The sequence below is a fragment of the Streptomyces sp. NPDC006393 genome (assembly GCF_040628575.1).
In the GTDB taxonomy this organism is placed as follows: domain Bacteria; phylum Actinomycetota; class Actinomycetes; order Streptomycetales; family Streptomycetaceae; genus Streptomyces.
In genome coordinates this window covers 55,898-111,587 of the sequence record NZ_JBEXZD010000007.1, presented here as the reverse complement: position 1 = coordinate 111,587, position 55,690 = coordinate 55,898, and the positions used below count along the sequence as shown (strand labels likewise).

General features: G+C 69.4%; 59 protein-coding genes (1 of these 59 only partly in view). 5 read left to right on the top strand and 54 right to left on the bottom strand.

Annotated features, from left to right (window positions below; translation table 11 throughout):
• Both ABZ484_RS05785 and ABZ484_RS05780 read right to left on the bottom strand, forming a co-directional pair.
• A protein-coding gene (locus ABZ484_RS05785; RefSeq protein WP_358864635.1) for a DddA-like double-stranded DNA deaminase toxin crosses the window boundary here: on the bottom strand, positions 1-80 show its 5' portion. The gene continues 364 nt to the left of window position 1, outside the view; only the first 80 of its 444 coding nucleotides appear in the window; the start codon lies at positions 78-80; its stop codon lies off the left edge, out of view.
• A complete protein-coding gene (locus ABZ484_RS05780; protein ID WP_358864606.1) occupies positions 4-5,208 on the bottom strand; it encodes a ricin-type beta-trefoil lectin domain protein in 5,205 nt (1,734 codons plus the stop codon). Before ABZ484_RS05780 ends, ABZ484_RS05785 begins: the two co-directional genes overlap by 77 nt.
• Positions 5,209-5,235: 27 nt before the next feature.
• Between ABZ484_RS05780 and coaA the strand changes: the two genes are divergently transcribed.
• Positions 5,236-6,204, top strand: a complete 969-nt coding sequence (gene coaA, locus ABZ484_RS05775) for a type I pantothenate kinase (RefSeq protein WP_358864605.1) — start codon at positions 5,236-5,238, stop codon at positions 6,202-6,204.
• 16 nt (positions 6,205-6,220) lie between these two features.
• Complete coding sequence (locus ABZ484_RS05770; RefSeq protein WP_358864604.1) at positions 6,221-7,171, top strand: DUF389 domain-containing protein; 951 nt, start codon at positions 6,221-6,223, stop codon at positions 7,169-7,171.
• Here ABZ484_RS05770 and glmM read toward each other — a convergent pair.
• The 3 genes from glmM to rplM form a co-directional block, all read right to left on the bottom strand.
• Entirely contained in the window at positions 7,168-8,526 is a 1,359-nt protein-coding gene (glmM, locus tag ABZ484_RS05765; RefSeq protein ID WP_358864603.1) for a phosphoglucosamine mutase, read from the bottom strand. The genes ABZ484_RS05770 and glmM overlap by 4 nt on opposite strands.
• Positions 8,527-8,698: 172 nt before the next feature.
• Entirely contained in the window at positions 8,699-9,211 is a 513-nt protein-coding gene (gene rpsI, locus ABZ484_RS05760) for a 30S ribosomal protein S9 (RefSeq protein WP_030173946.1), read from the bottom strand.
• 42 nt (positions 9,212-9,253) lie between these two features.
• On the bottom strand, positions 9,254-9,697 hold the full coding sequence (gene rplM, locus ABZ484_RS05755) for a 50S ribosomal protein L13 (protein ID WP_030173943.1): 444 nt from the start codon (positions 9,695-9,697) through the stop codon (positions 9,254-9,256).
• A 437-nt stretch (positions 9,698-10,134) separates the two neighbouring features.
• On the opposite strand from rplM, the gene ABZ484_RS05750 reads away from it, so the two are divergent.
• On the top strand, positions 10,135-11,019 hold the full coding sequence (locus ABZ484_RS05750; protein ID WP_358864602.1) for a hypothetical protein: 885 nt from the start codon (positions 10,135-10,137) through the stop codon (positions 11,017-11,019).
• 54 nt (positions 11,020-11,073) lie between these two features.
• Here the strand turns inward: ABZ484_RS05750 and ABZ484_RS05745 are convergent, their stop codons facing one another.
• The 43 genes from ABZ484_RS05745 to ABZ484_RS05535 form a co-directional block, all read right to left on the bottom strand.
• Complete coding sequence (locus tag ABZ484_RS05745) at positions 11,074-12,357, bottom strand: UDP-glucose/GDP-mannose dehydrogenase family protein (protein ID WP_358864601.1); 1,284 nt, start codon at positions 12,355-12,357, stop codon at positions 11,074-11,076.
• A gap of 71 nt (positions 12,358-12,428) precedes the next feature.
• Positions 12,429-13,283: a tRNA pseudouridine(38-40) synthase TruA gene (truA, locus tag ABZ484_RS05740; protein WP_358864600.1), complete on the bottom strand. Its 855-nt coding sequence runs from the start codon at positions 13,281-13,283 to the stop codon at positions 12,429-12,431.
• 91 nt (positions 13,284-13,374) lie between these two features.
• The gene (rplQ, locus tag ABZ484_RS05735) at positions 13,375-13,869 is read right to left on the bottom strand and encodes a 50S ribosomal protein L17 (protein ID WP_030173931.1); all 495 of its coding nucleotides are present in this window, start codon (positions 13,867-13,869) and stop codon (positions 13,375-13,377) included.
• Positions 13,870-13,965: 96 nt separating this feature from the next.
• Entirely contained in the window at positions 13,966-14,988 is a 1,023-nt protein-coding gene (locus ABZ484_RS05730; protein ID WP_003966937.1) for a DNA-directed RNA polymerase subunit alpha, read from the bottom strand.
• A 147-nt stretch (positions 14,989-15,135) separates the two neighbouring features.
• Positions 15,136-15,540 carry a 30S ribosomal protein S11 gene (rpsK, locus tag ABZ484_RS05725; RefSeq protein WP_003956432.1) on the bottom strand — a complete coding sequence of 135 codons (405 nt, stop codon included), beginning with the start codon at positions 15,538-15,540 and terminating at the stop codon, positions 15,136-15,138.
• Positions 15,541-15,609: 69 nt separating this feature from the next.
• Entirely contained in the window at positions 15,610-15,990 is a 381-nt protein-coding gene (gene rpsM / locus ABZ484_RS05720; protein ID WP_358864599.1) for a 30S ribosomal protein S13, read from the bottom strand.
• Between the two features lie 196 nt (positions 15,991-16,186).
• The gene (rpmJ, locus tag ABZ484_RS05715; protein ID WP_003998809.1) at positions 16,187-16,300 is read right to left on the bottom strand and encodes a 50S ribosomal protein L36; all 114 of its coding nucleotides are present in this window, start codon (positions 16,298-16,300) and stop codon (positions 16,187-16,189) included.
• Positions 16,301-16,371: 71 nt separating this feature from the next.
• Positions 16,372-16,593: a translation initiation factor IF-1 gene (gene infA / locus ABZ484_RS05710; RefSeq protein ID WP_003948620.1), complete on the bottom strand. Its 222-nt coding sequence runs from the start codon at positions 16,591-16,593 to the stop codon at positions 16,372-16,374.
• Positions 16,594-16,869: 276 nt separating this feature from the next.
• The gene (gene map, locus ABZ484_RS05705; protein WP_358864598.1) at positions 16,870-17,706 is read right to left on the bottom strand and encodes a type I methionyl aminopeptidase; all 837 of its coding nucleotides are present in this window, start codon (positions 17,704-17,706) and stop codon (positions 16,870-16,872) included.
• A 123-nt stretch (positions 17,707-17,829) separates the two neighbouring features.
• Entirely contained in the window at positions 17,830-18,492 is a 663-nt protein-coding gene (locus ABZ484_RS05700; RefSeq protein ID WP_358864597.1) for an adenylate kinase, read from the bottom strand.
• The gene (secY, locus tag ABZ484_RS05695) at positions 18,492-19,805 is read right to left on the bottom strand and encodes a preprotein translocase subunit SecY (protein WP_030174565.1); all 1,314 of its coding nucleotides are present in this window, start codon (positions 19,803-19,805) and stop codon (positions 18,492-18,494) included. Before secY ends, ABZ484_RS05700 begins: the two co-directional genes overlap by 1 nt.
• A 181-nt stretch (positions 19,806-19,986) precedes the next feature.
• On the bottom strand, positions 19,987-20,442 hold the full coding sequence (gene rplO / locus ABZ484_RS05690) for a 50S ribosomal protein L15 (RefSeq protein WP_030174562.1): 456 nt from the start codon (positions 20,440-20,442) through the stop codon (positions 19,987-19,989).
• A gap of 2 nt (positions 20,443-20,444) precedes the next feature.
• Positions 20,445-20,627, bottom strand: coding sequence for a 50S ribosomal protein L30 (rpmD, locus tag ABZ484_RS05685; protein ID WP_030174559.1), 183 nt, complete (start codon positions 20,625-20,627; stop codon positions 20,445-20,447).
• Positions 20,628-20,629: 2 nt separating this feature from the next.
• The gene (rpsE, locus tag ABZ484_RS05680) at positions 20,630-21,235 is read right to left on the bottom strand and encodes a 30S ribosomal protein S5 (protein ID WP_009190144.1); all 606 of its coding nucleotides are present in this window, start codon (positions 21,233-21,235) and stop codon (positions 20,630-20,632) included.
• A gap of 40 nt (positions 21,236-21,275) precedes the next feature.
• Complete coding sequence (gene rplR / locus ABZ484_RS05675; protein ID WP_019980869.1) at positions 21,276-21,659, bottom strand: 50S ribosomal protein L18; 384 nt, start codon at positions 21,657-21,659, stop codon at positions 21,276-21,278.
• 3 nt (positions 21,660-21,662) lie between these two features.
• Complete coding sequence (gene rplF, locus ABZ484_RS05670; RefSeq protein ID WP_358864596.1) at positions 21,663-22,202, bottom strand: 50S ribosomal protein L6; 540 nt, start codon at positions 22,200-22,202, stop codon at positions 21,663-21,665.
• Between the two features lie 24 nt (positions 22,203-22,226).
• Positions 22,227-22,625, bottom strand: coding sequence for a 30S ribosomal protein S8 (gene rpsH / locus ABZ484_RS05665; protein WP_009190141.1), 399 nt, complete (start codon positions 22,623-22,625; stop codon positions 22,227-22,229).
• Positions 22,626-22,838: 213 nt separating this feature from the next.
• Positions 22,839-23,024 carry a type Z 30S ribosomal protein S14 gene (locus tag ABZ484_RS05660; protein WP_003948630.1) on the bottom strand — a complete coding sequence of 62 codons (186 nt, stop codon included), beginning with the start codon at positions 23,022-23,024 and terminating at the stop codon, positions 22,839-22,841.
• A gap of 5 nt (positions 23,025-23,029) precedes the next feature.
• Entirely contained in the window at positions 23,030-23,587 is a 558-nt protein-coding gene (gene rplE, locus ABZ484_RS05655; RefSeq protein ID WP_190181495.1) for a 50S ribosomal protein L5, read from the bottom strand.
• Complete coding sequence (rplX, locus tag ABZ484_RS05650) at positions 23,587-23,910, bottom strand: 50S ribosomal protein L24 (RefSeq protein ID WP_086726220.1); 324 nt, start codon at positions 23,908-23,910, stop codon at positions 23,587-23,589. The genes rplE and rplX overlap by 1 nt, the downstream gene beginning before the upstream one ends.
• A gap of 2 nt (positions 23,911-23,912) precedes the next feature.
• Entirely contained in the window at positions 23,913-24,281 is a 369-nt protein-coding gene (gene rplN / locus ABZ484_RS05645; protein WP_003998823.1) for a 50S ribosomal protein L14, read from the bottom strand.
• A gap of 100 nt (positions 24,282-24,381) precedes the next feature.
• Complete coding sequence (rpsQ, locus tag ABZ484_RS05640) at positions 24,382-24,666, bottom strand: 30S ribosomal protein S17 (RefSeq protein WP_018543912.1); 285 nt, start codon at positions 24,664-24,666, stop codon at positions 24,382-24,384.
• Positions 24,666-24,890 carry a 50S ribosomal protein L29 gene (rpmC, locus tag ABZ484_RS05635; protein WP_018564811.1) on the bottom strand — a complete coding sequence of 75 codons (225 nt, stop codon included), beginning with the start codon at positions 24,888-24,890 and terminating at the stop codon, positions 24,666-24,668. The genes rpsQ and rpmC overlap by 1 nt, the downstream gene beginning before the upstream one ends.
• Positions 24,890-25,309, bottom strand: a complete 420-nt coding sequence (gene rplP, locus ABZ484_RS05630) for a 50S ribosomal protein L16 (RefSeq protein ID WP_358864595.1) — start codon at positions 25,307-25,309, stop codon at positions 24,890-24,892. Before rplP ends, rpmC begins: the two co-directional genes overlap by 1 nt.
• 5 nt (positions 25,310-25,314) lie before the next feature.
• Entirely contained in the window at positions 25,315-26,145 is an 831-nt protein-coding gene (gene rpsC / locus ABZ484_RS05625; protein ID WP_030174539.1) for a 30S ribosomal protein S3, read from the bottom strand.
• Positions 26,145-26,492 (bottom strand): 50S ribosomal protein L22, encoded by a 348-nt coding sequence (gene rplV / locus ABZ484_RS05620; protein WP_030174537.1) that lies wholly within the window; start codon positions 26,490-26,492, stop codon positions 26,145-26,147. Before rplV ends, rpsC begins: the two co-directional genes overlap by 1 nt.
• Positions 26,493-26,535: 43 nt before the next feature.
• Positions 26,536-26,817: a 30S ribosomal protein S19 gene (rpsS, locus tag ABZ484_RS05615; RefSeq protein WP_086726223.1), complete on the bottom strand. Its 282-nt coding sequence runs from the start codon at positions 26,815-26,817 to the stop codon at positions 26,536-26,538.
• Between the two features lie 12 nt (positions 26,818-26,829).
• On the bottom strand, positions 26,830-27,666 hold the full coding sequence (gene rplB / locus ABZ484_RS05610) for a 50S ribosomal protein L2 (protein WP_355890582.1): 837 nt from the start codon (positions 27,664-27,666) through the stop codon (positions 26,830-26,832).
• Between the two features lie 40 nt (positions 27,667-27,706).
• Positions 27,707-28,126: a 50S ribosomal protein L23 gene (rplW, locus tag ABZ484_RS05605; protein ID WP_086726225.1), complete on the bottom strand. Its 420-nt coding sequence runs from the start codon at positions 28,124-28,126 to the stop codon at positions 27,707-27,709.
• Positions 28,126-28,785, bottom strand: coding sequence for a 50S ribosomal protein L4 (gene rplD / locus ABZ484_RS05600; protein WP_306190414.1), 660 nt, complete (start codon positions 28,783-28,785; stop codon positions 28,126-28,128). Before rplD ends, rplW begins: the two co-directional genes overlap by 1 nt.
• A gap of 8 nt (positions 28,786-28,793) precedes the next feature.
• Positions 28,794-29,438, bottom strand: coding sequence for a 50S ribosomal protein L3 (gene rplC, locus ABZ484_RS05595; protein ID WP_103781446.1), 645 nt, complete (start codon positions 29,436-29,438; stop codon positions 28,794-28,796).
• A 16-nt stretch (positions 29,439-29,454) separates the two neighbouring features.
• Positions 29,455-29,763, bottom strand: coding sequence for a 30S ribosomal protein S10 (gene rpsJ, locus ABZ484_RS05590; protein ID WP_003948644.1), 309 nt, complete (start codon positions 29,761-29,763; stop codon positions 29,455-29,457).
• A gap of 560 nt (positions 29,764-30,323) precedes the next feature.
• Entirely contained in the window at positions 30,324-30,818 is a 495-nt protein-coding gene (locus ABZ484_RS05585; RefSeq protein ID WP_358864634.1) for an adenylyltransferase/cytidyltransferase family protein, read from the bottom strand.
• A complete protein-coding gene (locus ABZ484_RS05580) occupies positions 30,815-32,332 on the bottom strand; it encodes a fibronectin type III domain-containing protein (protein ID WP_358864594.1) in 1,518 nt (505 codons plus the stop codon). Before ABZ484_RS05580 ends, ABZ484_RS05585 begins: the two co-directional genes overlap by 4 nt.
• Positions 32,333-32,443: 111 nt before the next feature.
• Positions 32,444-33,997 carry an oligosaccharide flippase family protein gene (locus tag ABZ484_RS05575; protein WP_358864593.1) on the bottom strand — a complete coding sequence of 518 codons (1,554 nt, stop codon included), beginning with the start codon at positions 33,995-33,997 and terminating at the stop codon, positions 32,444-32,446.
• Positions 33,994-35,616, bottom strand: coding sequence for a hypothetical protein (locus ABZ484_RS05570; protein ID WP_358864592.1), 1,623 nt, complete (start codon positions 35,614-35,616; stop codon positions 33,994-33,996). Before ABZ484_RS05570 ends, ABZ484_RS05575 begins: the two co-directional genes overlap by 4 nt.
• Positions 35,591-37,066: a hypothetical protein gene (locus tag ABZ484_RS05565; protein ID WP_358864591.1), complete on the bottom strand. Its 1,476-nt coding sequence runs from the start codon at positions 37,064-37,066 to the stop codon at positions 35,591-35,593. The genes ABZ484_RS05570 and ABZ484_RS05565 overlap by 26 nt, the downstream gene beginning before the upstream one ends.
• A 206-nt stretch (positions 37,067-37,272) precedes the next feature.
• Entirely contained in the window at positions 37,273-38,481 is a 1,209-nt protein-coding gene (locus ABZ484_RS05560) for a glycosyltransferase family 4 protein (protein WP_358864590.1), read from the bottom strand.
• 24 nt (positions 38,482-38,505) lie between these two features.
• Positions 38,506-39,486, bottom strand: a complete 981-nt coding sequence (locus tag ABZ484_RS05555) for an NAD-dependent epimerase/dehydratase family protein (protein ID WP_358864589.1) — start codon at positions 39,484-39,486, stop codon at positions 38,506-38,508.
• A 554-nt stretch (positions 39,487-40,040) separates the two neighbouring features.
• Positions 40,041-41,165, bottom strand: a complete 1,125-nt coding sequence (locus ABZ484_RS05550; protein WP_358864588.1) for a glycosyltransferase — start codon at positions 41,163-41,165, stop codon at positions 40,041-40,043.
• Complete coding sequence (locus ABZ484_RS05545) at positions 41,162-41,683, bottom strand: putative colanic acid biosynthesis acetyltransferase (protein WP_358864587.1); 522 nt, start codon at positions 41,681-41,683, stop codon at positions 41,162-41,164. Before ABZ484_RS05545 ends, ABZ484_RS05550 begins: the two co-directional genes overlap by 4 nt.
• Positions 41,684-41,691: 8 nt before the next feature.
• Positions 41,692-42,396, bottom strand: a complete 705-nt coding sequence (locus ABZ484_RS05540) for a CDP-alcohol phosphatidyltransferase family protein (RefSeq protein WP_358864586.1) — start codon at positions 42,394-42,396, stop codon at positions 41,692-41,694.
• A 291-nt stretch (positions 42,397-42,687) separates the two neighbouring features.
• Positions 42,688-44,016 carry a sugar transferase gene (locus tag ABZ484_RS05535; protein ID WP_358864585.1) on the bottom strand — a complete coding sequence of 443 codons (1,329 nt, stop codon included), beginning with the start codon at positions 44,014-44,016 and terminating at the stop codon, positions 42,688-42,690.
• Positions 44,017-44,703: 687 nt separating this feature from the next.
• On the opposite strand from ABZ484_RS05535, the gene ABZ484_RS05530 reads away from it, so the two are divergent.
• Complete coding sequence (locus ABZ484_RS05530) at positions 44,704-45,240, top strand: hypothetical protein (protein WP_358864584.1); 537 nt, start codon at positions 44,704-44,706, stop codon at positions 45,238-45,240.
• A gap of 276 nt (positions 45,241-45,516) precedes the next feature.
• On the top strand, positions 45,517-46,284 hold the full coding sequence (locus tag ABZ484_RS05525) for a hypothetical protein (protein WP_358864583.1): 768 nt from the start codon (positions 45,517-45,519) through the stop codon (positions 46,282-46,284).
• Between the two features lie 88 nt (positions 46,285-46,372).
• Here ABZ484_RS05525 and ABZ484_RS05520 read toward each other — a convergent pair whose 3' ends face one another.
• The 6 genes from ABZ484_RS05520 to ABZ484_RS05495 all read right to left on the bottom strand — a co-directional run bounded on the left by ABZ484_RS05520 (position 46,373) and on the right by ABZ484_RS05495 (position 55,655).
• On the bottom strand, positions 46,373-46,897 hold the full coding sequence (locus ABZ484_RS05520) for a hypothetical protein (RefSeq protein WP_358864582.1): 525 nt from the start codon (positions 46,895-46,897) through the stop codon (positions 46,373-46,375).
• A gap of 33 nt (positions 46,898-46,930) precedes the next feature.
• Positions 46,931-48,286 (bottom strand): NADP-specific glutamate dehydrogenase, encoded by a 1,356-nt coding sequence (gene gdhA / locus ABZ484_RS05515; RefSeq protein ID WP_358864633.1) that lies wholly within the window; start codon positions 48,284-48,286, stop codon positions 46,931-46,933.
• Positions 48,287-48,530: 244 nt separating this feature from the next.
• Positions 48,531-49,988, bottom strand: coding sequence for a type VII secretion-associated serine protease mycosin (gene mycP / locus ABZ484_RS05510; protein WP_358864581.1), 1,458 nt, complete (start codon positions 49,986-49,988; stop codon positions 48,531-48,533).
• 110 nt (positions 49,989-50,098) lie between these two features.
• The gene (locus tag ABZ484_RS05505; RefSeq protein WP_358864580.1) at positions 50,099-51,712 is read right to left on the bottom strand and encodes a translation initiation factor IF-2; all 1,614 of its coding nucleotides are present in this window, start codon (positions 51,710-51,712) and stop codon (positions 50,099-50,101) included.
• Between the two features lie 43 nt (positions 51,713-51,755).
• Positions 51,756-52,277 (bottom strand): hypothetical protein, encoded by a 522-nt coding sequence (locus ABZ484_RS05500; RefSeq protein ID WP_358864579.1) that lies wholly within the window; start codon positions 52,275-52,277, stop codon positions 51,756-51,758.
• A 228-nt stretch (positions 52,278-52,505) separates the two neighbouring features.
• The gene (locus ABZ484_RS05495) at positions 52,506-55,655 is read right to left on the bottom strand and encodes a glycosyl hydrolase 115 family protein (RefSeq protein WP_358864578.1); all 3,150 of its coding nucleotides are present in this window, start codon (positions 55,653-55,655) and stop codon (positions 52,506-52,508) included.
• Positions 55,656-55,690 lie beyond the last annotated feature (35 nt).

Sequence of the window (55,690 nt, the reverse complement as noted above, 5' to 3'; positions counted from 1 at the left end):
GCCTTAAACCCTTCCTCGTGGTCGTCGCAGTTGTGTACGAGTACCGGCGTGGCCCCCGCCAGCACATAGTAGGTGTGCAGATCGCTGACGGTGAGGTTGCGGACGGTGGCCTTCTGGGCCGCCCACCGTTCGATCGCCGTGATCTGGACGTAGGTGCCGGCGCTGGTGGAGCCATTCGCCCGATCTGAGGTCGGTGGCCTTGACCCAGGCGTGCAGGGACTGGATCCAGATGGGGTGGCCGTCGGTCGCGGTGACCGTGGCCGTCTTGGTGCCCTTGTCGCCGTCGGTGTCGATGGTGACCTTGACCAGGTGCTTGACGCCCTCGCCCTTGATCTCGGCCGTGACCGTCTCGACGGCCGTCTCACCGGTCTCGGGGTCGGTCGCGACGACCTTGTCGCCGTTCCTGACGTCCTCGATCGGCTTGGTGGCGCCATCCGCCATCAGGACCTGGGTTCCGGGGACGAAGCTGTTGCAGGTCTCTCCCTCGGACTCGGACTTGTGTCCGCCCCCGCCTTCGGACTTGCCGCCCGATTTGCTCGGCCGGGAAGCCTTCGGCCTGGCCTTGGAAGCCGCCTCGCTGCGGGCCTTCTTCTGTGCGCGGTTGCCTGCCTTCTTCGCCGCCGCCTTCGCCGCTCTGGTCGCCGCCTCCTTGGCCTTCTTCTTGGCCAGCTGGGCCGCCTTCTTCGCCGCGGCCTTCGCCGCCGCCTTCGCCTTGCGGGCCATCTCGGCGGCCTTCTTGGCCATATCGATGATCTTGCGGGCCTTGGACACCGCCGAACGCCAGGCACTGACGGCACCGGCGATCCGCTTCGCCATCCGCAGCACCGCCGGGATCTTGGTGAGCTTGGTCCACGGGATGGCGTCGACGATCAGGCTTCCGCACGACCACAGGTCACCGTGCGAGAAACAGCCGACGATGTCGTTCCAGCCCAGGAACTCCTTCAGCATCGCCCCGCCGACCGACAGGATGATGTCGGTCAGCGACCTGTGCATCTGCGCGTTGGCCCAGGCGATCGTGGAGTTCGACGGCCCCCCGAAGTCCTGCGGCTCGTACCCCGAGGACAGACCCGTCGGGTCGGAGTACGTCACCGGGTTGTTCTCGCAGTAGACGTAGCCGTTCATCTGGACCGGGTCGGCGAGGTCCAGCACCGGGTCCGGGGAGATGAAGCGGCCCGTGGACGGGTCGTACTCGCGGGCCCCCAGGTGCACCAGGCCGCCGGCCGTGTCGTCGTCACCGCCGACGTAGCTGTGGTGCGAGCGCCAGGAGTCGGCCTCGCTGCGCTGCACACCGAACGGGTCCGTGCGCGAGAACTGGACCTGGTTGCCGGCCTCCAGCGACACGTCCGCGTAGGCCGTGCCGTTCTGGTCGGTGATCTGGACGTGCAGGGTCGACTTGCCGGCGTTCTGCGCGTGCCGCATCACCGTCGGCGCACCCGGCTGGGAGTAGTAGCGCTCGGTGTACGACGGCGTGCCGTTGGCCGTCGTCGCCACCGTCGTGTCGTCCAGGTACAGGTCGTTCTCCGACGCGCTGAGCGCCATCAGGCGCTCGCCGTCGGGGCCGTAGACGTACGTCGTCTCCTTCGCCGGCGCCCACACCTGGGAGCCGGAGCTGTTGCAGGCGGAGAGCTGGAGGTCCTTGCCGTTCGTGGAGTCGCCGCCCGGGTCGGTCAGGCACTTGCCCGACGCGACGTGCTTGAGCGTGCCGGTCGCGGTCGCCGTCCACTTCTGGTTGGCCGCACCCGTGCAATCCGCCAGGACCACCGCCGTGCCGTCGGCCGTGCCGCCGCCGGACGGCATCACGCACTTGCCGAGGATCTTCAGCGCGCCCGTGGACGGGTTGGCCGGGTCGGCGGAGTCGATGCGGTACTTCTGCGCCTTGGTGCCGTTGCAGTCGTAGATCTCCACCGGGGTGCCGACCGCCGACGAACCGGACTGCGCGTCCACGCACTTGCCCGTGGGCGTGTTCACGAACGCGCCCTGGCCCTCCTCACCGAAGCCGGTGATCTTCTCGACCTGCCCGTCCCAGGTCCAGGAGAGGGCCTGCTCGTCGCCTCCGGTGGTCCGGGTCTTGGCGTTGCCCGTCTGGTCGTACGTCAGCGTCGACGCCTCGGTGATCTGCTGGCCGGAGTCGCCTGTGTACGTGTGCGACATGCCGGTCAGCGTGTGCGGCTGGGTGCCGTCCGCCTTGCCGTACGTGTAGGTGGTTGTGGCGTCCTTGGACGGGTCCAGGACCGTCTTGCCGTCCACCAGCTCCATGTGGTGCTCGACGAGCTTCTTGCGGTTGCCCAGGTCGTCGTATTCGTACGACTTGTGGTAGCCGTCGCCGCGCTGGCCGATCGTCACCGTCGTCGGCGTGCCGTCCGTGTTGGTGGCGCAGGCCGGGTCGTGCGTCGTCCAGGCACGGGTGAGCTGGCCGATCACGTCGTAGGCGTAGCACTGCCGGTCCGTGATCGAGTCGACGGTGTCCTCGATCTTGGTGACGTTGCCGGCGTTGTCGTAGCCGTATGTGCGGGAGTTGACGCGGTGGCCGGAGACAGCGGTCGTGTCGGTGGTGGACTCGCGGTCGACGATGGACTGGGTGAGGGCGCCCGTGCGCTCGTCGAACAGGTTCGTCGTCCACACCCGGCCGGGGTGCTCGCCGCTGACCGTGCGCAGGACCTCGCCGTACGGGCTGTAGGTGGTCTCCGCCGTGTACCAGTCCAGGCCGGAGGTGGAGACCGGCAGGTCGTCCTCGTTGTAGCGGGTGATGACCTTCTCGGCGTCCAGCGAGCCCGCCTTCGGCACCGTGACGGACTTCAGCAGGCCGCCGTCGGTGTACTCGTAGGCGTACGTGTACATCTCCGCGAGGCCGTACTTCTGCGCGACCAGGGGCGGCAGCGTGATCTGCTTGCCGGTGGGCTGGTAGTCGTCGTCGTAGCCGATGATCTTCGCGGTGTACGGCAGGCCGTCGGTGTAGCGGGTCGACGTCGAGGGCAGACCGGCGCCGCCGATCAGCTCGTCGTAGGTGTTCTTCGTCAGCAGGGTGCCGGTGGAGGAGTTCAGCCGCTGCTCGGTCGGGCGTGACAGAGCGTCGTAGCCGCTCCAGACGGTCACGCCCCGCGCGTCGGTGGTGGTCACCGGGCGGTCGAGCGCGTCGTACGTGGTGGACGTCGTACCCGTGTCCGGGTCACTCGCCGTCAGCTGGCGGCCTCGCGCGTCGTACGTCCAGGACCATCTGTTGCCCTTGGTGTCCGTCGCCTTGACCTGGTCGCCGCGCGCGTCGAACTCGTAGTGCGTGGCGCGGTAGGCCGAGCGCAGCTTGTCGGTGAACGTGTCGACGCGGGTCGTGCGGCCGAGCGCGTCGCTCCAGGAGCGCTGCGAGGCGCCGCCGTCCGGCTCGATGACCGTGGAGTAGTCGTATCCGTACTCGTACCGTGTGGACTTCTCGGGCCTGACGGTGCCCGCCTCGTACGGGGTCTCGGACAGCTCACGGCCCAGGCCGTCGTACGCGTACAGGGTGGAGTTGGGGATGTTGAAGTCGGAGGCGACCTCGAACATCACCGGCTGCGGGTCACCCGACGCGTAGTAGGCGTTGTCGGTCCGCTCGATGGTGCCGTTGGCGCTGTAGTGGACGTCAGTGATCAGACGGCCCTTGCCGACGGCGGGTTCCTGGGTCTGCCGTTCCCGGCCGAGGCCGTCGTAGAAGACGACCGAGTCCTCGTACGTGCCGTTGTCCTTGAGCGCGGAGGTGACCACGGACACCGGCTCGCCGACAGTGGTGTTGTACGCGAACTTCACCGATGGCTTGTCCGACGTCGACTGGGACGGCTTCCAACCCGCCGTGGTACGGCCCAGCGCGTCGTAGGCGTACTTGGTCACGCGGCCATTGGCGTCGGTCTCGGCGAGCGTGGTGCCACGGCCGGGCTCGACCGTGGAGACTTCCTGGTGGCCGAGCGCGTTGGTGGCCGTGATCGAGTGGACTTGACCGGTGGACGGGTCGTAGGTGGTGGTGTCCTTGTTGCCCGCCGCGTCGGTCGTGGTCTTGGTGCGGCCGTAGGAGTCGTAGGTGAGGGCGGCGCTCTGCGTCCAGCCGCCGCCGCTGCCGCTGACGTCCCAGGTGGTGGTGGCCAGGCCGCCGGTGGGTGCGTCGCCGAAAGCGCCGCCGTCGTAGGCCATGCGCGAGCCGGCGATCCAGTCGGTGCCGGTGGCCGTGGCGGCGTCGGCGCAGGTGCCGGCCGTGGTCAGGGTCTGCTGGGTGAGACCTATGAGCCACTTGGTCGTGTTGTGGACGTAGGAGGTGAGGGTGCAGGACTCGTCGCCCGTCTTGCCGGTGTCCCCCTCGGATTCCACCTGGATCGGCAGGCCGTAGGTGTCGTCGTACTTCGTCGACGTCCTGACCGTGCGCAAGGTCCGCGTGTCGTCGCCGGTTCCGGACGAGCGCGTCACCGAGGTGGTGTGGTCGTCCAGGACCCGGTACGCCCTGAGCGGCGGGATGCCGCCGTCGCGCGTGCGGGTGGCCAGCACCTGGTACGTCGGGTATTCGACGTCCCGGGTGAGTACGGTGCCCCCGTACTTGGTGTACGTCATCGTCTCCGCGACTCGGCCCTGGTAGGCCTCCTTGTCGGGGGCGATGGTGCCGCCGCCGTAGTCCTTGACCGTGACCGAGCGAGTGGTGCCGCCGGGCAGCGGGTCGCCGTCCATCCCGCGGAAGTAGCGGATCTCGGTCATCGAGCGCTGGGTGGTCTGGTACTGCTCGCTGTTGTCGGCGCCGCCGATGGTGCGCACCAGGGCGAAGCCGCGCCACTGGTCGTAGGTGCGGGTCTTCTTCTTGGAGAACTCGGCCTGGTTGAGCGCCCATGCGCCGCCGCCCACATACTCGTAGGACGTGGTCATGGCGGGCACACCCGTCATGGCGGGCAGTTCCTGGACGTTGTCGACGACGTACTTGTTGAACCAGTCGATGTTCTCGTCGGCCTTGTCCGGGTCCGGGTGCCAGTACGCCGGGAAGCACAACCCGGTGTTCTCCTCCGGCTTCGGGAAGCCGGAGCCGGTGGCGCAGGCGCCGGTGGGCTCGGCGTAGTCGACGAGGGTCTCGCCGCCGTACTCATTGACGATCCGCTCGATGCGCAGCCGGTCGAAGGTCGGGTTCGGGTCGCCGGCGCACCGGCGGTCGTGCGGGGGTGGGCGTGACGCACCCCACCCCCCACCCCGTTCGAACTCCGTTAACAATGGACTGTGATCTCTCCGGTCCCCTCGATGCCCCGGAGCGCCCACCGGTCCCGGCCGGAGGCGACTCCCTACGTCGACCTCACCCGAGCCGAGTGGAGCGCGCTGCGCGACAAGACGCCGCTGCCGCTCACCGCCGAGGAGGTCGAGCGGCTGCGCGGCCTCGGCGATGTCATCGACCTCGACGAGGTGCGGGACATCTACCTGCCGCTGTCCCGGCTGCTCAACCTCTACGTCGGTGCCACGGACGGGCTGCGCGGCGCGCTGAACACCTTCCTCGGCGAGCAGGGCTCCCAGTCCGGCACCCCCTTCGTCATCGGGGTGGCCGGTTCGGTCGCCGTCGGGAAGTCGACCGTCGCCCGGCTGCTCCAGGCGCTGCTCTCCCGCTGGCCCGAGCACCCCCGGGTCGAACTGGTCACCACCGACGGGTTCCTGCTGCCCACGCGCGAACTCCAGGCGCGCGGCCTGATGTCGCGCAAGGGGTTCCCGGAGTCGTACGACCGCCGGGCGCTGACCCGGTTCGTCGCCGACATCAAGGCGGGGAAGGCGGAGGTGACAGCCCCCGTCTACTCCCACTTGATCTACGACATCGTCCCCGGCGAGAAGCTCACCGTCCGCCGCCCGGACATCCTCATCGTCGAGGGCCTCAACGTCCTCCAGCCCGCGCTGCCCGGCAACGACGGCCGCACCAGGGTCGGTCTCGCCGACTACTTCGACTTCAGCGTGTACGTCGACGCGCGCACCGAGGACATCGAGCGGTGGTACCTGAACCGGTTCCGCAAGCTGCGCGCGACCGCCTTCCAGGACCCGTCCTCGTACTTCCGCAGGTACACCCAGGTGTCGGAGGACGAGGCCCTCGACTACGCCCGCACCATGTGGCGGACGATCAACAAACCCAACCTGGTGGAGAACATCGCACCCACCCGGGGCCGCGCCACGCTGGTGCTGCGCAAGGGCCCGGACCACAAGGTGCAGCGGTTGAGTCTGCGCAAGCTGTGACCTCTACGCTGCCGTCATGCTGCATCTGCGACTGATCACGCCCGCCGAGCGCACCGACGACGCGGTGCGGCTGATCGAGAGGACGGTGGGCGCCACGCACCTCGTCGTGCTGCGGGGCGCCGCCCGCAACCCGGCCGGTGACGTGGTGATGTGCGACGTCGCACGCGAGGCGGGTCACGAACTGCTCACCGGTCTGCGGGAACTGGGGATCGACCGGACCGGTTCGATCGCCGTGGACAACATCGAACTGTCGCTGTCCGAGCGGGCCGAGAAGGCCGAGAAGGAGGCGCCGGGTGAGGGCGCGGACGCGGTGCTGTGGGAGCACCTGGCGGACGCCACGCAGGAGGAGTCGACGCTGTCGGTCACCTATCTGGCGTTCATCACGCTCGCCACGATGATCGCGGCCTGCGGTGTGCTGCTGGACAACGCGATCCTGATCGTGGGCGCCATGGCCGTCGGCCCGGAGTTCGGGCCGCTGGCCGGTCTGAGCACCGCACTTGTGCAGCGGGCCCCGCGGCCGGCGCTGCGGTCGCTGACCGCGCTGCTGGTGGGCTTCGCCCTGGCGATGGCCGTGACGGCGGGCTTCAGCGTCTTCATGGACGCCGTCGGGCTGTTCAGCGAGAGCAAGCTGGAGGCCCCACGGCCCAACACCAGCTTCGTCTACGCCCCCGACTGGTTCTCCTTCGTCGTGGCGGTCCTCGCCGGAGCCGCCGGCACGCTCTCCCTGACCTCGGCCAAGTCCGGTGCCCTGGTCGGCGTCGCCATCTCGGTGACCACCGTCCCGGCCGCCGCCAACGCGGCCGTGGCGCTCGCCTACGGCGACACCCGGCAGACCTGGGGTTCCACCGAACAGCTGCTGCTGAACCTGCTCGGCATCGTGCTGGCCGGCACGCTCACGCTGCTCGCCCAGAGGTGGTTCTGGTCCAGACAGCGTGAGCGCGCCCGCCGCGCCTCCGAACTTGTCTAACCCAGCGCCGACTTCACCGCGTCGGCCAGTCGGCCCGCCACCGAGCGGGCCTGGTCGATGTCGGCGGCCTCGACCATGACGCGGACCAGCGGTTCGGTGCCCGAGGGACGCAGCAGGACGCGGCCGGTCTCGCCCAGCTCGCGCTCGGCCTCGGTGATCGCGGCGGCCAGGTCCGCGGAGGTCTTCACCCGGGACTTGTCCACGTCGGGGACGTTGATCAGGACCTGGGGCAGCCGCTCCATGACCGCGGCCAGGTCGCGCAGCGTACGGCCGGTCTGGGCGATGCGGGCGGCCAGCAGCAGGCCGGTGAGCGTGCCGTCGCCGGTGGTGGCGTGGTCGAGGATGATGACGTGGCCGGACTGCTCGCCGCCGAGGGCGAAGTCCTTGTCCTTCATCTCCTCCAGGACGTAGCGGTCGCCGACGGCGGTCTGCACGAGGTGGATGCCCTCGCGCTCCATGGCCAGCTTGAAGCCCAGGTTCGACATCACGGTCGCGACGACGGTGTCGGAGCGCAGTGCGGAACGCTCCCGCATCGCCAGCGCGAGCACGGCCAGGATCTGGTCGCCGTCGACCTCCTCGCCGGTGTGGTCCACGGCCAGGCAGCGGTCGGCGTCGCCGTCGTGCGCGATGCCGAGGTGGGCGCCGTGCTCGACGACGGCGGCCTTGAGCCGGCCCATATGCGTGGAACCGCAGCCGTCGTTGATGTTCAGGCCGTCGGGCTCCGCGCCGATGGTGACGACCTCGGCACCGGCCCGGGCGAAGGCCTCCGGCGAGACCCGGGCGGCGGCGCCGTGCGCCTCGTCCAGGACGATCCTCAGGCCGTCGAGCCGGTTGGGGAGGACGCCGAGGAGGTGGGAGACGTACTGGTCGAAGCCCTCGTCGTAGTCGCGGACGCGGCCCACGCCGGCGCCGGTCGGACGGTCCCAGGGCGCGCCGGTGCGGTGCTCCTCGTAGACCTTCTCGATCCTGTCCTCCAGCTCGTCGGCGAGCTTGTGGCCGCCGCGGGCGAAGAACTTGATGCCGTTGTCGGGCATGGCGTTGTGGCTGGCCGAGAGCATCACGCCGAGGTCGGCGCCGAGCGCGCCGGTCAGATACGCCACCGCGGGCGTCGGCAGCACGCCGACGCGCAGCACGTCCACGCCCGCGCTCGCCAGCCCGGCGACCACGGCGGCCTCCAGGAACTCCCCGGAGGCACGCGGGTCCCGGCCGACCACGGCCTTGGGACGGTGGCCCTCGAAGGTGCCTGCCTCGGCCAGCACGTGCGCCGCGGCGACGGAGAGGCCGAGCGCCATCTCGGCGGTCAGGTCCGCGTTGGCGACGCCACGCACGCCGTCCGTGCCGAAGAGTCGTCCCACTTGTCCTCCTGATGAAGCGTCATTTCTTGAAGGCCCTGGGCATCCGATCACATCAGCCGGTCAGCACCTTGTGCCGTTATACGCCCAAGTCCTGCGATATACGAACGCCCCGACGGCACAGTGGCGTGCCGCCGGGGCGTTCGGAGTAGGCCTGTCCGCAGGCAGCCGCTGATTAGCGCTTGCTGTACTGCGGCGCCTTGCGGGCCTTCTTCAGACCGGCCTTCTTGCGCTCGACCGCACGGTCGTCGCGGCGGAGGAAGCCGGCCTTCTTGAGCGGGCCGCGGTTGTTGTCGACGTCGGCCTCGTTCAGGGCGCGGGCGACACCGAGACGCAGGGCACCGGCCTGACCGGAGACGCCGCCGCCGGCGATGCGGGCGATGACGTCGTAACGGCCCTCGAGCTCCAGCACCTTGAAGGGCTCGTTGACCTCCTGCTGGTGCACCTTGTTCGGGAAGTAGTCCTCGAGGGTGCGACCGTTGATCTTCCACTTGCCGGAGCCCGGAACGATCCGGACGCGGGCAATGGCGTTCTTGCGGCGACCCAGGCCGGCGGCGGGCTGGGGCTCACCGAAGCGCGAGGCGAGGGACTCGGAGGTGTACTCACCCTCCACCGGAACCTCGGACTCGGTGGTGTAGCTGTCGATGTCAAGCTCTTCGAGCGGCTGCTCGGCAGTGGTCTCGGCCACGATTCTCCTCAGATTCTCTTCAGTCTTAGGGGGTGGCCGGACTTACTGCGCGACCTGGGTGATCTCGAACGGCACCGGCTGCTGGGCGCCGTGCGGGTGCTGGTCACCCTTGTAGACCTTCAGCTTCGAGAGCATCTGACGGCCCAGGGAGTTCTTGGGGAGCATGCCCTTGACGGCCTTCTCGATGGCCTTCTCGGGGTTCTTGTCGAGCAGCTCGTCGTAACGGACGGAGCGCAGACCACCCGGGTAACCGGAGTGGCGGTACGCCATCTTCTGGGTCCGCTTGTTGCCGGAGAGGTGCACCTTGTCGGCGTTGATGATGATGACGAAGTCACCAGCGTCGACGTGCGGCGCGTAGATCGGCTTGTGCTTGCCCCGCAGAAGGGTGGCGGCGGTGGACGCCAGGCGGCCCAGGACGACGTCCTGGGCGTCAATGACGTGCCACTGGCGCGTGATGTCGCCGGGCTTGGGGCTGTACGTACGCACGGTTCGTAGCCTTCGCTTCTTCAGTGAGTGGTCCTGACAAGGTCACCGAAGACGATCACGACAGCCCTGACCGCACCGCGGTGACGCAAACCGCGTGCTGGTCGCTGGTCATCGGCCCGGTGGACCGGTGTAAGGGCCGGGTCCGTGAGAAGAGCCAAGCCAATACACAACGAACATGCAGGATACCCGCGCGGCCCTCCGGGGGTCAAAACGGGTTGCCCGCACGGATCCAGCGTGTTCCGCCCCAGTGTAGGCGCCCTCGCCCCCACTCCCCCACGGCACCCGCCCTCGGCACCCGCCCCCGCCCCGCACGAGCACACCGCCCGGCCCGCTTCGGCGACGGCGTGCTCCGCTTTGTACCGGCCTGTGACGAAGGTGCCCGCAGGGGCGCCCCGGGCGGCGCCCGGGCACCCTCGGCCCCGTCTAAGATGCGCCCCATGAGTTATGGGCAGGGGGGCTCGCAGTCCCAGTGGGATCCCTGGAAACCACATTCTCAGCAGTCGTCGTGGAACAGCGGGAGCGACAGCCAGACCCCGGACTGGGCCGCGCTCGCCGAGGCGTCCGAGACGCGCAACAAGCGGCGGCGACTGCTGTTCGTCGGCGGTGGCGTGCTGGCCACCGTCGCCGTCGGCGCGGCCGTCGCCATGGCGGTGATGTCCGCCGACAGCGACGACGACGCCTCGGGACAGCCCGCCTCCCAGCTGCCCGCCACCGCCGCGCTGCCGAGCGGCTCGGCCACGGCCCCCTCCTTCGCGCCCACCAGCGCCCCGCCCCCGCTGGACCCCAAGGACTTCATATCCAGCGCGCAGAAGGACACCGCCCCGCTCAGCGCGAACACGCTCTTCCCGGGCTCCCGGCTGACCATGGGCGAGAACGTGTACAAGAAGGGCCCCACGGCCGACACCAAGAGCTGTGCCACGGCCGTCCAGGGAACCCTCGGCAAGGTCCTCACCGCCAACGGCTGCACCCGCCTGATCCGCGCGACCTACACGAAGGACGGCATCGCGGCCACCGTCGGCGTCGCCGTCTTCGACACCGAGGCCAAGGCCCTCAAGGCCAAGGGCCAGGCCGACAAGAAGAGCATCGTCAAGCCGCTGACCGGCGGCGGCGTCAAGGCCTTCTGCGACGGCGCGGTCTGCCGCTCCACCACCAACTCCTACGGCCGCTACGCCTACTTCACCCTCGCCGGCTTCCCCAGCGGCAAGGACGTGACGGCCAAGGACACCAAGGTGTTCCGCACCGGCGACGACCTCGCGGAGTTCGCGTTCCAGCAGATCCGCCGGCGCGGCGTGGCCCAGGCCTCGGCGGCGGCCGACCGCTAGGGCGCCACCAGGGGCACTGCCAGGGCACCGCCAGGTCCTGTCCGGCGTCCCCGGTCAGGACATCCCCAGCGCGCGGAACCGCCAGCCCGCCGCCGTCCAGCGGTCCGGGTCGAGGACGCCCCGGCCGTCCACGACGCGTGGCCGGGACACCAGCCGCGCCGCCCACCGCGGGTCGATCTCCCGGAACCGCGGCCACTCGGTCAGCAGCAGCACCAGTTCGGCCCCGCGCAGCGCCTCCGGCACGGACAGCGCGTAGCCGAGCAGCGGGAACGCCTTGCGCGCGTTGTCCAGCGCCTCGGGGTCGTAGACCGTGACGTCGGCGCCGTCGAGGCCGAGGCGCGCGGCCACGTTCAGCGCGGGCGAGTCGCGGACGTCGTCCGAGTCCGGTTTGAAGGCGGCGCCCAGCACCGCCACCCGCGCCCCGAGGACGGTCCCCCCGCACAGCTCGCGGGCCAGCGCGACCGCCCGGTCCCGGCGCCGCATGTTGATCGCGTCCACCGCGTGCAGGAACCCCAGGTCCACGCCCAGCTCGGCGGCGCGGTGCGCGAAGGCCCGGATGTCCTTGGGCAGACAGCCGCCGCCGAACCCGACCCCGGCCCGCAGGTACGCCCGCCCGATCCGGCCGTCGTACCCCAGCGCCTCGGCCAGTCTCCGCACGTCACCGCCCGCGGCCTCGCAGACCTCGGCCATCGCGTTGATGAAGGAGATCTTGGTGGCGAGGAAGGAGTTGGCGGCCGTCTTGGCCAGTTCGGCGGTGGCGAAGTCGGTGACGACCAGCGGTGTCCCGGCGGCGAGGACGGGACCGTAGACCTGGCGCAGCAGCCGCTCGGCCCGCTCCGTGCGCACCCCGAACACCAGCCGGTCCGGCCGCAGGGTGTCCTCGACGGCGAAGCCCTCGCGTAGAAATTCCGGGTTCCACGCGATCTCGGCGCCGTGCTCTTCGGCGAGCCGCGCCGCGGTGCCGACCGGCACGGTCGACTTGCCCACCAGCAGGGCGCCCTTGCGCGCATGCCGGGCGATCCCCTCGAAGGCCGACTCCACACAGCTCAGGTCCGCGCCGTCGCAGTCCCGGCGCTGCGGGGTGCCCACGCACACGAAGTGCACCTGTCCGAAGGCGCCGGCCTGCTCGTAGGCGGTCGTGAACCGCAGCCGTCCGCTCGCCGTGTGCCGGGCGAGCAGCGCGGACAGCCCCGGCTCGTGGAACGGCGCCCGGCCCGCGCGCAGCGCTGCGATCTTGCCGGCGTCGACGTCGACGCCGACCACCTCGTGTCCCAGCTCCGCCATGCAGGCGGCATGTGTGGCGCCCAGATAACCGGTGCCGATGACGGTGAGCCGCATGCGTGAGCGAGTTCCCGCCAGACCGCGACCGTACCGTCACACCAGGTGAACGGGGCCCGGGTCCCGACCCCTCAGCAGCAGCCGGCCGCCGGCAGCGACCGCTTGTTGCGGGCCTCGCGGCTGCGCGCCGCCAGCAGCTCGTCGGCCGGGTAGCCGACCTCCTCCAGGGTCAGCCCGTGCGGCCGTACGACGTGCACGGCGGAGTCCCGTACGCCCGCGGCCAGCACCTTGCCCGGCCAGTCCGGCGGACGGTGGCCGTCGCCGACGAACAGCAGCGCCCCGATGAGCGAGCGCACCATGTTGTGGCAGAAGGCGTCGGCGCGGACGGTCGCGGTGATGATCCCGTCGTCGCCGCGCGCCAGGCTCAGCTCCTGGAGCGTACGGATGGTGGTCGCGCCCTCGCGCTTCTTGCAGTACGCGGCGAAGTCGTGCTCGCCGACGAGCCGCCGGGCGGCCTCGTTCATGGCGTCGACGTCGAGCGGCCAGTCGTGCCACAGCACATGGCCCCGCAGCAGCGGGTCCACTCCGCCCGGGTTGTCGGTGACGCGGTAGGCGTAGCGGCGCCAGACGGCGGAGAAGCGGGCGTTGAAGCCGCTCGGCGCGGGCCTGAGGGCCCAGACGCGCACATCCCTGGGCAGCCGTCCGGCGAGCCGCTTCAGCAGCTTCTCGTGGTGCTCGCGCCAGACCTGCTCGGGCAGGTCCACATGCGCCACCTGGCCCCGTGCGTGCACCCCGGCGTCGGTCCGCCCGGCGACGGTCAGCTCGTACGTCTGACCGGACCGCGTGACCGTGCGCAGCGCGTCCTCGATCTCCCCCTGCACGGTCCGCTTGCCGCCGGCCTGCTTGGCCCAGCCGTGGAAGCCGGTGCCGTCGTAGGACAGGTCGAGACGGATGCGGACATGGCCGGGCTGTGCTTCGTCACTCACGTACAGATCCTCTCAGGGCCGCCGGCTCCTCCGGTACGCGAAAGCGGGCCCGCCCCGAAGGGCGAACCCGCTTCCAGCGTCAGGCGGAGCCTCAGGCTTCCTTCGACTCCTCGGCAGCGGCCTCCTCGGCCGGCGCCTCGGTGGTCTCGGCGGCCTTGGCCTCGTCGGCCTCCTTGACCGCGCGCTTGGTGGCGGCCTCGGCCTCACCCACGGCCTTCTGCTGCACCGTCAGCGCCTCGACCAGCTCGATGACGGCCATGGGCGCGTTGTCGCCACGGCGGTTACCGATCTTGGTGATGCGGGTGTAGCCACCCGGACGGTTCTCGTAGCGCGGGCCGATCTCGGTGAAGAGCGTGTGGACGACGCTCTTGTCCGTGATCACCTGGAGCACCTGACGGCGGTTGTGAAGGTCGCCCTTCTTCGCCTTGGTGACCAGACGCTCGGCGTACGGGCGCAGGCGGCGGGCCTTCGCCTCGGTGGTGGTGATACGGCCGTGCTCGAACAGCGCCTTCGCGAGGTTCGCGAGGAGCAGCTTCTCGTGCGCGGCGCTGCCGCCCAGACGGGCACCCTTGGTGGGCTTCGGCATTGTTCTTCTCCTGTGTGTCTGCCCCGGCCGTGTCAGGTACCGGGGTCAGGAACCCGATGAGCGGATGCTCACCGGCAACAACCGATCAGGTACTGATCAGTACTGCTCGGTCTCCACGAAACCCGCGTCCGCGTCGTCGTCGGCGCCGAAGGCGTCGGCGGCGGCCGTGGGGTCGAATCCGGGCGGGCTGTCCTTCAGGGCCAGGCCCATGCCGGCCAGCTTCGCCTTGACCTCGTCGATGGACTTCGCACCGAAGTTGCGGATGTCCAGGAGGTCGGCCTCGGAGCGGGCGACGAGCTCACCCACGGAGTGGATGCCCTCACGCTTGAGGCAGTTGTACGACCGAACGGTGAGCTCCAGCTCCTCGATCGGCAGCGCCAGATCGGCGGCAAGGGCGGCGTCCGTGGGGGACGGGCCCATGTCGATGCCCTCGGCGTCGATATTAAGTTCACGCGCCAGACCGAACAGCTCGACCAGGGTCTTGCCGGCCGACGCCATGGCGTCACGCGGACGCATGGCCTGCTTGGTCTCGACGTCGACGATCAGCTTGTCGAAGTCGGTCCGCTGCTCGACACGCGTGGCCTCGACCTTGTACGTGACCTTCAGCACCGGCGAGTAGATCGAGTCGACCGGGATACGGCCGATCTCCTGGCCCACCTGCTTGTTCTGCACGGCGGAGACGTAACCGCGACCGCGCTCGACGGTCAGCTCCATCTCCAGCTTGCCCTTGCCGTTGAGCGTGGCGAGGACGAGGTCGGGGTTGTGCACCTCGACACCGGCCGGGGGCGCGATGTCGGCGGCGGTGACCAGACCCGGGCCCTGCTTGCGCAGGTACATCACGACCGGCTCGTCGTGCTCCGAGGAGACGACCAGCTGCTTGATGTTGAGGATCAGGTCGGTGACGTCCTCCTTGACGCCCGGCACGGTGGTGAACTCGTGCAGGACGCCGTCGATGCGGATGCTGGTGACAGCGGCACCGGGGATCGACGACAGGAGGGTGCGGCGCAGGGAGTTGCCGAGGGTGTAGCCGAAGCCCGGCTCCAGCGGCTCGATCACGAACCGGGAGCGGAACTCGTCGACGACCTCTTCGGTCAACGAGGGACGCTGAGCGATCAGCATGTGTGGATCAGATCCTTCATTCGTGGACGCCCGCTATTTGACGTCCGACGGAAACCGCACCCGTGAAAAGTGCGGGTACTGCAAGGGTACGGGCGGTACGACCCGAAGGAGCCGTACCGCCCGGACCCGCTGCCCGTGAGGCGTACGTCAGACGCGACGACGCTTCGGCGGACGGCAGCCGTTGTGCGGGGTCGGGGTGACGTCCTGGATGGAGCCGACCTCGAGGCCCGTGGCCTGCAGGGAGCGGATCGCGGTCTCACGACCGGAGCCCGGGCCCTTGACGAACACGTCGACCTTGCGCATGCCGTGCTCCTGGGCGCGGCGGGCGGCCGACTCGGCGGCCATCTGCGCGGCGAACGGCGTGGACTTCCGGGAGCCCTTGAAGCCGACGTGGCCGGCGGAGGCCCAGGAGATCACGTTGCCGCTCGGGTCGGTGATCGAAACGATGGTGTTGTTGAACGTGCTCTTGATGTGCGCGTGGCCGTGAGCGACGTTCTTCTTTTCCTTGCGGCGCACCTTCTTGGCAGCGCCCTGACGTCCCTTGGGGGGCATGTCGAAAACTCCTGTGGGAGGTGGTCGGTCCTACAGCGAAGACCGCTGGACGGCGAGTGTCGCTGCGGACTACTTCTTGCCCGGCTTCTTCTTGCCGGCGATGGCGCGACGCGGGCCCTTGCGGGTACGGGCGTTGGTGCTGGTGCGCTGACCGCGGACGGGGAGACCGCGGCGGTGCCGCAGACCCTGGTAGCAGCCGATCTCGACCTTGCGGCGGATGTCGGCCTGGATCTCGCGACGGAGGTCACCCTCGGTCTTGATGTTGTTGTCCACGAACTCACGGATCGCGACGAGCTGCTCCTCGGAGAGGTCGCGAACGCGGGTGTTCGGGTCGATGCCGGTGGCGGCCAGCGTCTGCTTCGAGAGGGTCCGGCCGATGCCGAACACGTAGGTGAGGGCGACCTCCACGCGCTTTTCGCGCGGGATGTCAACACCGGAAACGCGTGCCATTCAATGGCTCCTGGTGATCTTCGGAGGTCTTCCGCAGGACCGGCTCCCGGCCGCCGTACGAGGTACGAACCGGGTCCCCGGCCTCCGAACCGGGGGTGTCAAGCCGCGTCGCGGCTCGGGCCCTGCGTATGAACATATTCAGCTCGCGTCGCGCGAATCTCTGCGATTCGGTGCAGAGGGTGCGGTCGGTCGTGCGTCAGCCCTGGCGCTGCTTGTGGCGCGGGTTCTCGCAGATGACCATGACCCGGCCGTGACGGCGGATCACCCTGCACTTGTCGCAGATCTTCTTGACGCTCGGCTTGACCTTCATGGGATGTGAGGTTCTCCGGGTCAGTTGCCGTCGGCCCCGTGCACAGGGAGAGCACGGGACGTGGGCAAGATCTACTTGTACCGGTAGACGATCCGGCCACGCGTCAGGTCGTACGGAGACAGCTCCACCACGACCCGGTCGTCAGGGAGGATGCGGATGTAGTGCATACGCATCTTGCCGCTGATGTGTGCCAGGACCTGGTGGCCGTTCTGGAGCTCGACCTTGAACATGGCGTTCGGCAGAGACTCGACGACAGTGCCCTCGATCTCGATGGCACCTTGCTTCTTGGCCACGCTTTGCCCTTCGAATCGACTACCTTGATCGACTCTCTCTGCTTCCCTTGCGGGCGCATGCGGACATGCGGGTGCACGAGAGCCGACGAGTCAGTCTACGTCAGCGCACCCGGAAACACGAATCGAGGAAGCATGCCCGGCATCGGAGATCACCATGCAGACCAGCCGTACGGCGGCTGTGGGCAGTCGTTCCGCCGGGGCGGAACGGGTGGGCACAGCCGCACCCGCAGTCGCCTACGGCGAGCAGACCCCCGCCCGCCGTAGGCGCAACGAACGTCACGCCAGCGGGTCAGGCGCCGTCGTGATCCCGTACTCCGCCAGCTTCGCCTCGCCGCCATCCGGGGCCGTCAGGACCAGGGGGCCCTGCTCGGTCAGGGCGACCGAGTGCTCCCAGTGGGAGGACCAGGTTCCGTCCGTGGTGATGACCGTCCAGTCGTCCTCGAGGACGCGGGTCTTCGCCGTGCCCAGCGAGACCATCGGCTCGATGGCCAGGCAGAAGCCGGGGACCAGCTTGGGGCCCTTGCCGCGCCGCCGGTCGACGTAGTTCAGCAGGTGCGGGTCCATGTGCATCTCGGTGCCGATGCCGTGGCCGCCGTAGTCCTCGATGATCCCGTAGCGGCCGCCGCCGGGCTTGGGCTGGCGGCGGATGTACGTCTCGACGGCACGGGAGATGTCGACCAGCCGGTTGCCCTGCTTCATGGCGGCGATCCCGGCCCACATCGACTCCTCGGTCACCCGGGAGAGCTCGACCAGCTCCGGGGCGTGACCGGAACCCACGAACGCCGTGTACGCGGCGTCGCCGTGCCAGCCGTCGACGATCGCGCCGCAGTCGATGGAGATGATGTCCCCGTCCTTGAGGACGACGTCCTCCGAGGGGATGCCGTGGACGACCACCTCGTTGACCGAGGTGCAGATCGTCGCCGGGAAGCCGCCGTAGCCGAGGAAGTTCGGCTTGGCGTTGTGCTCGGCGAGCACCTTGCGGGCGACCTCGTCCAGGTCCTTGGTGCTCGCGCCGGGCACGGCCGCCTCCCGGGTGGCCGCGTGGATCGCGGCGACGACCAGCCCCGCCGCACGCATCTTGGCGATCTGCTCGGGGCTCTTGATCTGCACCATGGGGAGAAGGGCCTTTCTGGGACCGGAACGAGGGCCGACTCTGTCAACCATACGGGCGCCGCCGCGCCCACAGCACAGCCGCGGCCCCTTCGGAAGGAACCGCGGCTGCACCCGGCGTGACGCCTACTTCGTGGCGTCCTCGCGCTTCAGCGCCTCCAGCGCGCGCCGCGTGATCTCGTCCACCGGGCCGAGCGAGGAGATCGTCACGACCAGGCCCTGGGCCTTGTAGTAGTCGATGATCGGCTCGGTCTGCGTGTGGTAGACCTCCAGCCGCTTGCGGACGGTGCCCTCCGAGTCGTCGTCCCGCTGGTACAGCTCGCCGCCGCAGACGTCGCAGACGCCGTCCTTCTTCGGCGGGCTGTACGTCACGTGGAAGACGTGGCTGGAGTCCTTGCGGCAGATCCGCCGGCCGGCGATCCGCTTCACGACCTCGTCCTCGGGGACCTCCAGGTCGAGCACCGCGTCGAGCTTGATGCCCTCCTCCTGCAGCAGCGCGTCCAGGGCCTCCGCCTGGGAGACGTTGCGCGGGAAGCCGTCCAGCAGGAAGCCTCCGACGGCGTCGGGCTGCTCCATGCGGTCCTTGGCCATGGCGATGGTGACCTCGTCCGGCACGAGGTTCCCGGCGTCCATGTAGGACTTCGCGAGCTTGCCGAGCTCCGTCTGACGGCTGATGTTGGCGCGGAAAAGGTCGCCCGTGGAGATGTGCGGGATGCGCAGCTTCTCGGCAAGGCGCACAGCCTGCGTTCCCTTACCGGCACCTGGCGGCCCGACGAGGACGATTCGCATCAGCGGAGGAACCCTTCGTAATTGCGCTGCTGGAGCTGGCTCTCGATCTGCTTCACCGTCTCGAGGCCGACACCCACGATGATCAGGATGCTGGTCCCGCCGAAGGGGAAGTTCTGGTTCGCGTTGAACCCGACCAACGCCATTGTCGGTACGAGAGCGATCAGACCCAGATACAGCGAACCCGGCCAGGTGATCCGGTTGAGCACGTACGAAAGGTACTCAGCGGTCGGTCGGCCAGCCCGGATGCCCGGGATGAAGCCACCATACTTCTTCATGTTGTCCGCGACTTCCTCGGGGTTGAAGGAGATCGCCACGTAGAAGAACGCGAAGAACACGATAAGCAAGAAGTACATAGTGATGTAAAGCGGGTGATCGCCCTTGGTCAGGTTCTGCTGGACCCAGGTCTTCCAGCCGGAGTTGCCCCCCGCGAACTGGGCGATGAGCGCCGGAATGTAGAGCAGCGACGACGCGAAGATGACCGGAATCACACCGGCCTGGTTGACCTTGAGCGGGATGTACGTGGACGTACCGCCGTAGGAGCGCCGGCCGATCATGCGCTTCGCGTACTGCACCGGGATACGGCGCTGGGCCTGCTCGACGAAGACGACCAGACCGACCATGACCAGGCCGACCAGGATCACGGTGCCGAACTCGATCCAGCCGCCGGCCAGGGTGCCCTGCTTCTTGATGGCCCACAGCGAGGACGGGAACGTCGCGGCGATCGAGATGAACATCAGGATCGACATGCCGTTGCCGATGCCGCGGTCGGTGATGAGCTCACCGAGCCACATGACCACGGCCGTACCGGCGGTCATGCAGACCACCATGACGATCGTGTTGAAGATCGCCCGCTCGGGGACGATGTTGGCCGCGACCGTGCACCCGGAGAACAGGGCGCCACTGCGGGCGGTGGCCACCAGGCCGGTGCCCTGCAGGATGGCCAGCGCCACCGTCAGGTAACGGGTGTACTGGGTGATCTTGGCCGTGCCGGCCTGGCCCTCCTTCTTGAGGGCTTCCAGGCGCGGGATCACCACGGTCAGCAGCTGCAGGATGATGCTCGCCGTGATGTACGGCATGATCCCGAGGGCGAAGACCGTGATCTGGAGCAGCGCGCCGCCGCTGAACATGTTGACCAGTCCGAAGAGCCCCTGGTTGCCGGAGGCCTCGGTGACACACTGCTGGACGGCCTTGTAGTTGACGCCCGGGATCGGGATGTGGGTACCGACGCGGTACGCCACGATGATGCCGAGTGTGAAGAGCAGCTTCTTGCGCAGGTCGGGCGTCCTGAACGCCCGGGCGAAGCCGGTGAGCACGGTGCCTCCTGCGACCCCCGCGCCAGTGCGTAAGGGTGACGGTCTTGAGGTTCGACGAAAAGAACAGTGCAGGCCACCTTACCGGCGACACTGCCCCCCTTGGAACGACCAACCGGGGATACCTCATTGTGAGGTATCCCCGGTCGGGATGCTTACGTCATCGAGGAGACGTCCAAGGAAGTCAGACGAGCTCGGTGACGGAACCGCCGGCGGCGGTGATCTTCTCCTTGGCGGAGCCGGAGACGGCGTCCACCGTCACCTGCAGCGCCACGGAGACCTCGCCCTGGCCCAGGACCTTGACCAGGCTGTTCTTGCGAACGGCACCCTTGGCCACCAGGTCCTCGACCGTGACCTCGCCACCCTGCGGGTAGAGCGCGGCCAGCTTGTCGAGGTTCACGACCTGGTACTCGGTCTTGAACGGGTTCTTGAAGCCCTTCAGCTTCGGGAGGCGCATGTGCAGCGGCATCTGGCCGCCCTCGAAGCGCTCCGGAACCTGGTAACGGGCCTTCGTGCCCTTCGTACCACGACCGGCCGTCTTACCCTTCGACGCCTCACCACGACCGACACGGGTCTTGGCGGTCTTGGCGCCGGGGGCCGGACGGAGGTTGTGGATCTTCAGCGGGTTCTGCTCCGCCATGATCAGTCGACCTCCTCGACCGTCACGAGGTGGCGGACGGTGTGCACCATGCCGCGGAACTCGGGACGGTCCTCCTTGACGACCACGTCACCCAGGCGCTTGAGGCCCAGGGAACGCAAGGTGTCGCGGTGGTTCTGCTTGCTGCCGATGTAGGACTTGACCTGCGTGATCTTGAGCTGAGCCATGATTACGCACCTGCCCCGGCACGCGCACGCAGCAGGGCCGCGGGGGCGACGTCCTCGAGCGGCAGACCGCGGCGGGCCGCGATCTCCTCGGGACGCTGCAGGCCCTTGAGGGCCTCCACGGTCGCGTGCACGATGTTGATCGCGTTGTCGGAGCCGAGCGACTTCGACAGCACGTCGTGGATACCGGCGCACTCGAGCACGGCACGCACCGGACCACCGGCGATAACACCGGTACCGGGGGACGCGGGCTTGAGCAGCACGACGCCGGCAGCCTTCTCACCCTGGATCGGGTGCGGGATGGTGCCCTGGATCCGGGGGACCTTGAAGAAGTGCTTCTTGGCCTCCTCAACGCCCTTGGCGATGGCGGCCGGCACCTCCTTGGCCTTGCCGTATCCGACACCCACGGTGCCGTCACCGTCGCCCACCACGACCAGCGCGGTGAAGCTGAAGCGACGACCACCCTTCACAACCTTGGCGACGCGGTTGATCGCGACGACGCGCTCAACGTACGCGGTCTTCTCGGCGGCAGCTGCGCCGCCGTCACGGCCCTTCCGGTCCCGCCGCTCGCCGCCACCGGCACCGCCACCGCGGCGCTGGGGTCCAGCCATTGGAATTACCTCTCTCTGTTTCCGCTAGCTCGGAACCGGCTCAGAACTTCAGGCCGGCTTCGCGGGCGGCGTCCGCCAGGGCGGCGATGCGCCCGGCGTACTGGTTGCCACCACGGTCGAACACGACGGCCTCGACACCGGCGGCCTTGGCACGCTCGGCGACCAGGGCGCCGACCTGCTTGGCCTGCGCGGACTTGTCGCCCTCGCCACCGCGGATCGACGTGTCCAGCGTGGACGCCGACGCCAGGGTGTGGCCCTTGAGGTCGTCGATCACCTGCGCCACGATGTGGCGGTTGGAGCGGGTCACGACCAGACGGGGACGCTCCGCCGTACCGGAGATCCGCTTGCGGATCCGGATGTGACGGCGCTTGATCGCGGCGCGCTTGTAGGCGTCGCCCTTGAGGATCTTCTGCCCGTATGCCATGGCTTACTTACCCGCCTTTCCGACCTTGCGGCGGATGACTTCGCCCTCGTACTTGACGCCCTTGGCCTTGTACGGGTCGGGCTTGCGCAGCTTGCGGATGTTGGCCGCAACCTCGCCGACCTTCTGCTTGTCGATGCCCTCGACCGAGAAGCGGGTGGGAGCCTCCACCTTGAAGGTGATGCCCTCGGGCGCCTCGACGGTGATCGGGTGGCTGTAGCCCAGCGCGAACTCGAGGTTCGAGCCCTTGGCCGTCACGCGGTAACCGACACCGCTGATCTCGAGCTTCTTCACGTAACCCTGGGTCACGCCGGTGATCATGTTCGCCACCAGCGTGCGGGACAGGCCGTGGAGAGCCTTGTTCTGACGCTCGTCGTTGGGGCGGGTCACCTGCAGGGTGCCGTCCTCGCCCTTGACGACCTCGATCGGCGCCGCAACGGTGTGGGTCAGCGAGCCCTTGGGGCCCTTGACCGAGACCGTACGGCCGTCGATGGTGACGTCCACGCCGGCGGGAACCGCGATGGGGAGCTTGCCGATGCGCGACATAGCTGTTTCCTCCGTTCCCTTCCGTTACCAGACGTAGGCGAGGACTTCCCCACCCACGCCCTTCTTGCCGGCCTGCTTGTCGGTGAGGAGCCCGTGCGACGTGGAGATGATCGCCACGCCGAGGCCGCCGAGCACCTTCGGCAGGTTGGTGGACTTCGCGTACACCCGGAGACCGGGCTTGGAGATCCGCTTGATGCCCGCGATGGAGCGCTCACGGTTCGGGCCGTACTTCAGCTCGAGAACGAGGTTCTTGCCGACCTCGGCGTCCTCGGTCTTCCAGCCCGTGATGAAGCCCTCCTGCTGGAGGATCTCCGCGATGTGCGACTTGATCTTCGAGTGCGGCATGGTCACGGTGTCGTGGTATGCCGAGTTCGCGTTCCGCAGACGCGTGAGCATGTCTGCGATCGGATCAGTCATGGTCATGAATTGGCCTTCGGCCTCTCTCGCCGGGGTTTCCTGGTGCGCCATCCCTCTCCCCGATCCGAGACGGGACGGGTGCGGCGCGGTGGACCTACGGCGTAGTAAGTCGTACGGGCGGCGACAGACGCCCAACCCCACAAGCCTAAGGCATGTGAGCTGGGCGTCTGTCCGCCCTATCTACTTACCGAGAGCTTCCGGAACCCCTCAAACGGGGGATTACCAGGAGCTCTTGGTCACGCCCGGCAGCTCGCCACGGTGAGCCATCTCACGAAGGCACACGCGGCAGAGGCCGAACTTGCGGTACACGGAGTGCGGACGGCCGCAGCGCTGGCAGCGCGTGTAGCCACGCACACCGAACTTGGGCTTGCGAGCAGCCTTAGCGATCAGAGCCTTCTTCGCCATCTCGCTCACGCCTCCTTGAACGGGAAGCCGAGGTGACGAAGGAGCGCGCGGCCCTCAGCGTCGTTGGTCGCCGTGGTGACCACGGTGATGTCCATACCCCGGACGCGGTCGATCTTGTCCTGGTCGATCTCGTGGAACATGACCTGCTCCGTGAGACCGAAGGTGTAGTTGCCACGGCCGTCGAACTGCTTGGGGGACAGGCCGCGGAAGTCGCGGATGCGCGGCAGCGCGAGCGACAGGGTGCGGTCCAGGAACTCCCACATGCGGTCGCCACGGAGCGTGACGTGGGCACCGATCGGCTGACCCTCACGCAGCTTGAACTGCGCGATGGACTTGCGGGCCTTGGTGACCGCCGGCTTCTGGCCGGTGATCGTGGTGAGGTCGCGGATGGCGCCCTCGATCAGCTTGGAGTCGCGGGCGGCGTCGCCCACACCCATGTTGACCACGATCTTGACGAGGCCCGGGATCTGCATGACGTTCTCGTACTTGAACTCGTCACGCAGCTTGGGGGCGATCTCGTCGCGGTACTTCTGCTTCAGACGCGGGGAAGTGGTGGTAGCCATCAGATGTCCTCACCCGTCCGCTTGGCAACGCGGATCTTGTTGCCTTCGTCGTCGAAGCGGTAACCGACGCGGGTCACGACCTTCTGCCCGTCCTTCTCCACGACCAGCTGGACGTTGGAGACGTGGATCGGGGCCTCGGTGGTGACGATGCCGCCGGCCTGCGAACCGCTGGCGGTCGGCCCGGCCTTGGTGTGCTTCTTGACCCGGTTGACACCCTCGACCAGGACGCGCTCCTCGCGCGGGTAAGCGGCAATGACCTTGCCCTGCTTGCCCTTGTCCTTGCCGGTGATGACCTGGACCAGGTCGCCCTTCTTGATCTTCATGCTCACAGCACCTCCGGCGCGAGGGAGATGATCTTCATGAACTTCTTCTCGCGCAGCTCACGGCCGACGGGGCCGAAGATACGGGTGCCACGAGGGTCGCCGTCGTTCTTCAGAATGACGGCGGCGTTCTCGTCGAAGCGGATGTACGAGCCGTCCGGACGGCGGCGCTCCTTGACGGTGCGAACGATGACCGCCTTGACGACGTCACCCTTCTTCACGTTGCCACCGGGGATCGCGTCCTTGACGGTGGCGACGATGACGTCACCGATGCCCGCGTAGCGGCGACCGGAGCCACCGAGCACACGGATGCAAAGGATCTCCTTCGCACCAGTGTTGTCGGCGACACGCAGTCGCGACTCCTGCTGGATCACGTCTATCTCCTGTTTGTCTGCCGGTTCCCCGGGGGCCGCTCGAGCGAGCGGCCCCCGGAGCCTGGCGGAACTGTCCTGCGAGGGATGCCCCGCAGGAGACTTACTTGGCCTTCTCGAGGATCTCGACGACGCGCCAGCGCTTCGTCGCGGACAGCGGCCGGGTCTCCATCAGGAGGACGCGGTCGCCGACACCCGCGGCGTTCTGCTCGTCGTGCGCCTTGAGCTTGTTGGTACGGCGGATGACCTTGCCGTACAGCGCGTGCTTCACGCGGTCCTCGACGGCGACGACGACGGTCTTGTCCATCTTGTCGCTGACGACGAGACCCTCACGGGTCTTGCGGAAGCCACGGGCCTCTGCGTTCTCAGTCACGTTCTTCTCGCTCATCAGGCGTTCTCCACCGTTTCGATGCCCAGCTCACGCTCGCGCATCAGGGTGTAGATCCGCGCGATGTCCTTGCGGACCGCCTTCAGACGGCCGTGGTTCTCGAGCTGACCGGTCGCCGCCTGGAAGCGGAGATTGAACAGCTCTTCCTTGGCCTCGCGGAGCTTGCCCAGAAGCTCCTCGTTGCCCAGCTCGCGCAGCTCGGACGCCTTGGTACCGGCCGACATCACGCTTCACCTGCCTCGCGCTTGACGATCCGGCACTTCATCGGCAGCTTGTGGGCCGCACGAAGCAGCGCCTCACGGGCGATCTTCTCGTTGGGGTACGACAGCTCGAACATCACGCGTCCGGGCTTGACGTTCGCGACCCACCACTCCGGGGAACCCTTACCGGAACCCATGCGGGTCTCGGCCGGCTTCTTGGTGAGGGGGCGGTCCGGGTAGATGTTGATCCAGACCTTGCCGCCACGCTTGATGTGACGGGTCATGGCGATACGAGCCGCCTCGATCTGGCGGTTCGTCACGTACGCCGGGGTCAGCGCCTGGATGCCGTACTCGCCGAACGCAACCTGCGTTCCACCCTTGGACATACCGTTGCGCTTCGGGTGGTGCTGCTTGCGGTGCTTGACCCTACGGGGGATCAGCATGTCGGTCAGGCCTCCGTTCCGGTGCTCTCAGCCGGAGCGGCAGCGGCCGGAGCCTCGGCCTTGGGGGCCTCGGCGGCCGGAGCCTGCTGCTGCTGCGGCTTGCGACCGCGCCGCTCGCCACCACGGCCACCACGGGCCGGGCGCTCACCGGCGCCGCGCGACGGGCGCTGACCCGCGCGGGCGGCGGCGTTCTCGGCGCGGACCTCGGCGATGTTCTTGACGTCGCCCTTGTAGATCCAGACCTTCACACCGATGCGGCCGAAGGTCGTCTTGGCCTCGAAGAAGCCGTAGTCCACGTTCGCGCGGAGCGTGTGCAGGGGCACGCGGCCCTCGCGGTAGAACTCCGAGCGGGACATCTCGGCGCCGCCGAGGCGGCCGCCGCACTGGATCTTGATGCCCTTGGCGCCCGCCTTCATCGCCGACTGCATGCTCTTGCGCATGGCGCGGCGGAAGGAGACGCGGGAGGAGAGCTGCTCGGCGACGGCCTGGGCAACCAGCTGAGCGTCGGTCTCGGGGTTCTTGACCTCGAGGATGTTCAGCTGGACCTGCTTGCCGGTGAGCTTCTCGAGGTCGCCGCGGATGCGGTCGGCCTCGGCGCCACGGCGGCCGATGACGATGCCCGGACGAGCGGTGTGGATGTCCACACGCACGCGGTCACGGGTGCGCTCGATCTCCACCTTGGAGATGCCGGCGCGCTCCATGCCGGACGTCATCATCCGACGGATGGCGACGTCTTCCTTGACGTAGTCCTTGTACAGCTTGTCGGCGTACCAACGCGACTTGAAGTCGGTCGTGACACCGAGCCGGAACCCGTGCGGGTTTACCTTCTGGCCCATTACCGGGTTCCTTCCTTGCTGCTGACGACCACGGTGATGTGGCTGGTCCGCTTGCGGATCCGGTAGGCACGGCCCTGGGCGCGCGGCCGGAACCGCTTCAGGGTCGGGCCCTCGTCGACGTACGCCTCGGAGACGTAGAGGCTGTCGGCGTCGGTGTGGTCGTAGTTGTGCGCGGCGTTGGCGATGGCGCTGTCGAGCACCTTGCCGACCGGCACGGAGGCTGCCTGCGGAGCGAATCGCAGAACAGCCTGGGCCTCCGTGGCGTCCATGCCACGGATGAGGTCCACCACGCGGCGGGCCTTCATGGGCGTGACGCGGATGTACCGCGCCTGGGCCCTGGCTTCCATGGTTGTCCCTTCAGTTACTTACGTGTCTGAATGCGATCCGCTGCTAGCGGCGCTTCGACTTCCGGTCTTCCTTGACGTGACCCCGGAAGGTGCGCGTCGGCGAGAACTCGCCGAGCTTGTGGCCGACCATGGACTCGGTGACGAACACCGGGATGTGGGTCTTGCCGTTGTGCACCGCGATCGTGTGGCCCAGCATCGCCGGGACGATCATCGAGCGACGGGACCAGGTCTTGATGACGTTCTTGGTGCCGGCTTCGTTCTGTACGTCCACCTTCTTCATCAGGTGGTCGTCGACGAAAGGCCCCTTCTTCAAGCTACGAGGCATCTCAACCCGTCCTTAGCGCTTCTTGTTCGTCTTGCGGCGGCGGACGATGTACTTGTTGCTCGCCTTCTTGGGAGCACGAGTACGACCTTCCTTCTGACCCCAGGGGCTGACCGGGTGGCGGCCACCCGAGGTCTTGCCCTCACCACCACCGTGGGGGTGGTCAACCGGGTTCATCGCCACACCGCGAACGGTCGGGCGGACGCCCAGCCAGCGCTTGCGGCCGGCCTTGCCCCAGTTGATGTTGCTCTGCTCGGCGTTGCCGACCTCGCCGACGGTGGCGCGGCAGCGCACGTCGACCAGGCGGATCTCGCCGGAGGGCATGCGGAGGTGGGCCATCGAGCCCTCCTTCGCGAGCAGCTGCACGGAGGCACCGGCGGAGCGGGCGAACTTGGCGCCGCCGCCCGGACGGAGCTCGATCGCGTGCAGCGTCGTACCGACCGGGATGTTGCGGAGGGCCAGGTTGTTGCCCGGCTTGATGTCGGCCCCGGGACCGTTCTCGACGCGGTCGCCCTGCGACAGGCCACGCGGCGCGAGGATGTAGCGCTTCTCGCCGTCCGCGTAGTGCAGCAGCGCGATGCGCGCGGTGCGGTTGGGGTCGTACTCGATGTGCGCGACCTTCGCCGGCACGCCGTCCTTGTCGTGACGACGGAAGTCGATCACGCGGTAGGCGCGCTTGTGTCCGCCACCCTGGTGGCGAACGGTCACACGACCGGAATTGTTACGGCCGCCCTTGCTGTGCAGGGGACGGACCAGCGACTTCTCCGGCGTGGACCGCGTGACCTCGACGAAGTCGGCGACGCTGGCGCCACGACGGCCAGGAGTCGTCGGCTTGTACTTGCGGATACCCATTTCTCAGTCCTCGTCCGATATCGGACGATCCGGACCGCCGTCAGGCGGTCGGACCGCCGAAGATGTCGATACGGTCGCCCTCGGCGAGGGTCACGATCGCGCGCTTGGTGGCGGCGCGCTGGCCGAAGCCGGTGCGGGTCCGCTTGCGCTTGCCCTGGCGGTTGATCGTGTTGACCCCGGTGACCTTGACCTCGAAGACCGCCTGGACGGCCTCCTTGATCTGGGTCTTGTTGGCACGCGGGTCGACGATGAACGTGTACTTGTTCTCGTCGAGGAGCGCGTAGCTCTTCTCCGAGACGACCGGCTTGACCAGGACGTCACGGGGGTCCGTGTACGACTTGCTCAGCGGGGTCTCGACGGTGTTCTTGCCCTCGGCGGCGTGACGGCGCGCCTTGGCGACGCGCGCGGCCTTGGCGGCCTTGGCCGCCTTGGAGGCGATGGAGGGGTGACGCGTAGCCATCAGGCCTCGCTCCCTTCGGTGTCGTTGGCCTTGTTCGGGCCGGCGACGAAGGACTCGAAAGCGGCCTTGGTGAAGACCACGTCGTCCGAGACGAGAACGTCGTACGTGTTCAGCTGGCCCGGCTCCAGGATGTGGACCTGGGGCAGGTTGCGGGCGGACAGCCACGCGGCCTCGTCGGCGCGGTCGACGACCAGGAGCAGGTTCTTGCGCTCCGAGATCTTGCCGAACAGCGTCCGGGCGGCCTTGGTGGAGGCGGTCTCACCCTCGACCACGCCGGTGACGACGTGGATGCGGTTGTGGCGGGCCCGGTCGGTGAGGGCGTGGCGCAGGGCCGCGGCCTTCATCTTCTTCGGGGTCCGCTGCGAGTAGTCGCGCGGCACGGGACCGTGCACGACGCCACCACCGGCGAACTGCGGCGCGCGGGTCGAACCCTGGCGGGCGCGACCGGTGCCCTTCTGGCGGTACGGCTTCTTGCCACCGCCGCGGACCTCGCCGCGGGTCTTGGTCTTGTGCGTGCCCTGACGGGCGGCGGCCAGCTGCGCGACGACGACCTGGTGGATCAGCGGAACGCTGACCTTCTCAACGCCGAAGATCTCCGCGGGGAGCTCGACGGAACCGGCCTTCTCGCCCGCCGGCGAAAGGATGTCAACAGTGCTCATCGGTTACCTCAGGCCCCCTTGGCCGCGGTGCGGACCAGGACGAGGCCGCCGTTCGGACCGGGAACCGCGCCCTTGATGAGCAGCAGACCCTTCTCCGCGTCAACGGCGTGGACGGTCAGGTTCTGGGTGGTGACCCGCTCGTTGCCCATGCGACCCGCCATGCGGAGGCCCTTGAACACACGGCCCGGGGTGGCGCAGCCACCGATGGAACCGGGAGAGCGGTGCTTGCGCTGGGTGCCGTGACCGGCGCCGAGGCCACCGAAGTTGTGACGCTTCATGACACCGGCGAAGCCCTTGCCCTTGCTCTTGCCGGTGACGTCGACCTTCACGCCGGCCTCGAACACCTCGGCGGTGATCTCCTGGCCCAGCGTGTACTCGGAGGCGTCCGCGGTGCGGATCTCGACGAGGTGACGACGGGGGGTGACGTCGGCCTTGGCGAAGTGACCCTTGAGGGGCTTGTTCACCTTGCGCGGGTCGATCTCGCCGAAGGCGATCTGGACCGACTCGTAGCCGTCGACGTCGTTCGTACGAACCTGGGTCACGACGTTGGGGCCGGCCTTGACGACGGTGACCGGAACAACACGGTTGTTCTCGTCCCACACCTGCGTCATGCCGAGCTTCTCGCCCAGGATGCCCTTGATCTGCTTAGCCATTCTCAGCCCACCAGCCTCAGAGCTTGATCTCGATGTCGACACCGGCCGGCAGGTCGAGTCGCATCAGAGAGTCAACGGTCTTGGGGGTCGGGTCGAGAATGTCGATCAGGCGCTTGTGCGTGCGCATCTCGAAGTGCTCGCGCGAGTCCTTGTACTTGTGCGGCGACTTGATGACGCAGTACACGTTCTTCTCAGTGGGCAGCGGCACCGGGCCCGCGACCGACGCACCGGTACGGGTCACCGTCTCGACGATCTTCTTCGCCGAGGAGTCGATGACCTCGTGGTCGTAGGCCTTGAGCCGGATGCGGATCTTCTGTCCCGCCATGGCTACTTCGTAGTCCTGTCTCTTCTCACGCTCTGGAACCCGGTGTTTCCCTGGTTTCCCTTGGCTCTCGCCGACCCACGCGGTCGGGCGTGTCGCGCTCCCGCTGACACAGATGTCCCTTGTTCGAACATCCCTGCGTGGGAGTGCGGCCCGTCCGGAACCGCGGGACCGGGAGTACGCGTCCGTCCTGCCGACGCGTGGCCCACCGGGCGCCTGGCCGGTGCCGCGCCCACGCTTCCCGGAAGATTCCCGTACGTCCGCCCCAGCGCTGCCGTGAGGCAGTTAGGGCGACGAGTACTGTGGGACTCGCTTCCGGTCCTCCCGGCGGGAGGCGCGCAGCATCAACACTCGACCGAGCAACTCGGACAGTCTGCCATAGGCGACGGCAGGCTGGCCAATCGAGCCGTAGAGATTACCCCGGGAGGGGAAGAGGTCAAACGGAACCCAGCGCCACGGGCGCCGGCCGGCACGCCGAAGCGGCGGACGGGAGGGTTCCGGTCCGCCGCTTCGGGTCGCTGTGGGGTCGGTGCGCGCCCGTGTGGCCCGCTTCCCGCTCGGTCCTAGTCCGGGAGACTCCTGCGCGCCGACACTTCTGCCGCCGGGGAGAGGATCTCGGGTCCGGAGGGGTCACGCGGGGCCAGGACGCGGAGCGCGTCGCGCAGGAGGGTGCTCGAGGTGTGCGCGGTGTAGGGGAAGTAGACGACGTCCACGCCGATCTTCGTCAGCTCGGTCTCGAGGCTGGTCCAGACGTCCGTGCCGAGCCAGTCGTCGCCCTTGAAGATCACGTCGAAACCGAGCTGCCTCCATGCCTCGATCTTGTCGTTCACCAGGGCGACGAAGGTCCCGTCCACGTAGCGCACGCTGCGGACGATCTCCAGCCGCTCGGCGAGCGGCACCACGGGCGGCCGGCCCTTCAGGCGTACCACCAGTTCGTCCGAGCAGACACCCGCGATCAGCCGGTCGCAGTGTTCCCGGGCCCGGCGCAGGATGTTGAGGTGCCCCACGTGGAAGAGGTCGAAGACCCCTGGCGCGTACCCGACGCGTTCTCCCATCAGTGCTCCCCCGCCGACCGCTTCGTGGCGAGAGCGGTCACCTCGGCCGCCGGGGACTTCGGCGAGGTGTTCTCGCCGTCGCTGACGGTGATCGTGTAGCTGTGGCGGGAGCCGGGGGTGACGGAGTCCGTGTACGTCATGTCCGGACGGTCCCACTCGGCCGACTTCTTCCTGATCGAGGTCACGAGGGCGCCGTCGCGGTAGATCCGGTAGGTCAGCTCCGCGTCGTCCCGGTCCCAGGCGGCACGCCAGGTGAGCGTGACCTTGCCGGCTCCTTGGCTCTTGGCCGCGAGCCGGGGAGCGGCTTCCGGGGCGCTGCCGCGGCCACCGGTCCCGAAGCGCGTCAGACCCTGCTGGGGCTTGCCGTTGACCTTGGTGAACTCGCCGCCCGCCCAGAGGATGCCGCCCGCCATCACGAGTGCCCGGGGGCCGACCTTCTCGCCGATCCCCTCGTTGGTGTTGGGGAACCAGTGCAGGATGCGGCTGTCACGCACCGACTGGGCCAGGAGGTGCCGGCGGGGTCCGTCGGGGAAGCCCCCCGGTGTGACGGCGCAGTAGTGGGCGTGGGATCCGCTGTAGAGGATTCCGTCGTACACGATGACGGACTGCGTGGCGCCCTGGCAGACGTCCTTCCAGATCATCTTGCCGTCGGACAGGCGGCCGGCGATGCGCCCGTCGAAGACGCCGGTCCCGCTTCCCTCGGCGCCGAGATAGAAGCCGGTGGCGTCGCGTGCCAGTGACTTCACCACCGACCGGGACGGCAGCCAGTCCGGGAACGAGGTCACGGTCGAACCGGTCTTCGGGTCCAGGGCGATCAGTGCCTGCTCCGGCTCGCCGTTGACGTGGTGGAAGTCGCCGCCGACGATGACCTTTCCGTACTCGGGCGCGGCCACGACGGCCCGGACCGGCAGGTCGATGTCCGCCTTGAAGGGCAGCAGTGCGCCGCTGCGGGTGAACGAGGCGATCCTGCTCCTGGTCCGGCCGTCCACGGCCTTGAAGTCGCCGCCCAGGTACACCTCGCTGTCGGTGGTGTCGATGGCCCGGACGGTGCCCCCCATGGCAGGGCGGAAGTCCTTGCGCAGCGCGCAGCCGTCCGTGTCGAGCGCGACGGCATCGGCCGCCTTGCCGCCGTCGACCCGGTCGAACGATCCCCCGACGTACAGCACCTTGCCGTCACGCGACGCCTTCAGTGCCCGTACCCCCTCGTCGCTCCCGGTGAAGGAGTGGGCGCAGGGCAGCAACCGGCCGGTGGCGGCGTCGAACGCGGCGAAGTTCTTCCGGGCGACCTCCCTCTCGCCGGGCTCGGCGCCCGGCGGGCGCACGCTGTCGAAGGCGCCGCCGACGTACACGACCCCGCGTGCGTACTCGACGGACCAGACGACGCCGTCCGTCTGCCATGTCGCCAACGGATCGGCGGTCACGGTCTTCGCGTCGCGTGCCTCGGAGCCGAAAGCCGACGTGAAGGAAGCGGCCCCGAGGAGGACGACGGCAGAGGCCGTGGTGACGGCTCTCGACATGTTTTTTCTCAGGCGCATGGAACATCCCGGGTTGAGGGGTGCGGATGGTGAGACGGGAAGAGCGGGAAGAAGAGCGGGAAGAGGTGGAGCGGTCCTGGTTCCGGGACCGCCTCATGGGGCACGTCTGCGCAGCACGCCGACGAGTTCGAGGACTCCCAGCGGCGCGCGAAAACGCCACACGCTTGCTCCGAGGAGGCACGCCGCCAGGACGATCCCGACGGTGAGCCCCAGCGGGGTGTCGCCGGCCAGCAGCCTGGCGGGAAGGGCCAGAGAGGCCGTGAGACACAGACCGGCGCCGGTCGCGGCGAGGTATCCGCGGTCGATGGTCGTGAACCCCGGATTGCGCCGCACCAGGGCGGCTGCCACGAGGTTCTCCACGACGATGGCCGCGCCCCAGGACAGGGCGGCTCCCAGGACGCCCAGCGGGGGCACGGCGAGGACGCCGACGATCACCTGCACCGCGAACGCGGCGCCCGTCACCGCGAGATGCCATGAGCTCTTGCCGGCCATGAGCAGCACCGTCTGCGCGTTGCCGACGCCGATGTTGATCGCCGATGCGACGCAGAGCACGACCAGGGCTCCCGCCCCTCTGACGAAGTCCGGTCCGAAGAGGGAGAGGACCGTGCCGGGGAAGCTCGCGAGCACCACGTACATCGGCCAGGAGAACAGCGCGATCCACCGGGTCGAGATGCGGTGCAGATCGCGCGCCTGCCGGACCTCGCCCAGGGCGAGCAGGCGGCTGATCCGGGGTGACACGGCCCTGCGGATGGCGAGCTGGAGCAGCAGGCCCGCGACGATGACACGGGTGATGGCCGCGTAGATGCCCGCTTCCTCGGTCGTGGCCAGCGCCGACAGCAGGATGACGCCCACCCAGACCGCGCTGATGTCGAAGACGGAGGAGACGGCGCGCGGCGCGGCGAACGCCCAGAAGTGCCGGGCGACGACGGCTACCTCGTCCTCCGGCGGGCATCTGTGGCGCGCGCGGCACCGGCGCAGCGCGCGCCAGGCGGCGAAGAGACCGGCCAGCGAGGGGAGCAGCCAGGCCGCGGCCAGGCTCAGCACGCTCGGCGTGGCGAACAGGACCGTGACCGCCAGCAGCACGCGCAGTACCGGCTTGCCGATCTGCTCGACCTCGATGAACGGGCGCACGGTGCCGTAGCCCTGGCTCGCGGCGAGCAGGATGAAGCTGATGGTCGCCACGGGGAGGAACACCGCGTACAGCCGGACCAGGGTGACCGCGTCGTGCGGTGCCAGGCTCGGCAGCAGTGAGGTGTCCACCGAAGGGGACAGCAACAGCAGCGCGGCGGCCGCTGTGCTCGTCACGGCACCCGGGACCAGGGCGGTGCGCAGGAGCCCTCTCGCCTGCCGGCCGCCACCGGTGGCCACGTCGCGGGAGACGAAGCGGACCAGCCCTGTGTCGGCGCCGAGCTTGCAGACGTTGCTGAGGATGGTGAAGACGGCGACCCCGGTGAACACCGCTCCCGCCCCGTGCGCTCCCAGGGCGCGGGTGACCAGGGCGACGAAGGCGTACGCGAAGACGGCGCCGGCCAGCGCGCCCAGGAAGCCCCACCACCCGCCTCGCGCGGTTGCCGCGACGTCCGCCGTGACGTCGCCGCGCGCCGCGTGCCCGCCCGTGAGGGGCAGGGCCGTTCCGGAGGCGCTCATCGGGACGTGGTGAGTGTGTCGTCCTGGGCGGGGGAGCCGTGCTGCGGCTGGGACGGCTTCTCGTCCTGTGTCGCTCCGTCGGCGTGCTGGGCGGGGGCGGGCACTTCGGTGCCCGGGGCGGGCACGGCCGGCCTCTTGGCCGGGGCCAGCTCGTGCAGCAGGCGGAACCGGTCGCCGCGCTCCGTACCGGTGTCGAGCACCGCGCCGACGATGCGCCCGCCGGAGCAGTCGATGAGCTCGCGAACCCGCCGGAGGTCGTCGCGCCTGGTGTGGTCTCCGCCGATCACGAGAACGCCGTCCACGCGCTGGGCGACCGCGAGACCGTCGGTGTGCTCCAGCAGCGGGCGGGTGACCACGAGCGCCGACAGTCCGGCGTCCACGCACGTCAGCGCGCGGGCCGCCGTGGCGGGCTCCTGGCCGTCGCCGGGCGCGGTACCGCGCCTGTCGGGGCGGACCGTGAACCGCCCGGCGGCGCCCGCGTCGACGACGACCCGGTCGCCGGAAGCGTCGGCGGCGTCCGTCACCAGCGGCAGCCGTGCCGAGACGCCGGGTGTCCCCGCGGTCGCGTCGACCAGGACCACGTCGTCACCGAACTCGGCGAAGGCGGCGGCGAGATTGACCGCGGCGGCCTCGGCGTTCGGGTCCTGCTTCGGCGCCACGACGAGGAGGGTGGTGCCCGCCGGGTGGCCCTCGCCGTGCCTGAGGCGGAAGGCCAGTGTCCGGTAGGCCTCCGCACGGCTGCCGTCGGCCCGGCCGACGTGCAGCGGCTCGTCCGGTGTGCCGGGGCCGGGGAGGATGCCCAGCACCGGGGCGCCCAGCGCGGCTTGGACCTCGCCGACCGAGCGCACCCGCGGTTCGAGGGCGGACCGCAGCCAGGCGAGCACGATGCCCGCGAGCAGACCGCTCAGCAGGCCGAGGCCGATGAGCCAGGCGGGGCCGGGTCCCGAGGGCCGCTTCGGCGGCTCGGCCCTGCGCACGATCTCGCCCGCGCTGGTGTCGTAGGACCTGATGTCCGAGTACCGCTTCTGCAGTGCGTTCAACTGGTCGCGCCGGCTCGCCGCCGCGGCGGTGTCGTCCTTCGCGGTGCTCTGCTTCCTGAGCTCGGTGATCTGCTGCTGCAGCCCGCTCGTCATCCGCTGCGCGGCGGCCTCGGTCCTGGCCTTGCGATCGGCGAGATACGCCTCGGCGAACGCGTTGGTCACCTGGGCCACCTGCTGCGGGATGCCCCCCGTGTACTCGAACCTGAGGACCTGGGTGCGCGGCGGGTTCGTGACGCGCAGGTCCTTCAGCAGCGTCGCGGCACGGGAGGGTTCGCCCAGCGTCGTCGCCGCACGGGCAGCGACGGTGGCGCTGGCGGCGATCTGCCGCTCCGTGCCCATGCTCACCTGGCTGTCGACGGACACGCCGAACGTGCTGAACGGGTCGGTCGTCGAGCGGACGAGTACCTCGCTGGTGGAGGTGTACGTGCCCGCACGCATCACCGTCAGCAGCAGTCCGCCCAGCAGCCCCAGCACGATGCCCGCCGCGATGGTCGTGCGGTACCTCAGCAGCTGGCGCAGTTGGTCGCGGAGCCCGTCCGGTTCGCCGTACCGGTCATCGAAGCTGGTGGGGCTGGTCACGATTGCCTCCTGTTCCGGGGATTGGTACGTGGCCCGCGGTCTCGTACGGCGGTGCCGGCGAGAGGGACCGGGCCGACCGGGCGGCGCGGCCGGTGATGAGGAGTGGAATGGTCAGCAGGAGCAGGAGCGGTCCCGCGACGGCCATCAGGCCACCGCGCAGGACGACGATCTGGTAGAAGGCGAACCCCGGGACCAGAAGTGCCGCCAGCGTGGCCCGCTTTCCGGCCAGCCTTTCCCGGATGTGGTCCATACGGGCGCCGACCGCACCCAGCAGGCAGAAGACGGCGATCACGGAGGGAATCCCCGCCCACAGGTATGCCTCGATCCACAGCGGCGCCGAAAGGTTCTTGAAGTCGTAGCCCGCGTACTCGGCGAGCCGGGCGCCGGTGTCCACCGGTTTGTCGGGCCACATGGTGCGCGGGACCATGAACAGAACGGGGCCGAGCGCGGACGAGGGGGAGAAGCCGGTGTCCCGTGCGTAGTCGATGCCGGTCTGCATCTGCTGAAAGGCGTCGTAGTCCATGCCGCCGGTGAACTGTTCCGCCAGGGCGACCACATGGACGGGTTCACGTTGGTCGTAACGGAAGTAGTTGCCGTACGGGAAGACGAGCAGCACGACGGCCGTGACCGCCGCTGCGGCGAGACGGCAGGCCTGCGGGCGGCTGAACCGACTCGACGCGAAGAGCAGCGTCAGCAGCACGGTTCCGGACCAGAAACGCGGCTTGCTGATCGGGTTGTTGACGACCAGGTTGATCGCGACGACGAGCGGGAGCAGGATCCAGCGAAAGCGGCGCAGCACCTGATCGCGGGCCGGCCGGCGGGGCAGGTGCACCAGGGCCACCATGGCCCAGAAGGCGGCGACGGCCACGGCCCAGATGAGCAGCGTCCGCCCGGTGCCCGTGGCCGAGCCCGTTTCGGGGTCGATCGCGGCGCCGCTCTCCCGCACCGCCTGCCTGCTGGTGAAGAAGGCGTCCCAGCCTCCCTGCCGGGGGATCAGCAGGACCGCGAGGACGACCGCCAGGCCGCTGAGGAGCAGCACGGGTACGGGGACCAGTGAGCGGGACAGCAGCGGTTCGAGCAGTACCGACCGGCGACGGACGCGGTTCGCCGCGAGTGCGGCCCCCGCGCTGTAGGCGAGCAGACCCAGTTCGGTCAGGGCGACCGTGGCGAAGGCGGTGGCCTGCCCGGTGCGGTAGCCGAGCGGGTAGGTGTCGGTGGCCAGCATGGCCAGTGGCGCCAGTCCCAGCCACACATAGGCGAACAGCCAGAAGCCGAGGGCGACGAGCCGCACCGAGGCGCTGGTGAGCACCCGGGTGAGCGCCCCGCCGGTGTGTGCCACGACGACACATTGCAGGGCGAGTGCCGCGCCGAAACGGACGCCCGGGCTCAGTAGAACGAGGCCGGGCAGCAGACCGATGAGTACGACGGCGTAGCCGCAGGCGGCAGCCACGCGCCGTTCTTGACCGCTCCGCACCGGCACCCCTCATTGGGTCGAGCAAATAGTGACAAATAATCGCTAATGAGTTATAGCTCACATATCAGATTTCCAGGCGCCGTCATGGGGCGTTTCGCCGAAAGATGGCGCGGGCTTTGTCTCCGGAGCGGGCCGGCCCTACGGCCGGTCAGCCGTCGGGGCGGCCCGCGCGCACGGGCCGGTCAGGCTCCAAAACGGCCGCGACGCACGGCGCCCGCCAGAATCTCCTCGAACCGCGAGGCGCACCCCTCCAGGGCGAACTCCCGTTCGGCCAGCGCCCGGCTCTCCTTGCCCAGCGACTCCGCGCGCTCGGCGTCGTCCAGGATCTCGCGGACCCACCTGGCCGCGTCGTCCAGTGAGGACTCCCGCGGGGGGAGGACCACCGAGCCGGCCTGGCGGATCAGTTCGGCCGCCGGATTGTCCGCCGGCATCAGACCCAGCACCGGCCGTCCCGCGCACAGATAGGACAGCGTCTTCGACGGCACCGAGAACTCTCCGGCGTCGTCCGCCAGCAGCACGACCAGCACATCGCCCGTACCCAGCACCTCGGGCAGCCGCTCGTAGGGCTGGAAGGGCAGCAGGGTGAGAGCGACGTTCCGCGCGGCGGCGGCCTTCTGGACGACCGGGACGGCGGGACCTTCGTTGATGACGACGAGACGAACCTGTTCACCCAGCTCGCGCAGCCGCTCGGCCAGCCGCACAAGCAGGACGGGGTTGTGCTTGAGGCCGAGGGTGCCCGAGTACAGCAGGGTCCTGACTTCGGCAAGGCCGTGTTCCGCCGCCCACGCGTTGCGACGGGCGGCGGGGACGATCTCGTCCAGCGGCGCCCAGTTGGGAATGACGGTGACCTTGCCGGCGGTGCCCCACTCCTGATGGACCCGCACGAAGGAGTCGGCGATCACCACGATCGCCGCCGCGCGTCGTGCCGCCCACTTCTCGCCCTGCTCGAAGATCCGGGCGGCGACGCCCATCAGCCTGGAGATCCCGGCCGCGGCGAAGCGCTTGAGGGCGATGGCGGTGACGTCCTGGTGCCACAGCACCCACGGGACGCCCGACGCTCCGAGAACCACCGCGGCCATGACGAGCATCGGGACCGGCAGGTTCCCGAGCAAGGCCACGTCCGGTCTCTCGCGCCGGACCTGACGGGCCAACTCGCGTCCCAGCCGCGCCTCCTGGAAGAGGCGGCGGACATAGGCGTCCTTCTTCAGCGCGCGGCCCTCGCCGATCGTGACGAAGCGGAGACCGCGGGCCGCGCCGTGCGCGAGGTCGCCCTTCCCGGAGACGTACGCCGCGCAGGTGGAGTGCACGACCTCGTGACCGCGGCGCGCCAGCTCGCGGCTGAGCTGGGCCTGGAACGGGTGGCCGCTGTAGTCGTGGACGAAGATCCTCATCGGACGGTCTCCGGCCGGCCCCGGTCAGCCACGGGCGCGCTTGACCTGGTCGTAGACCCAGGCGTAGGTCTTCTCCAGGCCGTCGGCGAGCGCGATCGACGGCTCCCAGCCGTAGAGCTCCTGGATCAGACCGTTGTCGGAGTTGCGGCCGCGCACGCCCTGCGGCGCGTCCGTCTGGTACTTGCGCTCGCAGCGGATGCCCGCGATGTCCTCGACGAGGCCGACCAACTGGTTGATCGTGACCAGCTCGGAGGAACCGAGGTTCACGGGGGCGCTGCTGTCACCGTTCATGATCATCCGGGTGCCGTGCAGGCAGTCGTCGATGTACATGAAGGAACGGGTCTGCTGCCCGTCGCCCCAGATGTCGATCCGGTGGTCACCGGAGAGGGCGGCCTCGGCGATCTTGCGGCACACGGCCGCCGGGGCCTTCTCGCGGCCTCCGCTCCAAGTGCCCTGAGGGCCGTACACGTTGTGATAGCGCGCGACGCGGCAGGCGAATCCGTAGTCCTCCTCGAAGTGGCGGCACATGCGCTCGGAGAACAGCTTCTCCCAGCCGTAGCCGTCCTCGGGCTGGGCCGGATACGCGTCCGCCTCCTTCAGCGGGGTGACGTTCGTGGCGCTCTGCTTGGCGGCGGCGTACACACACGCGGAGGAGGAGTAGAAGTAGCGCTCCACGCCGGCCTCGTGCGCGGCCTTGAGCATGTGGGTGCTGGTCAGCACCGACAGCATGCAGGCGGCCCTGTTGTTCTCGATGAAGCCCATGCCGCCCATGTCGGCGGCCAGCATGTAGACCTGCCCGGCGTCCCGGACGGCCGCGCGGGCGTGGTCGAGGAGCGACAGATCGGCCACGACGTTCTCGGCGGCGGGGTGCACCTGGTGCCATTCGTGCCGCGGCTTGATGTCGACACAGCGGACCGTCCGCCCCTCGGCCAGAAGGCCGGCGACGAGGTGCCCTCCGATGAATCCCCCGCCTCCGGCGACGACTACGTCCACGCACCTGCTCATGGCTGCTCCTCCAGACACCTGGGATCTGATGTGCACCGAGCCGCTCTTCGACTGCTCAAGGCGGCGGCCCGGCCTCGGCGGTCACAGGGACCCGCCCGGTAAGTTACGCACTGTTTGTCCGCATTCGCGCGATACGCCGCGCCCTGTCCTGCCTCAAGCCAGCTGATGCATCCGTCTGGAGTCCTGCCGTCGACCGGAGTCCCGCCGTCAACGGGCTCCGGGCATCAGCACACCTCGAACCACAGCGACGAGGGGAAGACGACACCCGGTGCGAGACGCGGGAAGACCTCGAGTGCCATGCAGGGCCTGCGCCTCGATGTAGCCGCATCCGGGGCCGAGCCGTCCCGACTCCTCGAAGACCGCATTTCCTCGGTATTCGTCGACAAAAGGCGTGCACACCGGGAGACGGGAAGAGGCGCGCCACAATTACCGCTTGAGCAGCCGCTTCACCCGCCGCCGAACATGCAATGCCTTCCGGCTGTTTCTCATGCCGGTCAAATTATCCCGAGGCGGCGATCGACCAGTTCGGACACACCGGAGCCCGGCCGGGTGGTTCACGAGTATTCAGGATCGCGATAGATCTCTTCGAGCCGGGCGGCCACCGTATGAATGGAGAAGACCTCTGCGACGGCACGGTGGCCCGCCTCCACCAGGGCGGCGCGCCGCCCCTCGTCGGTCAGCACCTCGCACACCGCGTCGGCCAGGGCACGCGGACTGCCGTCGGTGACGATCGCCGCGCCCCGGCGTGCCAGCTCGTCGGCGATCCTGCAACCGTCGGTGCACACCACCGGGGTGCCTGCCGACAGCGCCTCGAGCAAGGCCATGGGGAACGCCTCGCTCACACTCGGCAGTACGTAGACGGCCGCCCGCGCCTGGACGCGTAGTGCTTCGGCGTGCGTCAGCGCCCCGCCGTAGCGTACGAACTCCCCCAGGCGCCCGCCGGCGATGAGCCGGAGCACCGACCTCAGCGATCCCCCGTCCGCTCCGAACAGGGTGAACCGCGCGTCCGGCACCTTGTGGTGCACCAGTTCGGCCATCCGGACGAACGCCTCCGGGCGCTTGTGCGGGTGCAGCCGGGCGAGGAAGAGCACCTGACGGCCGTGCCGCCGGTGCCGTGGCACCGTCCCGCCGCGGTCCGGCCGTACCCCGTTGGGCAGCCTGAGCAGCGGCGGCCCCGCGGGGCCGATGACCTCGGCCACGGCCCGGTGCTCCCGTTCGGTGAGGACCAGGCAGCCCCGTGCCCGCCGCAACAGGGGGACGTAGAGGCGGTCGAAGAGCCGGGCGACGGCCCCGCGGCGGGACTCGACCATGCCGTGCGTCTGCGCGAAGAACCTCTTGCGGCGCAGCACGGCCACGGCGAGCGCCGTCAGGGACACCAGGTCGCGTCCCGCGTGGATGTGCACCACATCGGCTCCGCCCATGCAGCGCCACAGGTCCCTGACCAGGAGCGGGTGCATGAGTCCGGTGACACCCCCCGGGAGCAGCGCGCGCGCCGGGCGCGTCCGCAGCGGTACCGAGCCGACGCGTTCCGGCGCCCGGGACCTGCCGCGCCACAGGGACACCAAAGTGACCTCGTGGCCGCGCGCGGCGCACTCCTCCAGTTGCCCTGTCGCCACGCTCGTCGGCCCGCCGTACGCTCCGTCGTCGCTGACGAGCGTCACCACATGGACGATCCTCACGCCGCGCCTCCGGTCGTGACGACCGCGCCGGGGGCGACGTCGTGGTGGGCGACCGACGCGGCACCCACCACCGCGCCCCGGCCCACGGTGACGCCCCTCAGCACCACGGCCCGCGCGGCGATCCAGGCACCGGGCTCCAGGCGAATGGGCGCGTTGTCGAACTCGAATGTCCTGCTGCGACGTTGGTGGCTCCCGGTGCACAACAACGCGCCCTGGGAGACGCAGACATCGCTGCCGATCGTGATGGGCTCGAGGTTCAGCAGCCAGGCACCCTCGCCGATCCACACGTCGTCGCCGACCGCCAGCCGCCAGGGCCAGTGCACCCGCACCCCGTGACGGATCAGCACCCGCTGTCCGACCCGGGCTCCGAAGGCCCGCAGCAGAGCCGGCCGCCATCTGGCCGGGAACCACCATTTGACGAAGGCGAGATGGAGAACGGCGAACCATACGGCCTGGACGAGCAATGGGCGGCCCTTGTCGTAACCCGCTCCGGTGAATCCCCTCAGGGAACGCTCCATGACCGCCATCAGGACAGCTCCCGGAACCATTTGACGAGAAAGGCGGGTACGAGGACCACGTGAGCCGCGAGCAGCGAAAGGTAGAGCGCGAGGAACAGCCTCCGGTCTCCCAGGAACAGGAAGATCAGGCAGAGCAGGCCGTAGTCCACGGGCAGCAGCGCCATGCCGCGTACGGCGGAGGCCGGCCGCGTCGGACGGGCGTGCTCACCTGCCCCTCGGGCTCTGAGCTGTTGCGTCAGCATTCCGCCGAAGAACAGCAGGACCGCGGCGGACTGGAAGGCGATCGGGGCCAGCAGCAGGGCCGGCCGCGGCCGGTCGGAGAACCGGTAGAGCGAGACCAGCACCGCGGCGTGGATGCCCAGCAGCTTCGCGCAGTCCACCACGTGGTCCATCCACTCCCCGGACCGGCTGGCCGACCGTTTCAGCCGTGCCAGTTGGCCGTCCGCGGAGTCGAGCGCGAATCCGGCGAGCAGCGCGACGGCGACCCAGCACCCGAGCGCGGGCGTCGGACGGTGAAGCGCCACGGCGGCGACGGCCGCCAGGGTGACCACTCCGCTGGCGGCGGTCACGTGGTTGGGTGAGAGCCCCATACGGTGTGCCGTCGCCGCGAGCAGTCTGCCGGCCGGCCGATTGACGAACCGTGTGTAGGCGGGAACGCCCGAGGCGGGCTTCTGCACCTTCGCCAGCTGCCTCACGACAGTGGAGAAGTCCACTGTCCGAACCTCGTCCATGAACGGGCGGAATGATTGCCCCCGGCCGGGGTTCTCAGTGACGTCCATGCGCGAGGACTCCGAAATTCGACAGGCGAAGGCAATTCGCCATGGTGGAGGTCATTGGGCGAAAGTAAGCACCTTGTCCTGCCCCACCGAATTCGACAGGCAGGCTTGTCGTGAATTCCACCCGATCGGCCACGAAATCCACGGCTGACCAGCAGATTTCGTGAGCGATCGGCACAGCCGCGCCGGCACGGCGCGCGGGCTCCCGTTCGGCCGTCGGCGGCGGCCTCAGTAGGCGCCACGTCCGTCCAGGACGGCGCGGAGGGTGCGGGCCATGACCGTCATGTCCAGGGTCCAGGACCAGTTGTCCACGTACCGCAGGTCGAGGGAGACGGTCTCGTGCCAGGTCAGATCGGACCGTCCGCTCACCTGCCAGAGCCCCGTGAGACCCGGTTTGACGCTCAGCCGGCGCATCTCCACCTGGTCGTAACGGGCGACCTCTTCGGGCAGCGGCGGACGGGGGCCCACAAGAGACATGTGGCCGAGCAGGACATTGACCAGTTGGGGAAGTTCGTCCAGCGAGTAACGCCGGAGGAAACGGCCGACCGCGGTGACCCGTGGATCCCGGCGCAGCTTGAACATGTGGCCGTCGTTCTCGTTCGCCGCCGCCAGGTCGCTCTTCATCCGGTCCGCGTCCACCACCATGGTCCGGAACTTCCACAGCGGAAAGGGCCTGTTGTGCCGGCCGATGCGCGTCTGGCGGTAGATGACCGGCCCCGGCGAGCCCATGCGCACCGCGATCGCCAGCAGTGCGAACAGCGGCGCCAGCACGACGAGAAGGACCAGCGCGCCGAGCCGGTCCATGGCGTCCTTCAGAAACGTCGGCAGCCCGCGTCGCACCGGCGGTGCGATGTGCAGCAGGGTGAGGCCGGCCGCCGAGGTGAGCCGGATCCTGCGCCGGGCCACCTCGATGACGCCCGGCAGGACCATCAGCGGACAGCCCCGGTCGTGCAGGGTCCACGACAGACGCCGAAGCCGGCTCCCGGACATGTGCCTGCCGGTCGCCACGAAGAACAGGTCGACACCGAGCGCCCCGGCGGCCTCGCGCACCGCCGAGGCGTCCTCCTCGAGTCCGGCCGGCTCGTCGGCGCGCAGGCGGCCGCACACCCGTACGCCGGACAGCACGTCGCCGTCGCCCACCACACACGCTCCGACGACCACATAGCCGTGGTCGGTCCGCTCGGCGAGCTGTCCGACCACGGCGTCCACCGCCCCGGCCTCACCGATGACGAAGACGCGCCGAAGCGCCCGCGCGTCGCGGCGCGCGGCCAGCACACTGCGGTGCACCGCCTTGCGGCCGGCCAGAGTGGCGATCAGCGACGGGCACAGCGCGGCGAGCGGGACGGCGGGTGCGCCACCGAGGCCGGACACGGTGCGCAGCACGGCCAGCGAGCCGAGCAGCACCGACCAGTCACGTACGAGCGGTCCGACCGGTGCGGCCTCGTCCCACCCCCACGGGGCGTACCGCCCGCCGGCGAAGCCCATGAGCAGCCAGACGGTGCTGATCACCACCGCCTGGCGCACGGGGTGGGGCTCTCCGATCACCGAGAACGTCACCGCCGCCGGCAGCATCGCGCCGGCGGCGTCCGCACAGACCGCGACCGCCGTATGGCGCCTGAATCTCCGGCCTGTGCGCGAGGACGCCCGGTGCGCCGTGAGAGATGCCGCCTGCCATGACGCCGCACTGGTGGACTCCCGCATGTTCTCCCCTGAGACCCCGTACGAAACGCAGGGCGCGCCCGCAATGGCGCCGATGAGAAGCCGGCGCACGCGCCTCATGCGATGGTGATATCAACCATTACACAGCTATGTCCTACTTTCGGGATTTACCACCACGTAAAGCCGCCGGGCACGGACGAAGGAGTGACGGGGCGAGTGGGCGATGCCGCCGCGCGGGCGGAGGCACCACTCGGGCGCCGGGTCCTGGTGTGGCGAAGCCCTGCAAACCGCCGATGTGAGCTGGCATATGACGCTCCATCAGACAGTTCCGGCAGGCAATCCCTGACCAGGGAAAGGCGGCGTCAGAACGGCGCCCTTCACCTTCCCGGCCTCATTTGAAGCCCGAATGGCGTAGGAAAAGGAGTCGTAAAACGCGATTGCGGGCCAGTCATGCAAATGTCTTCACGCCCGACGGCGGGTGGGTGTTCCCAGCTCGAACGCCTGATGGAAAGGGCGCGAGTGTCCGCGAGGGTGAGATCCGGTACCCGAGGTCTGGTACCCAAGAAACAAGGAGGACTGCTCGTTATGCGAGTAGCTACCCGAGAGAAGACCCAGTCGCGACTGAAGGCGTGGGGGGCCCGGCTCGCCGGGGCCGGCGTGGCCGCGGCCATGGCGGTCGGCGTCGCCGCCAGCCCGGCGCTGGCCGCGGCGGTGACCCCGGTTCTTCTGCCGAACCAGAACCCGCCCCAGGAGTGCCCCGACACCGCGATCAACCCGGTCGCGCTCAGGGTGTTCCCCAGCGCCACCAACCCGCAGCAATTCCTCGTTCCCATCCCCAACGACGGAAACGGCTCAATCACCGTCACGTTCAGCCAGGTCATGGGTGCAGACCCCAACACCCAGGTCGCCTTCACGACCTCCGGTGGCGTCGCGGTCAGCCAGGTCACCGTCAAGGGCGGGGACAACGCCAACCGCTACTTCTACAACGCCCAGACGGGCTTCCCCAACGGCCTCGCGATGGACTCGGGACTCATCTCCCCGCTCAACAATGGCGGCCAGCTCCCCACCATCAGCCACGTCGACTTCTGCTTCGTCGAGAGCCCGTACAACGGCGGTGCCTGACAGCACCGGGGGCCGGACCCGCTGGACCGGCCCCACCAGCGGCGGCGTGAACAGGTTCACGGGCCCGCCGTCGCACAAGGGCCGGAGGTCCGGGGCATCCCGGGCCTCCGGCCCTTGTGCATGGCATCCGTGGGTACCGCGTCAAGGGGCCCGTGTCGTAGTCACGCACGGACGGGCGGCAGTTGAGTACGCCTACTCATGCCGGCCCGCACCGGCTTGAGGACGATGGGCAGTGCCGGCGTACGGACGACGGCACGGGGACCCGGGAGGCGCGGCATGGGGAGACTGCTGGGTGCGGTGGTGGCCGGCGGGGCGGCGGCCGCGGCACTGGTACTCGCGTACGTGGCGGGCGCATCGCCCGCGGTGGTGTTCGCCGTCGGGGCGGGCGTGTTGAGCCTGCTGTGGCTGTTGCTCCTGCTGACCCTGCCCTGGAACCTGTACTTCCGCGCGCATGCGGTGCTCGCCGAGATCGCGGTGAGCCGTGAGAAGGGCCTGGAAGTGTCCCCGGCGCGGGACGCCGAGGCCGCACGCATCGCCCGCGCGATGCTGCGGACGGCAGTCGCGGGACACGTCCTGACGGCGGCGGTCGTCTTCGCGGTCACCTGGGCGACCGGCGAGTTCACGGGCTACTGGTTCGCCGCGTTCTTCCTGCTGAGCACCTTCTTCCGCCCGGCCGGCGCCTACTTCGCCCAGCTCCGGCGGCGGCTGGGCACCCTCCTCAAGGACGTCACGTATCCGCGGGACGACGTCGTCGAGTTGCAGGCCCGGCTGAAGCGTGCCGAGGCCGGGACGCGGATCCTGGAGGAGAAGGCGGAGGAACAGTACCGGGCCCTGGCCGAACTGCGCCGCACCGTGGACGCGCTGGCCATGAGCACGTACGAGCGGACGGAGAACACGGACCGCAAGGTCGCCGCCCTGGGCAGGGAGTTCGAGTCCACGGTGCACCGCCTCACGGACGACCAGGAGATCATCGCGGGCGTGAAGGCGTTCCTCCGCCTGCTCCGCTCCCCCGACCCGGCCGACGGCGCTCCGGCTCCCGGCTGACCGGCACCCGGCCACTCGGGTTCGTTCCGCACCGACCGGTACGGGTCAGCACTGCCCTGCCCCTGTCTCCCCTCCCCCTGCGGCCCCATCACAACCTGCCGAACACCACTCCGCGCCAGGTCCACCCCGCGCCGAGAACCGCTTCCTGGAGAGGAACCTTCACCTCACGCGAGTCGAAGCGGAACGCCTCGACCCTGCGCCGACGGCCGTCGGGGCCCCGCTCGTACGTCCATTCCCGGTACACCATGTTCACCGGCCCACGGCCGTGCTCGCGTCCCACGGTCAGTCCGGGCGGATTCCCGACCCGCACGACCTTCCGCCACTCGTCGACAGCCCGCGCCTCACGCCTGGACGCGTCCAGGCGTATACGAGTCTTGATGCTCTGTTCCCTCCGTCTGGTGGAGTAGGACGAGCCCGCACCAGGCTCCGGCATCCGCCAGTCCACCACCAGATCCGCCTTCTCCGCGGGCCGCGCGTTGCGCACGAGGTACGGATTCCCCGCACCGTTGAGCGCGAGCAGCGCGGCACGGACCTCCGGGGAGGCAAGCGGGGGGACACCGCTGTCGGGGTACTTCGTGCCGGTCAGCCTGTCAAAGAATCCCACCGGCCCCATTCTGCCGCTACGGCCCTCGCGTACTGCCCCGGATCAGATGACACCCTGGGCCAGCATCGCGTCGGCGACCCGCTCGAAACCAGCGATGTTCGCGCCGGTCACGTAGTCGCCAGGGGCGCCGTAGCGCTCGGCGGTCTCGTGGCAGGTGCTGTGGATCTCGCTCATGATGCGCGCCAGTTCCTCCTCCACCCGGGCGGCCGACCACGCCGTACGGGCGGCGTTCTGCGCCATCTCGAGCGCACTGACGGCGACACCGCCCGCGTTCGCCGCCTTGCCCGGCCCGAAGGCGACGCCGGCGCGCTGGAACAGATGCACGGCCTCCGGTGTCGTCGGCATGTTGGCGCCCTCGGACACCGCCTTCACCCCGTTGCGGACGAGGGCGGCCGCGTCCCGCTCGTCGAGTTCGTTCTGCGTGGCCGACGGCAGCGCGACATCGGCCGGCACCTCCCAGACCCGGCCGCCGGGCACGAACCGCGCGGAGGCGCCCCGGCGCTCGGCGTACGTGCTGACCCGCCCCCGCTCGACCTCCTTGACCTGCTTCAGCAGCTCCAGGTCGATGCCCTTGTCGTCCACCACGTACCCGCCGGAATCCGAGCAGGTCAGCGGGTTGGCGCCGAGGGTGAGGAGCTTCTCGATCGTGTGGACGGCGACATTCCCCGACCCGGAGACGACGACCGTCTGCCCCTCCAGGTCCTCACCGCGCTCGCGCAGCATCGCCTCCGCGAACAGCACGTTCCCGTACCCCGTGGCCTCCGGCCGGATCGCCGACCCGCCCCATCCGAGCCCCTTGCCGGTGAGCACGCCGGCCTCCCACCGATTGGTGATCCGCCGGTACTGCCCGAACAGGTAGCCGATCTCGCGGCCCCCGACCCCGATGTCCCCGGCCGGGACGTCGGTGTGCTCGCCGATGTGCCGCTGCAACTCCGTCATGAACGACTGGCAGAACCGCATGACCTCGGCATCGCTGCGCCCGTGCGGGTCGAAGTCGCTCCCGCCCTTGCCGCCGCCGATGCCGAGCCCGGTCAGAGCGTTCTTGAAGGTCTGCTCGAAGCCGAGGAACTTGATGATCCCGAGGTTCACGGACGGGTGGAAGCGCAGGCCGCCCTTGTACGGGCCCAGCGCACTGTTGAACTCCACCCGGAGCCCCCGGTTGACGTGCACCCTTCCCTGGTCGTCCTGCCAGGGCACCCGGAAGATGATCTGCCGCTCCGGCTCGCACAGCCGCTCGACGAGCCCCGGCTCCGCGTACTCCGGCCGCGCCGTGAGCACGGGCGCGAGCGTGTCCAGCACCTCGTGGACGGCCTGGTGGAACTCGGGCTGGGCGGGGTTGCGACGCTCGATCTCCGTACGGAGCACGTCGAGCCGGCTCTGGGCGTCGGGACGGGTGATCGTCACGGGGTCCCCTTCTGGGACGGCTGTCACCGGCGCGAGACCGGTGATGGGCTGATGAACGCTCGGCGCTGTTGCCGCGCGCGGGACGTTCCAGTGTTACCCCTGTGTAAACACCGAGGCCAGCAGGGCCGCGCCGACCTCTCACGATCTGAGACACGAAGCCGTTCCAGCCGGTCCGCCCGCTGCCGGAACAGCGGCGAGCGACTTGTCGCGCTGAGCGATGGGGGAACCGCTCCCACCTTCAGCGGGTCTGGACCGGAGGCCAGGTACCGGACGCACACATCTCCATGTACTGGGGCACGGGAAGGTGGGTCGGGGGGAGGTGAGGGCTCGCTCCGGAGTGCGGGACGACGATGGCGGCGCTGAACGGGGCCTTCGTCGGGTCGCCCGTCTCCATGTGCTCTCTGAAGTCGAAGCGGAAGGTCCAGCCGTAGGCGAAGTCGATTCCCGAGTCCGGGAAGACGATCACCGAGCCGGCCTTCTCCGGGTACGCGGTGGTGTTCAGATAACGGGAGGCCGCGGCGACCGCGTCCGCCCTGCTGATCTTCCGGCCGGAACGCCGGCGCCTGCCGACGATGGCGGCCGCCACGGCTCCGCCCACGACCACGACCGCGCCGGCGCCCAGCCCGATCCACAGCATGCCGTTGCCACCGTCGTCCTCGGAGGACGCGCCCGCGGCGACACCCTGGTTCTGTGCGGTGCCGGAGTCCTTGCCCGACGGCGGCGGCGAGGACGAGGGCTTGGCCGGCGCCGTCGTCTCCGCGGCCGCCAGGTCCGGCAGCGGATAGACGTCCGCCGGTCCGGGGTCACCCGGGTTCTGCAGCGCGATACGCGGGCGCACGATCCCGTATCCGATGGAGTCGTTGCGCTTCGCGCCGTTCGTGGGGGCGCCGATGGTGTTGAGCATGACGCGGAGGACCTGGTTGTTGGTCCAGGTCGGGTGCTTGGACCAGATCAGCGCGGCGCTGGCGGAGGCGAGGGCGGTGGCGTCGCTGGTGCCGCCGGTCTTGCACAGGCCCGTCTTGCCGCCGCACGCATGCACCATGTCTGTGCCAGGGGCCGAGATGTCCACTTGGGGCCCGTACTCGGAAAAGGCAGCTCGTTTGAGGTCCTTGCCGACCGCTGCCACACCGACCACCCCGGGCGTGGCTCCCGGGTACTCGACAGGATTCCCCTTGTCGCCCTTGTTTCCTACGGCCCCGAAAACCAAAGAACCCTTGCGCAGGGCGTATTTGACCGCCTCGGTCAGGTCTGTGGTGTTGGACGCGCCACCCATGGAGATGTTGATGACCTTCGCGCCGGAATCGGCTGCGTAACGGATTGCCTTTCCGAAGGATGCCGAGATGGCGAACGGGTTGACGTCGTTGGAACCAGGCATGCGTATCGGGAGGATCTTCACTCCGGGGGCAAGGCCGAACGCTCCGTTCCCGCCCCCGTAGGCACCTGTACCGGCGATGAGCCCGGCCATCCCCGTGCCGTGCCCCTCGTAGTCCGTGTGCTCGTCACCGGCACGGCTTGTCGGAGCGAGGTCCTTGCCGTCCAGGACCCGGCCCTTCAGATCGGGGTTCGTCGGATCGACCCCGGTGTCGATCACGGCGACGGTGATGCCCGCCCCCGTACTCGTCCGCCACATCTCCTCGGCGTGCATGGCGTCCAGAAACCACTGCTTGGAACGGGTGGAGTCAGCGTGAGCTTGCATGGCCGTCCCTCCCACCAGCAAGAGGGCTACGGCCGCCGAGGCAGCCGTTCGGAGTACCCCGCGCCGTGTTCTGCCGATGGCCATGTGCATGCTTTCGTGTCCTCCGGTCCTCAGTCGGCTGTCGGGGGTTCGTCGCGACGGTCGTTGCGCTGCTTCTCCCGTCGTTGCCGAGCACCAGCAGCCGAGCCTCGGGAAGCATCCCGCACGCCCCGGGGACCGGCCTCGCTGGGGACGCCACCGGAGATGCCGCCCCGCGACGGCGCGGACGGCACCGGAGAACCAGGGCGCGCAGGCACACGGCCTACCCGCTGTGGCGTTCCTCCGACAATGCCGTCGCGCCCGGATGACCCGGGGCGCCCAGCGGTCGGACCAGTTATCTGGGCAGCCGACTGCTCTCGTGGTCCTGTGGCCGGCACACGGCGGCTCGCGCCTCCAGTTCCCGCATGCTCACCGCCGAACACCCCACCAGGCACTCGTCCCATCGGCCTGCCACTTGCGGTGGGGCTCGTCGGGCGCCCGCCGGAGATTCCAGAGCCGGACGATGAGCCCCGGCCGGGAGTCGGGCCTGGACCGCCTGGGAGGCTGCGGCCGACTGGACCTCCACCGGAAGCAGGCAGCTTTCGACTCGGCAAGGGGCTGGTACCGGTCACTCCACGGCCGGAACCGGGTCCGACGGAGCCTTGCCCGGGCCGGGTGGGCAGGCGCCCCTCGCTGATCGTCTTCTCGGCTTCGCCGCGTGCCGTCGGCATGCGTACGGGCCCGCCTGGCATCGGCGCCACCGGGCCGCTCGTCGGCGGCAGCCCTTGCACGTCCGGGCGTGCAGTCGTAGGAGGTACGCCGGACGGGCCCGTGGGGTGCTGATGAACCTCGGTCGGCGCGTTCACGGAGTCAATGGAGACATGCGCCTTCGCGGGCTCGGTTGCGGTCGGACGCGGATCGCCGGGCGATACGTGGTGTGTGGCGGAGGCCGTGCCGGCGGGTGACAGGGTTTCGGCACGGTCCGCAGGCCTCAGCAGGCGGTCGTGCGTCGCGCCCTCGGCTCCGACAGCGCTGGGGCTGCTACCGCCACGCACGCTTCCGCTCGCTCCGCCGGAAGTCGATCCCTGCGGCCGGGCCAGGTCGGTGCTCTCGTCGGGGGCGTAAAAGCCCAATGCCTTCGGCGGCGGCGGGAACTTGGGCCGCTCCAGTGTGTTCATCTGCGTCGCGGACTGATCGTAGGACTGGCCCAGCTTGCTCATCTGGGCCGCCGCCTCCAGGCGGACCTTCTCGCGGTCGGCCTGGAGGGCGGCGAGTTCGCCGGCGGACTTGGTGCGGACGACGGCGGCGTCCGGGTCGTTGTGGGCGGCGTTCGCCGCGTCGAGGTTGGCCTGGGCGCTCTTGGTGTCGCGGGGCGTCGACGCCTGGGCCGTGGCGATCGCGCCCGAGGCGTGGCTCAGCCACTTCCCGGCGCCCTCGCTGAAGTCGCCGAGCCGGTGGGTGGAGTTGGCCAGGTCGTCGGCCCAGGTGCGGAACGCCTCCGCGCCGTCGCCCTTCCACGCCACCCACTGCGGACGGACCTTCAGCTCGTCCGCGATCTTGCGGATCTCCTTGGCCGCCGCGGTCAGACGGTCGGCGGCGGCCTGCACCTCTCCGGCGTTCGCCTGGTCCAGCCACGCGAGCATCTGCTCGTGGCTCATGCTCTCGAAGGACGTACCGCCGCCGTTTCCCTTTCCCGCGCCTGCCATCAGGCCTCCCCCGTCGTCGCCGTACGCGAGACAACCGCCGTCATCAGATCGTGCCGCCCGAGTCGCCCGTCGGCGGCTGCCCCGACTGGCGGTCCGGATTCGCCCCTGCGTCGCCCTGACCGTGGCCCTGACCGTGGGTCTTCCTGGGCAGGGAGGGGTCGTAGGTCCCGCCGTAGTGCTCGGTCGTCTCCGCGCTGATCGCCGCCATGCGCCTGCGGACGTCGACGTCGATGTTCTGGTAGCCCTTGTGCGAGGCCACGACCGCGATGCCCATGCCCTCCATGGAGTCGGACAGCAGCTTGGACAGCGTCTCGAGTTCGCTGACGACCGTCTCGTACGCCGTGTAGAGGCCGGCCGCCTCCGTCCACGACCCTCCTCCGCCACCGAACTCGTGGCGGGCGAGCCGGCCCTTGCCGACCTTGCCCGGGCCGGCCTCGGAGCCCTTCAGGTCGTGGATCAGGGCGTCCACTCTCTTCTTGAACTCCGTGAACGACGAGTACTCCGCCGCCAGAGCCGCCGTGGCCCCTACGGCGGCGGCACCGGTCGCCGCGAACATCCCCGCCATACCCGACAGCAGCGGCGACGGCTCATCGCCCGACCCTGAACCAGCATCGCTCGGCAACACAACGTCCTCCCCCGTGAGTTCGCAAGCGGAAGCCTCGGGGACAACTCTAGCTACATCCAGTGACAGTCCCGAGTCGGGCTGTGCGCCCCAAGCGAAAGGAGCCTGTGCCGCCACGCGCCACAGGCTCCTCTCAAGAGGGGTCACACCCGGAGGATCACGCCCTCCACGTCACACCTTCCTGCTCTCCGCCGGCCCCAGATACGTCTCCGGCAGCCCGCCCACGTCGATCAGCAGGCGCTGCACCACCACCGTCGGGTCGACCATCCAGAACTTCAGGCGGTGGACGCCCGCGCTCGGGAGGGTGTGACGGGTGGCCGTGCGGTTGATGTTGTCCGAGGTGTTCCTGGCCCACTGGTTGTTCATGGTGCCGTCGTCCGAGCCGGTGGCCGCGATGATGTCGACCGTCTGCGGGGTCTGGTCGTCGAAGGAGACGGCGTAGCGAAGGCCGCCCTGGCCGCCCGCGAGGGCGGGGTTGCGCGGCGAGAGTTCGGCCCAGACCGTCACCTCGCCGGGGGTCGGGGTCAGCAGGGTCACCTCGTACTCCAGGCGGGGGGAGGAGCCGCCGGGCGTGTGGCGGGGGGCGGTCACCGGCCACGGGGTCATGCCCGACGTCGTACGGCCGATGTCGTCCAGGCGGCGCCACTCGCCCACCGCACGGTCGTAGTGCTCGGCGTCGATGGCGACGTAGCCGCCGGCCTCCACGAAGCCGCGCAGGCCGCGCGCCAGCCGCGTGGACGGCTTGCTCGCCGTGCAGGAGACGGTCACCGTGCTGCCCGCGCCCGTGATCGTCAGTGTGCCGGACGCCCCGTCGGCCGGGACCCTGGACCAGTCCGCCCGCACCTCCAGGCGTACCTGCTGGTCGACCCGGCCCTTGGTGCGGTCGACCTTCAGCCACGGGGCGGAGGTCTCGACGCGGTAGTCGAAGGGTGTACGGCCCCGGTTGAAGATCTCCACGTACTGCTGCGGGCGGGTCTGGTACGGGCTGAACTCGGGGAGCTTCGCCTCCTCGGTGCCCGCGCCGCCCGGCCACCACGTGCCCGCGTCCTCGGCGCCGTCCACCGACACGCCCAGTTCGGCCGCCTCCGGCACGTCGATCCGCTTCACCGCCGGGAACAGCACGTCGGGGAGCGCCACGTTGTCCTTCTCCGGCTGCTGCCAGGGGGCGTTCGGGCCGTAGCGGTCCACGTCTCCGTAGTCGATGTGCGGCTGGGTCTGGAAGCCCTTCCACTTGCCGTTCGCCACCTGCGCGTTGAAGCGGTCGGCCAGGGACAGGTCCTTGGCGAGACCTGCTTCCGCCTGCGCCGCGCGGGCGTTCGCCGCGGCCCGGCCCTGCCTGGCGTACAGAAGGTTCGTGAACTCCGCCTGGCGCAGCTCGTACAGGTTCGCCGTGGCCTCCACCTCGTAGCCCACCAGCTCGAACCACGCGTCCCGGGTGCCGGTGGGCAGTGCGCGGGCGATCCTGTCGGCCTTCTTCGCCAGGGTCTGCCATTCCCCGGTGACCCGCTCCAGCTCGCGGTGGGCGAAGTAGTACGGGCTCTGCTGGTCGTCGTTCACCGGCTTGCCGTCCTGCACCGTGATACGGCGGTTGAGCAGTTCCGGCTTGCGGCGGGCCTGGAGCCGGCCGTAGGCCGCCAGTACGTCCGCGACGGCGGCGGAGTGCGCCTCGCCGAAGTTCTGGCGGGCGTAGCGCCGCTCCCACTCCCCCAGCCGCTCCTGCGGCCAGGCCTCCGGGTTCCAGGCGTAGTTCAGGAAGAACTCCGTGGGGAGTTCGTTGCCCTTCAGGTCGCCCACGTTCGCCACCCACAGGCCGTGGTTGCCGTAGGCGTGGGCCTGGTGGAGCTGGTCCCAGGTATTGCGGATGTTGGCCGTGTCGACCCACTTGTAGTTGCGGCCCGCGCCCACGTAGTCGAAGTGGTAGTACAGGCCGTAGCCGCCGTCGCGCGCGGGCTCGGCCGGGTCCGGGTGCTTGCGGATGTTGCCCCAGTTGTCGTCCGTGAGGACCACCGTCACGTCGTCGGGCGCCCGCAGGCCGCGGTCCCAGTAGCGCTGCACCTCCTTGTACAGCGTCCAGACCTGCGGGGTCTTCGCGGCCGGCTCGCCGGTGACCTCCTCCAGGATCTGGCGCTGCGCCGCGATGATCTCCCGCATCAGCTCGATGCCGTCGCCGTCGGGCAGGCTGGTGTCGCCGTTGCCGCGCATCCCGAGGGTGACCACGCCCTCGAAGCCCTGGTCGACCATGCGCTGGATGCCGGCCCGCCAGTACTTCTTGAGTGCGTCCGCGTTGCGCACGTACGACCACTCGCCCGTGCCGCCGTAGGGGTCGTGGCCCGGGGTGACGATCGCGCCGGAGGAGTCCCGCACGGCGGCGGTGGCGTGGCGGTTCCACTCCTCGATGCCGCGCATCATGGGGGCCTCGTGGGAGGTGCCCATGACGATGCCGTACTCGGCGGCCCGCCGGTGGTTGTCCGGGTCGTCCTCGGCGAAGGCGCGGCCCCACACCGCCGGCCAGAGGTAGTTGCCCTTCAGGCGGAGCAGCAGTTCGAAGACCTTCGCGTAGAAGTCGGCGTTGAAGCCGCCGGGGTAGCCCTCCGCCTTGCCCGGTCCGAAGTACTCCGGGGCCCAGGTGCCGAGCGCCGGGTTCTCGTCGTTGATGAACACGCCCCGGTACTTCACCGTCGGCGTGCCCTGCGTGAACCGGCCCGGCAGGATCCACACGCGGTTCCTGCGCACCGGCGGCACGTCGTCCCACCAGTACCAGGGGGAGACTCCGATGCCGTACGAGACGTCGTAGGCGCCGAAGATGGTGCCGCGCGGGTCGCTGCCCGCGATGACGAACGCGCGCTCGACCCCCGGCATCGGGTGGTCCACCACGGTCTGGAGGGAGGTCTCCCAGCGGTCCCGGACGCCGGTGACGTCCAGTTTGCCGGACTTCACCAGGCCGTCGATCAGCGGGCTGCGGCCGATGGTCCCGACGAGCACGGCGTAGCGGGCGATGGTGCTGCCGGGGCGTACGCCCGTGACCCTCTCGATGTCGCCGCGCAGGTCCGCCGCGGCCCGTACGACGCCCGGGTGGTCGTCGTCGCTGACCAGGACGGGGGCGCCGATCAGGGAGAAGGCTCCGGGCGCCGGGGGCGTGGGCGAGAAGGAGACGTACTCGCCCGGGTCCGTCCGGCGCAGCCCGCCGCTCGCGCCGCCGGCCGCCTCCGCGTCCTTGTTCCCCGCGTCTCCCGCCGCCCAGGCGGCTCCCGACGACGACACCACCGGCACCGCGGCCAGACCGGCCCCGAGTACGGCTCTGCGGCTGACGTGCGCAGACATGCTGCCACACCCCTCCCACTCGAATTTGGTTAGCG

What these genes read in the sequence shown, in the direction of transcription:
- coaA (WP_358864605.1), top strand. Translation starts at nt 5,236, where the DNA reads ATGCCCCGGAGCGCCCACCGGTCCCGGCCGGAGGCGACTCCCTACGTC.
- ABZ484_RS05770 (WP_358864604.1), top strand. Translation starts at nt 6,221, where the DNA reads ATGCTGCATCTGCGACTGATCACGCCCGCCGAGCGCACCGACGACGCG.
- ABZ484_RS05750 (WP_358864602.1), top strand. Translation starts at nt 10,135, where the DNA reads ATGAGTTATGGGCAGGGGGGCTCGCAGTCCCAGTGGGATCCCTGGAAA.
- ABZ484_RS05745 (WP_358864601.1), bottom strand. Translation starts at nt 12,357, where the DNA reads ATGCGGCTCACCGTCATCGGCACCGGTTATCTGGGCGCCACACATGCC.
- rplQ (WP_030173931.1), bottom strand. Translation starts at nt 13,869, where the DNA reads ATGCCGAAGCCCACCAAGGGTGCCCGTCTGGGCGGCAGCGCCGCGCAC.
- ABZ484_RS05730 (WP_003966937.1), bottom strand. Translation starts at nt 14,988, where the DNA reads ATGCTGATCGCTCAGCGTCCCTCGTTGACCGAAGAGGTCGTCGACGAG.
- rpsK (WP_003956432.1), bottom strand. Translation starts at nt 15,540, where the DNA reads ATGCCCCCCAAGGGACGTCAGGGCGCTGCCAAGAAGGTGCGCCGCAAG.
- rpsM (WP_358864599.1), bottom strand. Translation starts at nt 15,990, where the DNA reads ATGGCACGCGTTTCCGGTGTTGACATCCCGCGCGAAAAGCGCGTGGAG.
- rpmJ (WP_003998809.1), bottom strand. Translation starts at nt 16,300, where the DNA reads ATGAAGGTCAAGCCGAGCGTCAAGAAGATCTGCGACAAGTGCAGGGTG.
- map (WP_358864598.1), bottom strand. Translation starts at nt 17,706, where the DNA reads ATGGTGCAGATCAAGAGCCCCGAGCAGATCGCCAAGATGCGTGCGGCG.
- ABZ484_RS05700 (WP_358864597.1), bottom strand. Translation starts at nt 18,492, where the DNA reads ATGCGAATCGTCCTCGTCGGGCCGCCAGGTGCCGGTAAGGGAACGCAG.
- rplO (WP_030174562.1), bottom strand. Translation starts at nt 20,442, where the DNA reads ATGGCGGAGCAGAACCCGCTGAAGATCCACAACCTCCGTCCGGCCCCC.
- rpmD (WP_030174559.1), bottom strand. Translation starts at nt 20,627, where the DNA reads ATGGCTCAGCTCAAGATCACGCAGGTCAAGTCCTACATCGGCAGCAAG.
- rpsE (WP_009190144.1), bottom strand. Translation starts at nt 21,235, where the DNA reads ATGGCTGGACCCCAGCGCCGCGGTGGCGGTGCCGGTGGCGGCGAGCGG.
- rplR (WP_019980869.1), bottom strand. Translation starts at nt 21,659, where the DNA reads ATGGCATACGGGCAGAAGATCCTCAAGGGCGACGCCTACAAGCGCGCC.
- rplF (WP_358864596.1), bottom strand. Translation starts at nt 22,202, where the DNA reads ATGTCGCGCATCGGCAAGCTCCCCATCGCGGTTCCCGCCGGCGTGGAC.
- rpsH (WP_009190141.1), bottom strand. Translation starts at nt 22,625, where the DNA reads ATGACCATGACTGATCCGATCGCAGACATGCTCACGCGTCTGCGGAAC.
- ABZ484_RS05660 (WP_003948630.1), bottom strand. Translation starts at nt 23,024, where the DNA reads ATGGCGAAGAAGGCTCTGATCGCTAAGGCTGCTCGCAAGCCCAAGTTC.
- rplE (WP_190181495.1), bottom strand. Translation starts at nt 23,587, where the DNA reads ATGGCTACCACCACTTCCCCGCGTCTGAAGCAGAAGTACCGCGACGAG.
- rplX (WP_086726220.1), bottom strand. Translation starts at nt 23,910, where the DNA reads ATGAAGATCAAGAAGGGCGACCTGGTCCAGGTCATCACCGGCAAGGAC.
- rpsQ (WP_018543912.1), bottom strand. Translation starts at nt 24,666, where the DNA reads ATGAGCGAGAAGAACGTGACTGAGAACGCAGAGGCCCGTGGCTTCCGC.
- rpmC (WP_018564811.1), bottom strand. Translation starts at nt 24,890, where the DNA reads ATGTCGGCCGGTACCAAGGCGTCCGAGCTGCGCGAGCTGGGCAACGAG.
- rplP (WP_358864595.1), bottom strand. Translation starts at nt 25,309, where the DNA reads ATGCTGATCCCCCGTAGGGTCAAGCACCGCAAGCAGCACCACCCGAAG.
- rpsC (WP_030174539.1), bottom strand. Translation starts at nt 26,145, where the DNA reads ATGGGCCAGAAGGTAAACCCGCACGGGTTCCGGCTCGGTGTCACGACC.
- rplV (WP_030174537.1), bottom strand. Translation starts at nt 26,492, where the DNA reads ATGGAAGCCAGGGCCCAGGCGCGGTACATCCGCGTCACGCCCATGAAG.
- rpsS (WP_086726223.1), bottom strand. Translation starts at nt 26,817, where the DNA reads ATGCCTCGTAGCTTGAAGAAGGGGCCTTTCGTCGACGACCACCTGATG.
- rplB (WP_355890582.1), bottom strand. Translation starts at nt 27,666, where the DNA reads ATGGGTATCCGCAAGTACAAGCCGACGACTCCTGGCCGTCGTGGCGCC.
- rplW (WP_086726225.1), bottom strand. Translation starts at nt 28,126, where the DNA reads ATGGCTACGCGTCACCCCTCCATCGCCTCCAAGGCGGCCAAGGCCGCC.
- rplD (WP_306190414.1), bottom strand. Translation starts at nt 28,785, where the DNA reads ATGAGCACTGTTGACATCCTTTCGCCGGCGGGCGAGAAGGCCGGTTCC.
- rplC (WP_103781446.1), bottom strand. Translation starts at nt 29,438, where the DNA reads ATGGCTAAGCAGATCAAGGGCATCCTGGGCGAGAAGCTCGGCATGACG.
- rpsJ (WP_003948644.1), bottom strand. Translation starts at nt 29,763, where the DNA reads ATGGCGGGACAGAAGATCCGCATCCGGCTCAAGGCCTACGACCACGAG.
- ABZ484_RS05580 (WP_358864594.1), bottom strand. Translation starts at nt 32,332, where the DNA reads ATGTCGAGAGCCGTCACCACGGCCTCTGCCGTCGTCCTCCTCGGGGCC.
- ABZ484_RS05575 (WP_358864593.1), bottom strand. Translation starts at nt 33,997, where the DNA reads ATGAGCGCCTCCGGAACGGCCCTGCCCCTCACGGGCGGGCACGCGGCG.
- ABZ484_RS05560 (WP_358864590.1), bottom strand. Translation starts at nt 38,481, where the DNA reads ATGAGGATCTTCGTCCACGACTACAGCGGCCACCCGTTCCAGGCCCAG.
- ABZ484_RS05555 (WP_358864589.1), bottom strand. Translation starts at nt 39,486, where the DNA reads ATGAGCAGGTGCGTGGACGTAGTCGTCGCCGGAGGCGGGGGATTCATC.
- ABZ484_RS05545 (WP_358864587.1), bottom strand. Translation starts at nt 41,683, where the DNA reads ATGGAGCGTTCCCTGAGGGGATTCACCGGAGCGGGTTACGACAAGGGC.
- ABZ484_RS05530 (WP_358864584.1), top strand. Translation starts at nt 44,704, where the DNA reads ATGCGAGTAGCTACCCGAGAGAAGACCCAGTCGCGACTGAAGGCGTGG.
- ABZ484_RS05525 (WP_358864583.1), top strand. Translation starts at nt 45,517, where the DNA reads ATGGGGAGACTGCTGGGTGCGGTGGTGGCCGGCGGGGCGGCGGCCGCG.
- ABZ484_RS05520 (WP_358864582.1), bottom strand. Translation starts at nt 46,897, where the DNA reads ATGGGGCCGGTGGGATTCTTTGACAGGCTGACCGGCACGAAGTACCCC.
- mycP (WP_358864581.1), bottom strand. Translation starts at nt 49,988, where the DNA reads ATGCAAGCTCACGCTGACTCCACCCGTTCCAAGCAGTGGTTTCTGGAC.
- ABZ484_RS05505 (WP_358864580.1), bottom strand. Translation starts at nt 51,712, where the DNA reads ATGGCAGGCGCGGGAAAGGGAAACGGCGGCGGTACGTCCTTCGAGAGC.
- ABZ484_RS05500 (WP_358864579.1), bottom strand. Translation starts at nt 52,277, where the DNA reads ATGGCGGGGATGTTCGCGGCGACCGGTGCCGCCGCCGTAGGGGCCACG.
- ABZ484_RS05495 (WP_358864578.1), bottom strand. Translation starts at nt 55,655, where the DNA reads ATGTCTGCGCACGTCAGCCGCAGAGCCGTACTCGGGGCCGGTCTGGCC.